Source organism: Companilactobacillus halodurans (assembly GCF_009600995.1).
Taxonomy (GTDB): domain Bacteria; phylum Bacillota; class Bacilli; order Lactobacillales; family Lactobacillaceae; genus Companilactobacillus; species Companilactobacillus halodurans.
Genome location: NZ_VDFO01000011.1, coordinates 1 through 57,671, shown reverse-complemented (window position 1 = coordinate 57,671; position 57,671 = coordinate 1). Strand labels below are relative to the sequence as shown.

Sequence of the window (57,671 nt, the reverse complement as noted above, 5' to 3'; positions counted from 1 at the left end):
ACAGATATAGGTGGTTTAATCCATGACTTTAGAAGTAAAAGAACTGACCGGAGGGTACGGTCAAGTATCAGTTTTAAAGAAAGAAACCTTTACAGTAGAAAGTGGCCAGGTTGTTGGCTTGATTGGCTTGAATGGTGCTGGTAAATCAACGACCATTAAGCATATTATCGGTCTTTTGACGCCTCGTGGCGGTCAGATTTTGATTGACGGAATCAGCTTGCACGATAATGTCGAAAAATATCGTAAGAAAATCGCTTATGTTCCAGAGATGCCGATTCTTTACCCTGAATTGACTTTAAGAGAACATATTGATTTAACGATTATGGCTTACGATTTGGATCATGATAAAACTTGGGAAAACGCGAACGAATTGTTAAAGACATTTCGCTTGGATAACAAGTTGGATTGGTTCCCACAGAATTTCTCTAAAGGAATGAAGCAAAAAGTAATGATTGTTTGTGCGTTCATGACCGATGCCAGTTTGTTTATTATTGACGAACCATTCACCGGACTCGATCCACTAGCAGTCAATGATCTTTTGAATATCGTTGAAGCAAAGAAACAAGCAGGTTGTTCAGTTTTGATGTCAACTCACGTATTAGCTACTGTTCAAGACCATGCGGATAAATTTGTTTTGATCAATCACGGCCAAGTTAGAGCCGACGGAACTTTGGATCAATTGAAGTCGAAATTCGATATGAAGCAAGATTCTAATCTTGATGATATTTATATCAAGATGTCGAATGAGGATCTCTAATGTCAAAACTTTGGAATGAAAGATTAAGAAGACATCAACTTAATCAATTTAAATATCTCAGATTGATCTTTAATGACAATTTTGTTTTAGCTTTTATCGTTTTGATAGGAGCCTTAGGATTTTGGTATTCAAATCTTTTAGGAACGATTCATCATCAACTCTTACTGGGCAAGCCAATCGTTATTTTATTATTATTTTTGGCAGTTCAAGTTGGTGGGATTGCGACACTTTTAGAAGAACCTGATAGCACTTTTTTGTTAGTCAAAGAAAAGGAATTTTATCAGTATTTCAAATCAGCCAAAAAATACAGTGTCTTTTTACCAGTGGTTGAGTTAATGCTGGTCAATTTCTTGTTATCAGCCTTTGCTTCAAGAGGGGCCGGACTGCATATATTAGATATTGTAGTTATTGCAGTTGGCTTGATAATCTTTAAAGTTGGATTCTTGAATGTTAATTTAATGGAGATTTATGGTCGAGCTAAATTTGGCAGCTTGGGTTTACGTTTAGCTTCAAACTTATTGTTAGTAATTTCTTTAATCGTTTCAACTTATTTATTTAGCTGGATAATGATTATTGTTGCGCTAGTTTATTATTTCTTCTTGAACGCTCAAGTAAAAACTTTAGAGACAAGCGGTCAGTTACAGTGGAAATTAGCTATTGAAACTGAAAATCAACGAATGTTTCGGATTAAACGTTTTTACAATCTCTTTACCGATGTACCCGGAGTAAATAGCAAGATTAAACGCCGTAAGTGGTTAGATTCCTTATATAGTCCTATCAAATTCCAAAATAAGAGTACTTATCTATATTTATTTGCTCGAGGATTTGTTCGGAATAATGAATATTTAGGTTTATTTTTGCGTTTAACGGTTATTCAAGCTATTATGTTAGTTCTGATTGATAATTTCTATATTTCACTGATTGTGGAAATGTTGTTCATCTATTTAGTTGGTTTCCAATTGAAACCTTACTTTAAGGAAGTCATGCAAAATTTGATGCAACGTCTTTATCCAATCAGCGGCAAAGTTAAAATTGCTAATTTTACGAAACTTTGTACAGTCATCCTGTCGATTCAATGGGTGATCAGTGCCTTAGCAATTTTATACAAATTTGGTTTTAGTCTAAATAGTTTGATTATTATCGTGGCAGGATTTGCTGTTTTAATTTTCGTCAACTATTTCTATATGCCAAAACAATTGAAAAAATATTTAGATTAATGGAGAGTATTTATATTTATGCGACTTAGAAACAAGCCTTGGGCTAAGGACATGATCAATGAGAATCTTGATTTGATTGCCGTTCAGCCAGAAAATATGCAGGGGAAATGGCAGGATCGTTTTGCAAAAAATCAACCGCTATTTATTGAAGTTGGTTCAGGTAAGGGAAAATTCATTACTGAACTAGCACAAGAAAATCCTCAAAATAACTATATTGCAATGGACGTCCAAGAGGGTGCGATTGCTTTAGTATTAAAAAAGCAAGTTGAGTTAAGATTACCCAACTTGCAATTATTATTAGCTAACGGAGCTGATTTGTCAGAATTATTCGCCGAAAATGAAGTCAGTGGCGTTTACCTGAATTTCTCTGACCCTTGGCCAAAGACCAGACACGAAAAGCGTCGCCTGACTTATAAGACATTTTTGAAACAGTATCAATATATTTTAAAAGACGATGGCTATTTACAATTTAAGACCGACAATCAAGGTCTTTTTGAATATTCCTTAGTTAGTTTAAATAACTATGGGATGAAATTTGATGACATTTCTTTAGATCTTCATAATGATGAGACTTTAAATGCCACTAATATTGAAACTGAGTATGAAGAAAAATTCTCAAAAAAAGGCTTCAGGATAAATTACCTGAAAGCCCATTTTGAAAACTAATTATTGATTTGTGATTACTGTACTTTTTTAATGTTTAATAATTCACCAGTCAAAGCATCAGCAATGAAGTGATATTGGGCGACATCGAATTCGTCCATGGTAGTAACTCCACCAACGATTCCCCAAGTTGAACGACCATTTACGTCAACTCTTTGATAAAATGGTTCGACCCAAGAACCGATGACCTTACTATCTTCGCCTAAAACGGACTTGACTTTGTCAATTATTTTTTCGCTATCTAGATGGTGTTTTACTAAGACCGTAGCAGCTGCACCTGCAGCAAGTACAGTACCAGTAACGATTAATGAACCGATACCTTTTTTACTCATAAAAATCACTCCTTGATTTCGATTTAATATTATATTAACACCATTATATATCATTCTCGTAGTCAAGAGCACTTAATTGACCGTTTAACAAATAAAAAGTATCTTAAATGATAGAGGTGAAATGTTTATGAAGAATATTGAAGATTATAATGTAAAAGATTGGCACGAAGCTACAAAACAAGGGAAATTTATCCTATTTTTCCATGCCGACTGGTGCCCAGATTGTAAATTTATTGAACCTAAGTTGCCAGAACTAGAAAAAGAATACTCTGACTTTGAATGGATTAGTTTTAATCGTGATAATAACATGGAAGTTGCTCAAGAATTAGGAATTATGGGTATTCCTAGCTTTGTTATCATTGAAAATGGCCAAGAAATTGGTAGACTAGTAAATAAAGATCGAAAAACTAAAGAAGAAGTTGAGACCTTTATTAACAGTGTAGTTAACAAATAATTAATCAAGTGAGGGAAAAAACTTGCTATTAAGCTTTTATAATCCAGATGTTTTAGGGGATGTCTTGATTGTTGAAACGTCAGAAGATGTAACGACTCAAGATACGACCCAAAAAGATAATGTAGTACGTATTTTTAATGAAGAAACTAATGAAGCCATTGGTTTCAATTTTTTTGACCTAGGAGAAAAGCTAGGGATTCAAAATGACTCCGGTCAAGTATTTCTTGACGACAAGCAAGTAGACATATTAAATAATGCACTTGCTCAAGCAGGTTTTTCTGATAAATTAGAATCTGACAAGAGTCCAAAGTTCGTGATTGGACATGTTGACGAAATCAAGGATCATCCTGATTCTGATCATTTGCACATCACACAAACTGACGTTGGTTTAGATAAGCCAGTTCAAATTGTTTGTGGTGCTCCTAATATTGATCAGGGACAATTGGTTGTAGTAGCATTGCCTGGTGCGGTGATGCCGACTGGATCTGAGATTTGGCCTGGTGCTTTAAGAGGCGTAGATAGCTATGGAATGATTTGTTCTGCAAGAGAATTAGGCATTCCCAATGCACCTCAAAAGCGTGGTATCTTGGTTCTTGATAAGGGTACAGCTGGACAGGCATTTGATTTTAAAGAAGCAGAGAAAATGTTCGCTTAGGAGTTAATATGGAAAAGACAGTCTATCATTTTGTTGGAATTAAAGGAACAGGAATGAGTGCTCTTGCACTTATTTTGAAAGATTTAGGATATGAAGTTCAAGGATCAGATATCGATAAATATACTTTTACACAACGTGGACTTGAACAAGCCGGAATTAAAATTTTTTCGTTTGATGAAAAAAATATCCATGAAGGTTTGACAGTTGTTAAAGGAAATGCCTTTGATGATGATCAAGTAGAAATTAAAAAAGCTAATGATATGCATTTACCAGTGATTACATATCCAGAATTAGTTGGTAAGTTAGTTTCTGAATATACTTCTATTGGTATTGCTGGATCACACGGTAAGACTAGTACAACCGGCCTTTTGGCACATACATTGAGTGGAATTGCTAAGACATCATACTTAATTGGTGATGGTACTGGTAAAGGGGATAAGGATGCCAAATTCTTCGTCTTTGAAGCTGATGAATATCGTCGTCACTTCTTAGCTTATTCTCCCGATTACCTAATCATTACTAATATTGATTTTGATCACCCTGATTATTTCTTCGGTGGCATCAATGATGTAGTCGATGCTTTTGAGTCAGAAGCTAGAAAGACTAAAAAGGGTATCTTCATCTGGGGTGAAGATAAACATGCTAAATCAATTAAAGCTGACGCTCCAATCTATACTTACGGTTTGAACGAATCAGATTATATTCGTGCAACTAACATCAAACGAACTGTCAAAGGTTCTTCATTTGATGTTTCAATCAATGGTGAAAATATTGGTAACTTCCAAGTTCCATTGTTTGGTGAACACAATGTTTTGAATTCATTAGCTGTAATTGGAGTAGGTCACATGGAACACCTTGATCACGCTTTGATTAACCGTGAATTACAAACATTCAGTGGTGTTAAGAGACGTTTCAGTGAGAAGAAAGTTGCTGACCAAGTTATCATTGACGACTATGCTCACCATCCACAAGAAATTAAAGCTACTATCGATGCTGCAAGACAAAAATATCCTGATAAAAAGATTGTTGCTGTTTTCCAACCACATACTTATACCAGAACTTTAGCCTTGATGGATGACTTTGCTAAATCATTGGATTTAGCTGATGAAGTTTATCTAACTAATATCTTCGGCTCTATTCGTGAAGCTCATGGAGACATTACAAGTAAAGATTTAGGCGATAAGATTCATAAAGGTGGAAAAGTTCTAACGCTTGATGACTTGTCACCACTTTTGGATTACCACAACACAGTCATGATTTTCATGGGTGCTGGGGATGTTCAAAAATATGAAACTGCTTATGAACAATTATTAAGCAATTTAAATCCTAATCAACAATAAAATTTAAACAAACAAAAAGTCGCTGAATTTTCAGCGGCTTTTTTGTTTTAAAGTAATTTCAAGAAGACTGAAGCAATGATGACTGAAGCAACAGATACGGTAGCAAAGCCACCAACAAGCATCTTAGGAAGAATGCTTTCAATTAAGTAGGCCTCTTCATCTTCATCATTTGCGACTGTGTGGCAAACTTCGGTTGTCAGAATAAAGTCGGCTGGGAAACCAAACAAAGCAGTCAAGGAGCAAGCAAAGGCCATTTCACGGCTCAATCCTAATGGTTTAGCAAGAAGTGATGAAGCGATGAACATACCTAGAATGCCAAGCAGTATCAAAACTACGATTTGAATAATAATTTTCCCAATGATTTGAGGGGTTGTCAGACTCAATTGTGAAAAGATATAAGCAAGCAATCCATACATCAACCAATTGAAGACTTTAGCTTTGTCTAGTGCGTTATCTTCAATAAAGCCAAGTTGGTGAGCGATAACACCAAAGATCAAACAGATAACATTAGCATTGATTGCACCGTGCAATAAGGCTCCGACCCAGTTACCTAAAAGAGCAATCAAAGCAACTCGAGTGATGATAAAGACGGGCGTTTGAAATTCATTCGGTAATTTGAAGATTGTCCTTTGATTCTTTTCAGATTGATGATGTTTTTTCACCATCATGGCTACTTCTGAATTAGGATCGTCTTTTTCTTTTTGATACTTTGTCGTTAATCGTTTGCCTTCTTTACGGAGCAAAACTGAAGTCAAAGGATAACCGATCATTGAGTGCATAATGAACATTGAAACTGGCAAGGCTACTAAAGAAGTAATACCGGCTGCTTTTAGTCCATTTGTCATTAGTAAAGCTGCAACGATACCACCAGTTAGTGGAGGAACGGCTGCAACAACGGTCTTCCAATCAAAGAAGAAGGAACCGACAACTAAAGTAAAGAGTAAAGTTCCAGCAACGCCTAGTAAGGCGATACAGACGGCACGCCACTGATTCAATAGTTCTTTTAAATCCATCAAGGTCCCCATTTGAACCAAGAGTAGCGACATGGCAATGCCTACGAATTGAGAATTGTATGAAGCTTGGGGAACGATGTTCTTAGGTAAAACTGTCCAAAAACCGATGGCGAAAAGAACTGCAGTGATAAAAATCGATGGAACAAAAGCTCTAGTTGCAGTTGAAACCCATTCGCCAATCAGGAGAAAAGCCATCACGATAGTAAAAGAAAGTAAATATACCATAATTACTACCTCCTAAAATATTAAATTCTTAATGCAGAATTTATGCTGATTTAATTTTTAAAGCAATTAATAAACTGTTAAATAGACGAAAAGTATAAATATGAATAAAATAATTATTACTTTTTGACAATAAATTAAATACAACCTAAACTCAAACCAAATTAAATTTTGGAGGCTGTTTATTATGAAAACTCTCTATAAAAATTTTGGTCTATTCGATGGTGAGAAAGCAGAGACTCAACCTGATGCTTGGTTCATCATCGATGATGAGACTGGTGAAATTGAAAAATTAGGTTTTAAAAATGCTCCAGATACTGAAAAGGTGGTCGATTTAGCAGGAAAATTCGTCATGCCTGGCTTGATCAATACTCACGTTCACTTGATGATGAATGCCATTACTAATAAATTGGAATATTTGTCAGAAGCTGAAGTTACTTTTACTGCTCTAAATAATTTAAAAGAAGCTCTTAAAGCCGGAGTGACTTATGTTAGAGACTGTGGTTGCGCCTTTGATGTTGATATCAAATTACATAAGCTACAAGAAGAAGGCCAATTAGGTGGAACTGAAATCGTACCATCAGGTCGTCCAATGTGTATTACCGGTGGACATGCTGATTTTACTGAAGGCATAGATGGCGAGACGACTTGGGGCAATCTAGTTGATTCACCTGATGAAATGCGTCATGCTGTTCGTCGCGAGTTTAAATTAGGCGCTAAAAATATCAAGGTTATGGCAACTGGTGGCGTGATGTCCTCAACTGACCAAATTGATGATGTCGAGTTTTCCATGGAAGAACTTAAAACGGCCGTTGAAGAAGCTCACACAAAACACATGACAATTGCTGCTCATGCTGAAGGAACTGTTGGTATTCACAATGCAATTCTTGCTGGCGTCGATTCGATTGAACATGGTTGTTTGATCAGTGACGATGATATTGAATTGATTCAAGAAAAAGGTATCTACCTAACACCTACCGTTATTGCTACTTATTCAATTCCTGCTTACGGTGAAGGGAAATTACCTGATTATATGGTCGATAAAGCTAAAGGCTTTAAGGATAAGTTCTATGCTCGTATGAAAGTAGCAATTAAAGGTGGCGTCACATTAGCTTTTGGTACTGATGCGGGAACTCCATTCAATACTTTTAGCGATATTCCTAAGGAATTGGAATTATTGACAGATGTCGGAGCAAGCAATGAAGAAGCTCTCTTCGCAGCAACTAGAAACAGTTCTCACTTGTTAAGAATCGATGATAAATATGGTTCAATTAAAGAAGGCAAAATTGCTGATTTCTTAGTTTTAGATGAAGATCCATTAAAAGATATCAAGGCCGTTCAACAAAAAGATAAACAAGTTTACAAAAAAGGTAAATTGGTCGAATAAATATTTATATCATTGTGAACTCAAAAAGACACAGTAATCGTTTTTCGATTGCTGTGTCTTTTGTCGCTATTAAAAAATTTCAATTGAAATCAAAGTAATTTCAAGAAGACAGACGCAATAATAACTGATGCGACAGATACTGTTGCAAAGCCTCCAACTAACATTTTTGGCAGGATATTGGCAGTTAAATATTCTTCCTCGCCCTTGTTATTTGCAACACTGTGGCAAACTTCAGTGGTTAAAACAAAATCAGCCGGGAAACCAAATAAAGCTGTCAGTGAACAGGCAAAAGCCATATTTTTACTCATACCAAAAGGTTTTGCTAAAGCAAATGAAGCTAAAAACATTCCAAAGATACCTAAGAAAATCAAGACAATGATTTGGATAATGATATTTCCAATTACTTGTGGGGTCGTGAGACTTAATTGCGAGAAGATATATGCAAGTAGACCATACATCAACCAATTGAAGACGCCTGCTTTGTTTAGGACACTGTCTTCCAAGAAGCCTAGTTGATGGGCGATAACACCGAAGATCAAACAAATGACATTAGCATTGATGACGCCATTCATCAAACCTGCTACCCAATTACTCAATAGAGCAACTAAAGCCACACGAACGATGATAAAGACCGGTGTCTGATATTGGTCGGGTAAATTCAAAACCGGTTTTTTATTATTTTCGTCAACTTTTTCTTGGTGAATCATTTTAAAGACATTTGAGTCGGGGTCGTCTTTTCCATGATTATATTCAGTTACTAAACGATTGCCTTCTTTTCTCAATAAGAGTGAAGTTAAAGGATAGCCAATCATTGAATGCATAATATACATTGAAACAGGTAGTGCGACTAATGTAGTAATACCAGCTGCCTTTAAACCATTAGTCATCAATAGTGCAGCAACTAAACCTCCAGTTAATGGTGGAATAGCGGCAACGACTGTGTGCCAATTGTAAATAAAAGTACCTACGATCAAAGTGAAAATCAATGTGCCGCAAACCCCTAAAAGGGCAATACACACTGCTTTCCACTGAGCTAATAATTCTTTGAAATTCATTAAGGTACCAAGGTGAACCAATAGTAGAGAAATGCCGATTCCAATAAAAGAACTATTAAACGATGCTTGAGCAACAATATTTTTGGGCAAGACGGTCCAAAAGCCAATCACGAAGCAAATAGCTGTAATAAAAATTGAAGGGATGAAGGCTTTTGTTGCAGCCGATACCCAATCTCCAATTAACATAAAAACCATAACAATAGTAAATGCAATAAGATAATTCATAAGCTTGCCCTCCTAAATAACAAGATTAAAAAATTATTAGAATTTAACTTATTCTTTTTTTATTTTTATGTCAAATTTAATTTTTATAATATCAGGAAATCAGGCTTATCAACGCCTAAACTGTGGTAAAGCTTAAATTAAAATATTTATTATTTAAATTGGAAATAATTAATAAAGCGTTGACAATAATTAAAATGAATCTTAGAATTTGGTCAATAAATTTAGGAGGCATTACTATGACACAGACTTTATATAAAAATTTCAATTTATTTGATGGCAACAAAGCTAGTATTCAAAAGGATGCTTGGTTTATCGTTGATGATGAGTCAGGCAAAATTGTTAAATTAGGTTTTAAGGATACACCTAATTCACAAGAAGTTGTTGATCTCAAAGGGAAGTACGTGATGCCAGGATTGATTAATGCTCACACTCACATCATGATGAATCCCCAAACGAATAAATTGGAGTATTTGTCTGAAGCTGAAGTTACTTTTACTGTCTTAAAAAACCTAAAAGAATTGTTAAAAGCAGGTATTACATATATCAGAGATTGCGGCTGTGCCTTTGATGTCGATATTAAATTGGCTAGATTGCAGGCCGAGGGTCAACTAGGTGGTACCGAAATCTTGCCTTCAGGTCGTCCTATGAGCATGACTGGTGGTCACGGTGATTTTACCGAAGGACTAGATGGCGAAACGACTTGGGGTAATTTAGTAGATTCTACTGATGAGATGAGAAAAGCAGTCCGTCACGAATTTAAATTGGGTGCTAAGAACATCAAGGTTATGGCAACTGGTGGCGTTATGTCAGCGACTGACCAAATTGATGATACAGAACTTTCAGTTGATGAAATTAAAACTGCTGTTGAAGAAGCCCATTCAAAACACATGACAGTTGCCGCTCACGCTGAAGGAGCAAACGGAATTCACAATGCGATTGTTGCTGGAGTCGATTCGGTTGAACACGGTTCTTATGTAACTGATGAAGACATCGATCTAATGCTTAAACAAGGCACTTATCTAACACCTACATTGATTGCTGCTTATACGATTCCTGAATACGGCGAAGGTAAATTGCCACAATATATGTTGGATAAGGCCAATTCATTTATTAAAGATTTCTATGAACGTGTTGGCGTGGCAGCTAAAGCTGGCGTTAAATTGACTTTTGGGACTGATGCTGGAACGCCATTCAATGGCTTTAAAGATGCTACTAAAGAGTTTGAATTGATGACCTCAGTTGGTGCAACCAATGAACAAGCTTTGTTTGCAAGTTCTAAGAACAGTGCCAAATTACTTGGAATCGACAAAGATTATGGAACTTTGGAAGAAGGCAAGGTTGCTGATTTCTTGGTTCTAGATAATGATCCGGTTGCTGATGTCAAAGCTATTCAACAAGAAGATAAAGCAGTTTATAAGAAAGGTATTAAGGTATTTTAGAGGTTATTAATTATGACGAAAACATTTATTAATTTAAACTTGTTCGATGGCGTTAAAAATGAAATTGTGAAAAACAGTTATTTGACGGTTGACGACAAGGGAAAAATTTTGGCAAAGGGCATTGGGACTCCTGATGATTCTTATCAAAAAGTTGATTTGAAAAATAAGTTTGTTATGCCTGGTTTAATTAATGCACATACGCACATTATGATGAATCCAGTTACAAATAAATTGGAATATCTTTCTGAAGCTGAGGTTACATTTACAGCTTTGAAAAATTTGCAGACGTTGTTGCATGCAGGGGTCACTTACATCAGAGATTGCGGTTGTCCGTTTGATGTCGATATTAAATTACGTCGTCTTCAAGAAGATGGACAATTAGGAGGAACTGAAATTTTGCCCTCAGGTCGACCAATGACGATGACTGGTGGTCATGGAGATTTTAAAGAAGATTTAGACGGTCATGTAACTTGGGGTCATTTGGTTGATTCACCATATGAGATGAGAAAATCAGTTCGTCAGGAATTTAAACTTGGAGCTAAGAATATTAAAGTTATGGCAACTGGTGGCGGGATGTCTTCAACCGATCAAGTTGACGATACCGAGTTAACTGAAAGTGAAATTCGTGTAGCTGTTGAAGAAGCCCACACCAAACACATGACGGTAGCGTCACATGCTCAAGGCAACAATGGGATTCAAATTTCCCTAGATGCTGGAGTTGATTCAATCGAGCATGGTATTTATGTTGATGAAAAGCAAGCAGAGTTTATGAAAGAACACAATGTTTATTTGGTGCCAACCTTGAATGCTTGTGCAGGAATCGATAAGTATGGTGTCGGTAAGATACCAGATTATATGATTAAAAAGAATGATATCGTTAAGAAAGATTTCTTCAAAAATATCGGTATGGCTTTGAAAAAAGGTGTGAAAGTCGTTGTTGGAACTGATGCTGGTACACCATTCAATAGTTTTGAAACTGGTACGACCGATGAATTGGAATTGATTGCAGGACTTGGTGTAAGTCCTTATCAAGCCTTGCTTGGAACGACTAAATATGCGGCTGAATTATTGGGAATTACTGATAATTATGGAAGTCTTGATGTGGATAAGTTTGCTGACTTTTTAGTTTTGGATGAAAATCCACTGGAGGATATCAAAGCTGTTCAACAAAAAGATAAACAAGTCTATAAAAAAGGACAATTAGTCAAATAAAAATTTTCTGTAAATTCTAGAAATAATTTTCAATATTTTGTATAATGAATACAGATATTACAGGTTGGGCTATGACAGAGCATATTGTCATAGCTCATTTTTTTTGGAATTTTCCGTTAAAAATGGGTAATATTAAATATATATCTAGAAAAAAGAGGCAAAAACGTGGAAGATAGAGTATCAACACGTGTAAAATTATCGATTTTAGCGGTTGGATTATTGTCATTTACCGGAATTTTGATTGAAACTTCAATGAATGTAACCTTTCCAACTTTGACTAAGGAATTGAATGTCAGTTTAGGGACCGTGCAGTGGTTGACGACTGGATATTTGTTGCTAACAACCATTGTCATGAGCACAACGGCTTACGTGTTAAAAAAGTTTCATCCGTTGAAAATTTTTATTTTTGCGGCTTCACTATGTTTAGTGGGAACGCTGGTTTGTTTGTTCTCGCCAACCTTTCCAATTTTAATGGCAGGGAGACTTTTGCAGGCGATTGCGACTGGATTGTCAACTCCATTAATGTTTAATTTAATTTTTGAAGAGATTCCACCAGCTAAATTAGGACTTTATACAGGATTAGCTGGAGTGGTGATTTCTTTAGCTCCAGCTTTAGGACCAACTTATGGAGGTATAATCAATCGACTTTGGACTTGGCGTGAGATTTTTGTTGGCGTGATTCCTTTGATTGTAATCTTATTTATTCTTGGATGGTTTACTGTTCGAGGCAAAGTCAGGGGTACAGAGGGAATTTCCTTTGATTATTTAAGTGTTGTCTTTTTGGCAGCAATCTTTTCAATGGTTCTCTTTACCTTTGACCAGGCAGGTAAACATGGCTGGACTTCAAGCCAATTCATCTTGTGGATTATTGCTTCGGTTGTTGTATTCTTGCTTTTTGCTTGGTACAACAAGAAGAGTTCTCGTCAATTGATTGACTTTTCAATTTTGAAATTACCAGTGCTTCGTTTAAGATTATTTGGTTATTTTAGTTTGCAATTCATCAATATTGGTTTGTCATTTGTTATTCCAATTGTTGCGCAAACAGCATTGAAGATGAATTCAGCTCAAGCAGGTTTGACTTTGTTGCCGGGGTCATTATTAGGTGCTTTATTAGGGCCAGTTGCTGGTACCTGGTATGATAAAAAGGGTGCTTTGCCACCTCTTTTGACTAGTGGAATTTTGATTACAGTTGGTTCAGCATTATTTTGGATCAATAGTGATAACTTATCCTTTGTCACTATCACTTTGATTTATATTGTGGTTAGATTAGGCTTTAACTTTGGTTTCGCTAATTCATTATCTGATGGTAGCGTTCAAGTTACTGGTAGAAAAAAATCTGATCAAAACTCGTTATTTAGTATGATGCAGCAATACGCTGGTTCATTAGGTACGAACGTTTTATCAGTCGTTATTTCAGCGGTGGCTTTGACTAGTGGTACAAATGATGAGGTCATAAATACCCTCATGGGTGCTAAACTCGACTTTATTTTGTTGACCGTTTTGTCAGCTTTAGTCTTGTTATCGGTGATTTATATTTATTACAAATATGAAAAAAAGAATAATTAATTTTTAAGTCCTGACTTTTAGAGAATCAGGACTTTTTTTAGTGTCGACAAAACTGTTACAAAGAGTCTTGATTTGTTAAAATAGTAGTAGTTAATTTCGGTTTTATTGGAGAATATATGTCAGAAAATAAAAAATTACTTTTAATAGATGGAAACAGTGTCTCGTTTCGAGCATTCTTTGCAATGCACAACGTTTTAGACAAATTCGTCACTGGTGAGGGAATCCATACTAATGCCTTGTATGCCTTCAATAATATGTTAGAAATCATCTTAAAAGATGAAAAGCCAACACATGCTTTAGTAGCCTTTGATGCAGGGAAAACGACCTTTAGAACAGAGATGTTCAAAGAATATAAGGGTACACGTGCTAAAACTCCACCTGAATTGATGGAACAATTGCCTTTGATTCAAGATTTATTGAATTATCGAGGAATAAAAACTTATGAATTGCCAAATTATGAGGCAGATGACATCATCGGAACTATGTCTCATAAAGCCGCAAATGAAGGCATGGATGTCACGATAATCACAGGTGATCGGGATTTGACCCAATTATCAACTGATAAAATTACCGTTAAAGTCAATGTTAAGGGTGTCACTGAAACGGAGAGCTACACTCCAGAACACGTCAAAGAAAAATTAGGAAACACACCCAAACAAATTATCGATATGAAAGGCTTGATGGGAGATAACTCCGATCATTATCCTGGGGTCGAAAAAGTCGGTGAAAAGACCGCTATCAAATTAATCAATCAATATGGCAGCGTTGAAGATGTTTATGACCATGTTGATGAGATGAAAAAAAGCAAATTAAAAGAGCATCTAATTAACGATAAGGACAAAGCTTTTTTAAGTAAGAAACTCGCCACGATCGATTTAGATGCTCCAATTGAAATTGGTTTAAGCGATGTTGAATATCATGGCGATAATCAAGAACAATTGATGCAGTTTTATCAAAAGATGAATTTCAAATCATTTTTAGATCGAATGGATGCACCAACAAAAGATTCGACAGCTGAATTAGCTGACCTTGATGTTAAGGAATTAAATAAAGCAAGTGTCGAAAAATTAGTTCAAGAAAATCAAACTTTAACGTTGATTGTTGAAGGTTTTGGCGATAACTACCATACTTCGCCAATTATTGGTCTAATGATATCTGATGGGAAAAATTACTATGGAACGACTGACTTTTCTATTTTGGAAAATGAAGCTTTGAAGGCTTGGTTAGCTGATAGTTCTAAGGAAAAGTATTTGTTTGATAATAAGGCAACGATTGCGATGTTGCATCGCTATGGCTGTGAAATTGATGGCGTGACGTTTGATATGCTGTTAGTCGCTTACTTGTTGGATTCTAATGATAATAAGCAAGACATCGGACTCGTTGCCAGAAATTACAATATCAATTTACCAACCGAAGATGAATTTTATGGCAAAGGCGTCAAAAAAGCTGTGCCAGAAGATGATGATTTATTATTGAAATTTTTAGCTCAAAAAGCTCAAGTTATCGATAAACTCAAAGATAAAATGATGGCTGAATTAAAGGACAATGATCAAGATAGTTTATACGATGAAATTGAATTGCCATTGTCTAAAGTCCTAGCTGAAATGGAAATCAAGGGAATTACTGTTCAAGCATCGAAATTAAAAGAGATGGAGAATACCTTTGGTGCCAAATTAGCTGAGATTGAAAAAGATATTTATAAAGATGCTGGGAAAGAATTTAATATCAATTCACCTAAGCAACTGGGCGTCGTCTTGTTTGAAGACTTAAAACTGCCAGTTATTAAAAAGACTAAAACTGGTTATTCAACGTCAGTCGATGTCTTAGAGAAATTGAAAGATAAATCGCCGCTGGTTCAAAAAGTCTTAGATTATCGTCAAATTTCTAAGATTCAGTCAACTTATGTTGTTGGCCTCCAAAAATTCATTCAACCCGACAACAAGATTCATACGATTTACTTGCAAACTTTGACGCAAACGGGTCGTTTGTCATCAATTGAACCTAACTTGCAAAATATTCCGATTAGAGTTGACGAAGGTAAAAAGATTCGTAAAGCCTTTGTTCCTCAACATGATGATTGGGAGATTTTCTCAGCTGATTATTCTCAAGTTGAATTGCGTGTGCTAGCTCATATTTCGGGAGACGAGCATATGCAAGAAGCCTTTAAAGAAGATTACGATATTCATGCTCACACTGCTATGCGTATCTTTGGCTTGAATAGTACTGACGAGGTAACTCCGAATATGCGTCGCCAAGCTAAAGCGACTAACTTTGGTATCGTCTATGGAATTAGCGATTATGGGCTATCTCAAAATATTGGTATTAGTCGAAAACAAGCTGGAGCTTTTATTGATTCTTATTTTGAACAATATCCTGGCGTTAAGCAGTACATGGATGATATCGTTAAGTATGCTCGTGAAAATGGCTATGTTGAAACAATTATGCATCGTCGCCGTTATTTGCCAGATATTCATTCAAAGAATTTTAATGTTAGAAACTTTGCTAAAAGAACCGCTATGAACACTCCTATTCAGGGAAGTGCGGCTGATATTATTAAGGTTGCTATGATTAATATGCAAAAGATGCTTGAAAAAGAGAAATTACAAGCTAATTTATTATTACAAGTACATGATGAAATGATTTTTGAAGCTCCAAAATCAGAAATTGAGACGTTAGAAAAATTAGTACCAAGCGTGATGGATTCGGCAGTTAAGTTGGATGTTCCTTTGAAGGTCGAAACAGCTCATGGAAAAACTTGGTATGAAGCAAAATAGGTGATAAGATGCCAGAAATGCCAGAAGTTGAAACAGTTAAACGTGGTTTAAATGCCCAAGTAAAAGGGCGCAAAATTATGCATGTTGAAATACGTTATCAAAATTTAATTACTGGGGATGTTGAGCAATTTATTGAATTTGTGACCGGCAGCACCATTACTGATGTGGGTCGCCGAGCAAAATTCTTGTTGATTCATTTGGATAATGGTTATACAATTATCAGTCACTTAAGAATGGAAGGCCGTTATCGTGTTTCGGCTGATCCTGCAGCAATTGATAAGCACTCTCATGCAATTTTTACATTAGATAATGGTCAAAAAATGATTTATAATGATGTTCGAAAATTTGGTAGGATGCAACTGTGGCCAACCGATGATTTACAAAATAATAAGTCGATTCAAAAACTTGGGCCAGAGCCACTATCAAGTGAATTCACTTTTAAAAATCTCAAGCCTAGAATTATGCGTCATCGAAAAGATATTAAAACTGTTTTATTGGATCAATCTGTAATGAGTGGTCTAGGTAATATTTATGTCGATGAGGTACTTTGGAAAGTAAAAATACATCCTGAAACTCCCGCAAACCATTTAACGGATGAAAATATTCAAGCCATTATTGAAGCTTCCAACGAAGAAATGAAAATGGGAATTGAGTCTGGTGGTTCAACTGTTCGATCTTACGTCGATGCCACAGGTCATACAGGACATATGCAAGACCGCTTGAAAGTCTATGGCAAAGAGGGAACTCCTTGTCCAAGATGCGGTACAGAAATTAAAAAAATTAAGGTTGGCGGACGTGGAACGCACTTTTGTCCATATTGCCAAGTAGTCCAATGAGTAAGATATATGGTTTTACCGGCGGTATTGCAACAGGTAAGTCAACAATTTTAGATTTGTTTTTAAAAAAGGGTTATCAAGTTTATGATGCTGACAAAATTGCTCGTGAAGTAGTAGTCCCAGGTTCAATTGGTCTACGTCAAATTGTTGATGTTTTTGGAGAAGATATTCTAAAAAAAGATGGAACTTTAAACCGAAAAAAATTAGGTTCGATTGTTTTTGGCGATTATCAAAAATTGAAAAGCCTCAATAAGATTACTCGTCCTTTGATTAAGAAAAGAATTTTAAAAATTATATCTGAAACTAAGAATTCAAAAAGTGCAACCATCAGTATTTTCGAGATACCCCTTTTGTTTGAAGGCGGGTATCAAGCTTATTTTGATGGTGTAATCAGTATTAATATCAAACCACAAGTCCAATTGAAACGACTTATGGAACGTAATGGTTTGAGCAAAAAAGTTGCTTTAGAGCGAATCAATTCTCAAATGTCGATGGATGAAAGAAACCAAAGAGCGGATTTTATTATCGATAATTCCAGTGATTTAGATCATCTGCAAGTAGATTTTGATAAGTTGATATCACAACTTTAATTAAGAAAAGAGGTTAGAATCTTGATTTGTCCACATTGTCATCATGATTCATCAAAGGTTATTGACAGTCGTCCCAGTGATGAAGGACGTGCTATTAGACGTCGACGCGAGTGTGAAAATTGCGGTACAAGATTTACGACGTTTGAAAGATTAGAAAAATCACCACTTTTAGTTATTAAGAAAAATGGCAATCGCGAAGAATTCAGTCGTGAAAAGCTTTTACGTGGTTTAGTTAGAGCTGCTGAAAAGAGACCAGTTACGATGGACCAAATGAACGATATCGTTGATAAAGTTGAAAATGCGATTAGAGCAACTGGTGAGAGCGAAGTCAGATCACAAGTTATCGGTGAACATGTGATGAAGATTCTAGCTAAAGTTGACGATGTAACTTATATTCGCTTTGCCAGCGTCTATCGTGAATTTAAGGATATGAATGGTTTTATGAAAGAAGTTCAAGAAATGATGTCTAACGGTAAAAAGTTGGATAAGAAGTAAGGGGGCGTGCCGGTGTCTACAGGTAATTTTGCATCAGATAAGTTTACGCCACTAGTAGGCTATTGGTGTCTACCCAATGGTCATCTAAACGATGATGATCGACATATTTTAACAGATTTATATTTACCAATTTTAGGGATTGAGGCATTCAGTCTCTATTTGTTGTTATGGGAGAAAGTTCCCAATAAAGAATTGGTAACGCAAAGAAAGCCCCACGCCGATTTGTTGGGGCTTTTAGGCATTGATTTAAGACGGTTTTATGAGGCTCGAATCAAAGCTGAAGCTTTAGGTTTAATCAGGACATTTGAAAAGAAAGATGATTTGGGACCGTACTATGTTTATCAACTGATAGAACCATTATCACCTGATGAATTCTTTAAGGATGACTTAATGAGCATTTTTCTTTACGAACAAGTAGGTGAGAAAAAGTATCATTTATTGGCTGATAAATATTCTCACTCTGATCTTGTTTTGAAGAATTCCCAAGAAATCACAAAAGACTTTCTAGAAGTTTTTCAGTTGAGCAATAATGATTTGATCAACACGCCTTCAGAAGTTAAGAATACTCAAAATAGTTTCCAAACACAGCCTTCAAAGAAAAATCCATCTTTAAATGAGAAAAAGATGGAGCCACTCGACTGGGAATTAATTACGGACCGTTTGCAGCAATCTTATCGAATCAGTTCCGATAATGTCTTAGAAAATCAAGAATTGATTTTGAATTTGCATGCCTTTTATGGACTAGATGAAATGACTTTGATCAATTTGATTGGGAAAACATGCAATATCGTGACTAATAAGATTGACCCAACAAGACTCAAAAAATCAGCTCAAGACCGTTTTGAAAAGAATGTCAATATTTCTGTAAAGAAGCAGGCTTTGGAAGAAGTTTCGAGTCCTAAAGAAGATGAAAATGCGTCAACCAAGAATTGGAATCGTGCTGAGCAACAAATTTTACAACAAGCTAAAACCATGACCCCAGCAGACTTTTTAGCTGCTCAAAAACAAAAGAGCGGTGGTTTTACTGGTACAGTCGAATCAAGGGCATTACGAAATATGGCAATGAAAAGTTATTTGCCAGTTTCCGTATTGAATATCATGGTCTATTATATTCTGCAAAATTCACCAACATTAACGCTGCCTTTGATGGAGACAATGGCTAATGATTGGCAGCAAAATAAGGTTCAGACGGCTGAACAGGCTTTGCAAAGAATCAATGATTTTCAAACCAAGCCTCGTAATCCCAAACGACATTTCAATAACAATAAAAATCGTAAAGTTGAACAAGCTACTGATTGGAGTAAAGTTAAAGCAAAGGTTCCTCAGAATCAAAATACTCAAAAGAATCAGACTAATCTTCAAGATAGACTAAAACGATTAAGAAATAAGGATAATTAAGCATGGAAAAATTAGGAAGCAGATTGGCAGAATATTTAAATTCAAAGAATTTGACGGAGGATTATCGCCGTCTTCTTAATGCAGCTTTAAAAGACGAAGATGTTCAAAAGTTTTTGAAAAAAAATAGCGATGAGATTAATCCCAATGCTATTTCTACCAGTGCTGCTAGCATTTATGAATTTTATAATAATAAGCACCATAAAAGTGAATTGACTCAGGGCTATTATCCTAAATTGATTGTCAGCAACCACAATATTGAAGTTGCCTATTATCCAAATGAAAAATTGCAAAACCGCGAGAAAAAAGATCAATATGAGTCTGGATTTGTTTTGATGGATATGGCTTCTGATATTCGGAATGCTAAATTGGACGATTACAGCGGTCAAGGTCGAGAGGATGCTTTGAGTCAAGCTCTAGATTTCATTGATCATTATTTAAATCAAAAAAAATTTATTCCTGGTTTATATTTGGCTGGTGATTTTGGCGTTGGCAAGACGTATCTTTTGGGAGCAATCGCAAATGAATTATTTAAACATGATGTTCATACGACCCTGATGCATTTTCCTACTTTTGCCATTGAAATGAAAAATTCAATTGGAACTAATAGCGTTTTAGAAAAGGTCAATAAGATTAAAGATGCTGAAATTTTAATGCTTGATGATATTGGTGCTGATTCAATGTCTAGTTGGATTAGGGATGAAGTCTTGGGAGTTATTTTGCAATATCGAATGCAAGAGAATTTACCAACTTTCTTTTCGTCGAATTTTTCCATGAATGAATTGGAAAAGCACTTGTCGATAAACCAACGAGGTGAAGAAGAGCCAGTTAAAGCTAAACGAATTATGGAGCGAGTTAAGTATCTATCTCGTGAAGTGATCGTGACTGGTCCAAACAGAAGATTTCAAAAATAGCTTGCAATAATAAAAAATTAATGTTTAAATGAAGCCAATGAAAGATAACACTTCGGTTCTACTCAGGGAGGGTACGATTACTGGAAGCTTACCCATTACTGGAGTTACCATTTTCGTTTAAAATTGTATAATTGTCAGTTACTTTATAACTAAATGAGAGAAAACTGTTATTTGTTGTACAGTTTTAAACTGGGTGGAACCGCGCGAAATACGTCCCTGAAGTATATGCATATTTTTGAATATGTTTATACTTCAGGGACGTATTTTTTTGTTATCAAAATTTTAGGAGGATAGGTCTATGTCAAAAATCAAATTAACATTCCCAGATGATTCAGTTAAGGAGTTTGATCAAGGCACAACTACTTTGGACGTTGCTAAGTCAATTAGCACATCATTGGGCAAAAAAGCTGTTGCTGGTAAACTTAACGATACATTAGTCGATCTAAAACGTCCCATCAAGCAAGACGGTAAGATTGAAATTATCTCAGCTGAAGATAAAGAAGATGCACAAGAGGTACTTAGAAATACTGCTGCTTTGGTATTCAGTGCTGCAGCTAAGAACTTTAAATCAGATCTTCACTTCGGTGAAAAACAATCAAACAGTGATGGTTTCTACGTTGACACTGATAGCAAGTCAGGACAAATCAGCGTTGATGAATTAAAAGAAATTACTGCTTTGATGAATAAAATCATCAAAAACAATGATGAAATTAAAAGATCAATGATGGACAAGAAAGACCTTGTAGAAATGTTCAAAGATGATCCATACAAGTCATCATTGATTGGTGCTATTGAATCAGTCCAAATTCCTGTTTATGAGTTGGATGGATTTGTTGATTTCGGTTACGATGCAGTTCTAGTAAATCTTAGTGCTTTGAAACACTTTGAATTGCTTTCAGTTGCTGGTGCTTACTGGCAAGGTAAGTCAAGTAACCCAATGCTTCAAAGAATTTATGGTACAGCCTTCTATGAAGAAGATGGCCTAAAAGCTGACTTGAAGCGTCGTCAAGAAATCAAAGAACGTGACCACAGAACTATTGGTCGTGATCTTGACTTGTTCTTCGTTGATCCAGAAGTTGGTGCCGGTCTTCCATATTGGATGCCAAATGGTGCAACAATCCGTCGTGTTATTGAAAGATACATTGTTGATAAGGAAGTTGCTTGGGGTTACCAACACGTTTATACACCAATCCTTATGAACTTAAATGCTTATAAGACTTCAGGTCACTGGGCACACTATCGTGAAGACATGTTCCCACCAATGGATATGGGTGATGGCGAAATGCTAGAACTTCGTCCAATGAACTGTCCTTCACATATTCAAATTTACAAGCACCACAACCGTTCATACAGAGATTTGCCTCTTCGTATTGCTGAATTAGGTATGATGCACAGATATGAAAAATCAGGTGCGTTGAGTGGTTTGCAACGTGTTCGTGAAATGACATTAAATGATGGTCACACATTCGTTGCTCTTGATCAAATTCAAGAAGAATTCAAACGTACACTACAATTGATGGTTGAAGTTTATAAAGACTTCGATATCAAAGATTACTCATTCCGTCTAAGTTACAGAGACCCTGCTAACACAGAGAAGTACTTCGATGATGATGAAATGTGGGATAGATCACAATCAATGCTTAAGGGTGCTATGGATGACCTTGGTCTTAAGTACTACGAAGCTGAAGGTGAAGCTGCATTCTATGGTCCAAAACTTGATGTTCAAACAAAGACAGCTCTAGGTAATGACGAAACATTGTCAACCATCCAACTAGACTTCATGCAACCAGAGAAGTTCAAGTTGACATATGTTGGTTCAGATGGTGAAGATCACCGTCCAGTTATGATTCACCGTGGTATCGTTTCAACTATGGAAAGATTTATTGCATACCTAATTGAAATGTACAAGGGTGCATTCCCAACATGGTTAGCTCCAACACAAGTAAGAATTATTCCAGTTAATGATAAACTTCACTCAGATTATGCAAATGATGTTCTTTCAGAATTACGTGCTAAGAATATCCGTGCTGAAATCGATGATCGTGATGAGAAGATGGGTTACAAGATCCGTGACGCTCAAACAATGAAGATTCCTTACACAGTTGTTGTTGGTGATGATGAAGTTAAAGATGCTACCGTTTCTGTAAGAAAGTACGGTCAAGATGATTCTTCATCAGAAAATGCTAAGATGTTCATTAATAGTGTTGTGGCTGATATTAGTAATTTCAGTCGTGAAGATTAATAAAGTCAAATAAAAGTTAAATTTTTTAAGCCTAACCACGTAAAAAACGTGATTAGGCTTTTTTTAATTGAATTAAAATTTGTTAAAGAATGAGCAATCTAAGCTGTTTGACATGTTTATACATAAAAACTAGTTTCAAAAATTTCAGTCAATTTTTGAGAATTAAATTAATTAAAAAAAGGACCAGAGGTACTTTTTAAATTTAAATAGTATCTAAAAGGCGATATAGCAACATTGTTCACGATTTATGAACAGTTGTTTATTTATATTGATATAAATATAACAATTATATATTAATCAAAAAGTGATAATTGTGAAATCAAAGTTTTTTTGGATTTCTGGAAGCCAATCTTACCAGTGGATACCTCCAAAATCCCAGTTTGTGAAGTAAAAAAAGGCGTTGCCAGCTCTTTTTGTAAGCGTTATCATGCATTTGTAAGGAAATAGTTATAGACTTCACAAAGGGAGCGTGTGAGTATGCAAATTGGTATTATTAAGGAACAAAAAGAAGGAGAAGGCCGTGTAGCGGCTACTCCAGAAAATGTTCGTAAAATGGTCGATGCCGGAAATGAAGTTCTTGTTGAAAAGAACGCCGGAGTTGGTGCTGGATTTTCTAACGATGAGTATGTTGAAGCTGGTGGTAAACTAGTTAGCCATGCTGATGGTTGGAAAGCTGATTTAATCGTTAAAGTTAAGGAACCAGATCCAGAAGAATATCAATACTTTACAAAAGGCAAGATTGTTTGGGGATTCCAACACTTGGCATCATCTAAACCAACAGTTGAAGCTATGATGAAAGCTGGAACAACAGCTATTGGCGGCGAAACGATTGTTAAAGATGGCAAGTTGGAATTATTAGCACCTATGAGTGCTATTGCCGGTAGAAGATCTGTGATTATGGGAGCTTATTATCTTGAAGCTCAACACCAAGGACAAGGAATTCTATTACCAGGAATTCCAGGAATCGAAGCTGGTAACGTAGTTATCTTTGGTGGTGGTAATGCTGCTACAAATGCTGCTGAATTAGCTTTAGGTATGGGATGCTCAGTTGTAATCATTGAATTAAAGGATGAACGTATCAAAGAACTTCAAAAGAAGTTTGCTGACCAAAACTTCCGTGCTGTTAAATCAAATGAAGAAAACTTGGCTAAAGAAATCAAAGATGCTGACGTCTTTATTTCAACAATTTTAATCCCAGGCTCAAAACCACCTAAGTTGGTTAAAGAATACATGATTAAATCAATGAAACCAGGCAGCGTTGTTGTTGATGTCGCAATTGATCAAGGTGGAACTGTTGAAACAATTGACCACCCAACAACAATTGATGACCCAATCTTCGTTAAAGATGGAATCATTCACTATGCTGTTCCAAATCAACCTGGTGCTGTACCACGTACAGCTACAATGGCTTTGGCAAAAGGCAATATCGATTACTTATTGGAAATTGCTGATAAGGGAATTGATCAAGCAATCATGGATGATGATGCATTAGCTTCTGGTGTAAATATTTATGAGGGTAAAGTTACAAACAAAGGCTTAGCTGATTCATTAGATGTTCCATTTACAGATTTGAAAGAACTATCCGTTAATTAAAATAAAAAATTGGTGAGGTAGAAAAATGATTAAAGGCGTAAATGTTAATACTATGGTAGATATTCACGATATCCAAGAGGCTCAGGCTATTGTTGGTAAATATGCCCGTAAGACTCCTTTAGTACAATCAATGTTTTTGAGTAGAAATATTGTTGGTGGCGATGTTTTCTTAAAGCTAGAAAACATGCAATTGACTGGATCATTCAAATTCAGAGGCGCTAACAATAAAATTAATCATTTAAGTCAAGAAGAGCGTGACCGTGGCGTTATTACAGCATCTGCTGGTAACCACGCTCAAGGTGTTGCTTTAACAGGTCACCTTCTTGGAATCGACACAACAGTTGTTATGCCAGATGAAGCACCACAAATGAAACGTGATGCAACACGTGGCTACGGTGCTGAAGTTGATATTCACGGAGCAACTTTTGATGATGCCCACGAATGGATGCGTGAACGTGCTGAACGTGAAGGAAAGACAATCGTTGATCCATTTAATGATAAATATGTTATTGCTGGACAAGGAACAATTGGATTGGAAATCCTAGATGATATTTGGGATGTAGATACAGTTATCGTTCCTGTCGGCGGTGGCGGCTTGATTTCAGGTATCGCAGTTGCTTTGAAATCATTTAATCCATCAATTCACATTGTTGGTGTTCAATCAGAAAACGTTCACGGCATGTATTCATCAGTTAAAGCTGGTAAGATTACAAAACATCACGATGACTTTACACTCGCTGATGGAACGGATGTTGCTACACCTGGTGACATTACATTCCCAATTGTTAGTCAATTAGTTGATGAAATTGTTCTTGTTAATGAAGATGAAATTGCTGGAGCAATGAAAGACTTGCTACAAAGAACAAAGGTTGTTGCTGAAGGTGCCGGTGCACTTCCAGTTGCAGCTCTTGAATCACATAAGATTGATGACAGATGGCTCAAGAATAAGAAAGTTGTTGCTATGGTATCTGGTGGTAACGTTGATTTGGGCCGAGTATCAGAAATCATCGACCACTTCTTCAAACCAGTTGAAGCTGATGGGGGAATCGGCTAGACAGAACTTTTGAAGACAACAAGAGATGCTGCATCCTGAGGTGCAACATCTCTTCTTTTTTAAAAAACGAAAATGGATGTTTCTCTTTGTATTGGAGGTTAATATTATGGGCGATCAAGATACTGGTTTAAAGAAAACAATTGGCTTCTTTCCCGCCTTTGCAACCGTAACTGGAACTGTTATCGGTACTGGAGTTTTCTTCAAAGCTTCAGCCGTTACCAATTACACTGGTTCCGTCAGTTTGACGATGCTGGTTTGGTTGATAGGTGGAATTATTACCATTTGTGCTGGTCTTACGGGAGCCGAATTAGCTGCAGCATATCCTGAAACAGGTGGTTTAACAAGATACATTGAACATAGTTATGGAGGATTCTGGGGCTTTATGGCTGGCTGGGCCCAAGCAATCATTTATTTCCCAGCTAATGTTGCCGCTATCTCAATTGCATTTGGGACTCAATTTGCACATTTGTTCACACTCTCGAATGCTTGGATAGTTCCGGTAGCAGTTTTAAGTGCACTTTCAGTTACATCCCTGAATTGGATCAGTGCTAAAGTTGGTGGACGCGTCACTTCAATTTCATTAGTTGCTAAACTGATTCCATTAGCATTGATAGTACTCTTTGGATTCTTGCACAAAGGACCGGTTGATTTCTCGCTGTTCCCTGTTGTTGCAGGTCCACATCGTAACTTTATTGCAGCCATTGGTAACGGACTCTTAGCTACTATGTTTGCTTATGATGGCTGGATTCACGTTGGTAATATCTCAGGTGAAATGAAAAATCCGCGTAAAGATTTGCCAAGAGCAATTTCTCTTGGGATTGCCGTTATCATGATAGTTTATTTATTAGTTAATGCCGTCTTCATGTTTGTTTTGCCTCTCGGCCAAATTTCCGGTAATTTGAATGCTGCTTCAGATGCATCAACTGCCATCTTTGGCGACATGGGAAGTAAATTAGTTACAATTGGTATTTTAATTTCTGTTTATGGTGGTTTGAATGGCTATACAATGACAAGTATGCGTGTTCCTTATGTTATGGGTAAAGAACACAAATTGCCATTTGGCGATACTTTTGCAAAATTAAATAAAGCAGGAATACCTTGGGCAGCCGGGGCTATTCAATTGGCCATTGCTTGTTTAATGATGCTATCAGGCCAATTTGATGCAATTACCAATATGCTGATTTTTGTAATCTGGATTTTTTATGTAATGGCGTTTGTCGCTGTTATTAAACTCCGTCACACAAAACCAGATTTGTATCGTCCTTACAAAGTTCCGCTATATCCAATCATTCCAATTGTTGCAATTATTGGTGGAACCTTTATTCTAGTCTGTACTTTATTTACTGAATTCTTAACAACTATGATTGGTATCGTTGTTACGGCTGTCGGTATTCCATTTTACTTCTACCTCAAAAAGAAATGGAACTTCGATGAAGTTGAAAATGATTCAAGCGATAAGAATGATGTTAAAAAGAATAAAAGTGACTTAAAAGAGGTTACTGAATAAAAATAAAAATTCTCGAATTTTTGGTAAAGCAAGTAAACTTACTAAATAATCCGAGGATTTTTTTATCTTGAAATGTTTGAATTAATTGATATGACAGTGCTAATCTAAATTCATCAGTTATTAATTGGAGGAATAGAATGAAAGCATTAACGATAAATTCAAATCAAAATAAAATTGAAGATATTAAAATATCAGAAATGGAAAAGCCCCAAATCCTAGACGATGAGATTTTAATCAAAGTGCATGCAGTTGGATTAAATCCTGTCGATTATAAAATGGCTGAGGGTCATAATCCTAATTGGAGCTATCCCCATGTCTTAGGATTAGATGCAGCCGGTGAAATAGTTCAGGTTGGTAAAACTAACCCTAAAGATTTTAAAGTTGGACAAAGAGTTTTCTTCCACGATGATTTAACAAAAAATGGCGTGTATGCTGAATACGCCAAAGCTAAGTATAATATAGTAGGAAAAATTCCAGATAATGTCACTTATCAAAGTGCAGCGGCAATCTTATGCAGTGGGTTAACAGCATATGCAGCTATTTTTAGAAAGATGAATTTGACTGGGAAAAAGACTATTTTAATTCATGCTGGAGCTGGCGGAGTTGGTAGTATTGCTATTCAATTAGCTAAACACCTTGGTTTGACAGTAATTACAACTGTTTCTGAAAAGAAAAAAGATTTTGTTAAAAAAATTGGTACCGATTATATTATCGATTATAAGAATCAGGATACTGATGAAATGATTAAGCAGATTACATCGGGTATTGGGGTAGATGTAATCATTAATGATGTTGGTGGAATTGAGTCTCAAAGGGATTTAAACCGCTTAGCTTATAATGGTGCTGTAGTTGATATTTTAAATGTCCCTGACATTATTCATTACAATTTGAGTGCAAAGGGACAAAGCGTTTTGAGTTTGAATTTAGGTGGTGCTCATCAAGGAAAAACACCGAGTCAATTGGATGATTTAGGCGTTATGGCTGATTCTTTAGTTAAATTAGTCAGTCAAGGTGTAGTTGATCCCTTGATAACAAAAGAAATCAGCTTTGCAGAAATTCCTGATGGCTTAGAATTATTAAAAAAACATCAAACCGTCGGTAAAATCGTTGCGACTGTTTGATGTTTTAAGTTAAATAAATTTAGTTATTAAATATATGGAAAAGTACTTTCTGATGAAATATTAGTTGTCTCTGAATTTTCACCGTGGGCAAGTATTTGACCATCTATTTTGATATTATGAACGATTGCACCACTGTCAGCGACAAGGGATGTGATCTGTTTACCAAAAGTTTCAATGTTTCCGTGAATGTTTAATTTTTTGACTTCACCGCCATTTTTGATACTAAGAGCATTAGCAGGAAGTTTAACGTTGATTCCTTTAACGAGTGAATTACCAGTATCTCCATTGGTTTTGATATCTCCATCGATAAAAATCGAACCAACTTTTTTGGAAATTTGAATGCCGATGGAGCCATCGCCAAATGTATTAATGGAAGAAAAGTGTCCTTCTTCCAAAGTTCCATCATATTGATTGTAGGCTCGAGCCCCAAGTCCATAAGTTTCGATTGGAGCTTTAGCAGTGAAAGTTTTGAAAGTGCCAAAATTAACGAAGCCGATTCCAGAAGGTCCGTAAGAAGTGACGGTATCGTTTACGACCCAGTTGTCGACTTCTCCCCAAGCGTCAAGTACCATGTCATTGACGCCGTAAGTAGTAGTTTTTCCGCTTTGAATTACAGAACTTGCATAGGCACCATTGACAATAAAAATAGCACCAGTGATCAAGTCGGCAACGCCAAAGGGAATTTTACCAGTTGAATGAACCTCATTTGTTTGCAGCTCTTTGACTTTGACTTTTCCACCATTGTCGCCAAAACCAGCGATGAAAACGCCTGAACCAAAGACAGGGTTATTTTCTTGTCCAATAGAAATATCTGTAGCTTCAATTGTCAATAAACTAGAACTATCTGAATTAAAATTGTAAATTGTCAAAGCACCTTGCAAAACATTAACCCCATATTTTTGTGGTTGTTCTAAATAATGTCTGGCATCGGCTTGAAGAATGTTGATTTTATTTAAAATTAAATCTGCGGTTTTAGTGGGGGACTTTGCAATGAATGAAAATTGACCGGAGAGCGTTAAATTTTTAAATTCAAAATGGCCTAAATCTTCTGAAAAGCTCGCAGAGAAGATAGCTCTTTTTTCACTAGGTGCTAAAATTGATAAGTCAGAAATTTGGTTGTCTTGTGTCACGCCAATTCCATCGCTATCTTGAAAAATTAATGCAGGCAAGGATTTATTTTCTTGAGGAATTCCAACTAATTTAGTATTTGGAGATATAATCAGTGGATAATTAACGGTGATATTTCGTTTGATTTCTATTTTGGGCTCATTTGTTGAAATTGCTTCAACTAATTCAATGAAATTATTTACTTTACTCATGATTTCTCACATCCTAATTTATAATAACTGTATTTAAATACTCTTTTCATAATTATTCCAGCTATCATAATTCCTTTTGAGAAATGAAAATGTTAAAATTAAATAAGAGACCAACAGAATATTAATATACCAAGCTTTATAGATATAAAATGTATTGAACGGTAGTCGAATCGTCTAGTGAGAGTTGTAGGCTTGATTTTACTTTGAATAAAAGTATTGACACTTACATGATCTATTGATATAGTTAATAACTGTTGAGATTAAGCAGAAGCGCCCGCTTCTCACCTATGCATTCGCCTCTAGGTTAATACGATTGCGTAAATATATAGTGGGCATGCTTGTGCAGCCCGCTTTTTTTGTGGGTTAAATTACTTCGGAGGTGACTACTCATAGCAAGAGAATTGTTAATAAATGATCAAATACGTGCAAAGGAAGTACGTTTGATTTCTGAAAATGGCGATCAAGTTGGTGTAAAACCAAGGGCAGAGGCACAACGTTTAGCTGAAGCCGCAAATATGGATCTAGTCCTTATGTCCCCAGGTGCTAAACCACCTGTTGCCAGAATTATGGATTATGGTAAATATAAGTTTGATCTTCAAAAGAAGGATCGCGAAGCACGTAAAAAACAAAAAACCGTTAGTCTTAAAGAAGTACGTCTAAGCCCAACTATTGAAGAGAATGATTTCAATACCAAGCTTAACAATGCTCGTAAGTTTTTAGCTAAGGGTGATAAGGTCAAAGTTTCTCTTCGCTTTAGGGGTAGAGCAATTACTCATAAAGAGATAGGTAAGGAAGTCTTAGACCGTGTCGCTGAGCAGACTAAGGATGTTGCTACAGTAACAACCAGACCTAAGATGGATGGACGTAGTATGTTCTTGATGCTTGATCCAATTAACGCTAAAGATAACAAAAAGAAGAAATAGTGGAGGGATTTTCATGCCTAAACAAAAGACACACCGCGCATCAGCAAAGAGATTTAAGAAAACTGCTAATGGTGGTTGGAAGAGAATGCACGCTTATACAAGTCACCGTTTCCACGGTAAGACTAAGAAGCAACGTCGTCAATTGGCTAAGCCAGGTATGGTTAATGCAAGTGATATGAAACGTATCAAGCAAATGTTAGCCACATACTAATTTGCCACACTAATTATTAAGTCTTTATAATAAAAAGGAGGAGTCATTATGCCACGTGTAAAAGGTGGAACAGTAACTCGCAAACGTCGTAAGAAAGTTTTAAAATTAGCTAAGGGATATCGTGGATCAAAACATATCACTTTTAAAGCAGCTCATACTCAAATAATGGTATCATACCGTTATGCATTCCGTGATCGTCGTCAAGTAAAACGCGATTTCCGTAAATTATGGATTGCAAGAATCAACGCTGCTGCTAGAATGAATGAAATCAGCTACAGCAAATTGATGCATGGCTTGAAGTTAGCTAATGTTGACATTAACCGTAAAATGTTGGCTCAAGTAGCTATCGAAGATCCAAAGGCATTCACAAGTTTAGTAGATACAGCTAAAAAAGCTTTAGCTTAAATTTAAAACGTAATTTGGATAACCCCAAATTACGTTTTTTTACTAAATAGCAAAGTAAACGAGGATTAAAAATGTTTAAACCATATATTATGCTAGATAAGATCACTGATATCGATGTCGATTCTCTGAAGAAATTGCACATCACGACCATTATGACAGATTTGGATAATACCCTTTTGCCTTGGAATAGTGATAAATATGACTTATCGTTACGTAAGTGGCTCAATCAAATGGCCAAGAATAATATTGAAGTTATGGTTGTTACCAACAACAGTTATGAACGGACAGAAAAAGCCGTCGAACAATTGCCAGTTAGTATCGTTGCCAGAGCTGTTAAGCCTTTGCCTTTTACAATTATGAGACATTTAAGAGAGAATGGTATTAACAAAGAAAACGTCTTGTTTGTCGGGGACCAAGTGATGACAGATGTTTTAGCAGGTAATGGGGCCGGTTTAAAGACTGTTTTAGTCAAGCCATTAGTTAACACTGATGCGAAAAAAACACGTGTTAATAGATTTTTTGAACGTCCAATTTTAAAAGCAATGCAAATGCGTGATAAGAATTTATATTGGAAGGACTCATTAAATGACAGAAAGTAATGAGAAATTATACTGCATCGGCTGCGGTGCTCAACTTCAAACAGAAGATAAAGACAAGCCCGGTTTCGTGCAGGCATCTACTCTAAAAAAGTACACAGAAGATGATTCAAAGGAACTCTTATGCAAAAGATGCTTCCGACTTCGTAATTATAATGAAATCACTGACGTTGATGTGTCAGACGATGACTTCTTGAAATTGCTCGACTCAATTTCTGCAGAAGACGCCTTGGTAGTTAACGTAGTTGATATCTTTGATTATGAGGGTAGCGTCATTCCTGGATTGCAACGTTTCGTCGGCGATAAGAAAATCTTAGTCGTTGGTAATAAGGTCGACTTGTTGCCAAGCTCAGTTAATCAAAATCGCTTATTGAACTGGTTGCAACAAAAGAGTAAAGAAAATGGAATCAAGTCAGTTGATCAAATTATGGTTTCTGCAGTTAAAGGAACTAATATTGATGAATTGATGGAAATGATTGAGAAGTATCGTGATGGCAAAGATGTTTACGTCGTTGGAACTACTAATACTGGTAAATCTACTTTGATTAACCGTATCATCAGTTCTAATTCAGATATCAAAGATTTGATTACGACTTCTAGATTTCCTGGAACAACGTTGGACCGAATCGATATTCCTTTGGACGATGGACATAGTTTAATTGATACGCCAGGAATTATTCACCGTTATCAACTAGCCCATTTCCTAAATGCTAAAGATTTGAAGACAGTTACACCTAAGAAACCATTACGTCCAGCAACGTTCCAATTACGTGATGGCCAAACGATTTTTGTGGCTGGTTTAGCAAGATTTGATTTTCTAGACTACAAGACTAATGTGACATTTTATGTCAATCAAGGTTTGCCATTACATCGAACAAAGACCATTAATGCAGATGAATTTTATCAAAAACACTTAGGCGATATTTTAACTCCACCAACGGACGTTAAAGACTTCCCTAAATTCAAGAGTCAAATCTTTTCGGCACATGAAAAATCAGATATAGTTATCTATGGATTAGGTTGGCTAACCATTCCTGCAGGTACAAAAGTTAAAGCATATGTTCCTGATGGAGTGCATGTTTCGATTCGGAATGCGATAATTTAAGGAGAAACAATGATTATAAAAGGAAAAAAGAACCGTTATTTAAGAAGTCAAGCAGCTACAATGAAGCCTGTACTTCAAGTCGGTCGTGAGGGTATTAGTGATAATTTAATCAAACAATTTGAAATTTTGATTGAAAAAAATGAATTGATTAAAGTGTCACTCTTACAAAATACCATGGTTGAACCACAAGATTTAATTGAAGCTTTACAAAATGTTGACGATAGTATCGTTCACATTCAAACAATCGGTTCAAAGATGATTTTCTATCGAAAAGCTTCAAAAATCAAAAATCGTAAATACTCGGTTTAGTTAGAGAATATTTAAATTTAAGTGATGAAAATATGAATACTCAAAAACAATTATTAACTAAAGCTAAATTAGAATTTCACAGTAATTTACCAAAAAGACATATTGGAATCCTTGGTGGGACATTTAATCCCATTCATTTGGGACACCTATTAATAGCCGAACAGGTTTATGAACAGCTTTGTCTTGATAAAGTTTTGTTCTTGCCTGATAAGGTTCCGCCTCATCGAGGAGTAAAAAAATCTTTGCCTGATATTAATAGTGATGATCGAGTCAACATGATCAAATTAGCGATTAGAGATAATATGCATTTTGATTTAGATATGACCGATATAAAACGTGGTGGGATTAGTTATACTTATGAAACTATTAAGTTATTAAAAGACTTAAATCCCAACACAGAATATTACTTTATTGTCGGTGGAGATATGGTTGAGAACCTTCCTAAATGGTCCCATATTGATGAACTAGTTCAAATGGTTCACTTTGTAGGCGTTTGTCGAAAAGGTTTTGAAAAAAAATCGAAATATCCGATACTTTGGGTCAACACACCAGAACTAGAGATCAGTTCAAGTATGATTCGAGAACGGGTCAAAAAAGGACAATCGATCAAATATTTAGTTCCTGATGATGTGGCCTGGTATATCAAGGATAGGGGGCTTTATAGTGAATGATTTTAAGTATGATGACATAAAAAGCAATTTGAATCGTGACCAAATTTTAGATAGAATGCATGATACGCTTAGCGATTTTCGTTATACGCATTGTTTGCGAGTCGAAAAAGTTAGTCGTGGTTTAGCTGCTGAATTTGGTGGCGACGTAGAGCGTGCTGGCTTAGCAGGTTTACTGCATGATTATGCTAAAGAACGAAGCGATGAAGAATTCATTGATGTTATCAAGAGAAAAAATTTAGACCCAGAATTGTTGAATTATAATAATGCAATTTGGCACGGAATCGTTGGTGCTGAAATTATTAAAGATGAATTGGGTATTTATGATGAAGACGTGTTGAATGCAATCCGCAGACATACTGTTGGAGCAACAACTATGACGCAGGTTGATAAATGTGTATTCGTGGGTGATTTCATTGAACCAGAAAGAGATTTCCCTGGAATCAAAACAGCTCGTGCTTACGCTGAAAAATCATTAGATTCAGCCGTGGCTTATGAATTGAAGCATTCAATACAACACTTAGTAGAAAAAAATCGAGAAATATATCCAGCAACTTTTATTAGTTACAATTATTGGATAACAAAAGGAGACTTATAATTTGGATTCAAAGAAAATAATGGAAATCGCTGTTAAAGCAGCCGATGAAAAGCATGCTAATGACATCAAAGTTTTGAACATCAGTGAAGTAAGTATCATGGCTGATTACTTTGTAATCATGGATGCTGGTTCCCAACGTCAAGTTGATGCTATCGTTCAATCAGTTTTGGATAAAGCTTCAGAAAATGATATTGATGTGGGACATGTTGAAGGAAATCGGAACTCAGAATGGGTTTTGATTGATCTTCATGATGTAGTTATTCACGTCTTCACTTCAGAACAACGTGATTTCTATAATCTTGAAAAACTTTGGTCAGATGCTTCAGAAGTAGATATTTCTGATTTGGTAACTGAATAATGATTTATAACTCATTTGCACGAGTATATAGTGAGTTGATGGATGATTCACTGTATGCTAAATGGGCTGAATATGTTGAAAAAGAAGCCGGAACAATTGATAAGACGCTGTTAGACGTTGCTTGTGGAACCGGTGATTTAACAATCTTGTTAGCTGATAAATTTCACGTTACAGGAACTGACCTTTCCGATGAGATGTTAAAAATTGCTGAAGAAAAAGCTCAAAAGGCTAAGAAAACTATTCCCTTTATTCAAAGCAATATGATGGATTTATATGATTTTGAAAAATTCGACGTCATTACTTGTTTTGACGACTCAATTTGTTACTTAAAGGATGAAGATGAGTTGGCAGTTGCCTTTAATCAAGCATTTGAACACTTGAATGCAGGCGGAAAGTATTTATTCGATGCACATTCCTTGTATCAAATGGATGAAGTTTTTCCTGGTTATATGTTCAATCATCGAACTGAAGACTCAGCTTTTATGTGGAATAGTTTTGAGGGTGAATATCCTCATAGTATCGAACATGAATTGACCTTCTTCAATTGGAATGACAAGATTAAGGGATATTCGGTCAATACTGAGCTTCATAAGGAAAGAACTTATCCAATAGAAACGTTTAAAATGATTTTAAATGATATTGGCTTTAAGAATATCCAAGTGAGTGCTGAGTTTGGCAAATCAGAAGTGAAAAATGATTCAACAAGATGGTTCTTTTCAGCTGAAAAGTAGAGGATCTTATGACAAAAATTTATGGGTTCGTTGCGGAATTTAATCCATTTCACAATGGACATAAGTTATTTATCGATGCAATCAAACAAAAATATCACCCTGATGTATTAATTGCCGTTATGTCGGGCAATTTTGTTCAACGGGGTGATTTTGCCATTTTGGACAAGTGGAAAAGAGCAAGACTGGCAATTGAAAATGGAGTCGATTTAGTAGTCGAATTGCCACTGGCGAGTGCTGTACAACCAGCAGGCTTATTTGCTGAGGGGTCGATAAGAGTTTTGAATTCCTTGGACATCGATACGTTAGTTTTTGGAACTGAAGAAAAATTAGATTTTGATGAAATTGCTCAACAAATCTCATCCATTAAAGCTGACTTTAAACCAAATTATCAAAATAGTTCAGCTCAAAATTTGACTGATTTTTATCGTTCAAAGGGACTTGAGATTTCCAAACTACCGAATCAACTTTTAGGCTTGAATTATGTTTTACAGATCAAACAAAACCATTTTTTGATTGATACGAAAACAATTCTTAGAAACCAGTCTGATTTTAGTGCAACTAAAGTTAGAAATTGCTATATTAATGGTGAGCCAATTGCTGGATTAGTACCTAAATTGACTCAAACATTAATGAGTGAACAAAAAATTGCTACATGGGAAGATTTTTTTCCCTATTTGAAATATCAAATTCTAAATTCTTCAATCGATGAATTGCAGCAAATTTATCAGATGGTTGAAGGGTTGGAGTACAAATTAAAGAAAGAAATTGTTGATAGTGATAATTTTCAACAATTCATCGACCGAGTTAAATCAAAACGTTATACTTTGGCTCGTTTGAGACGTTTAATGATGTATACGTTATTAAATGTGAAAGAATCTGAAATTAATAATGTGAATAAAAATCCTTATTTGAGAATATTAGGATTTAATTCATCAGGTCAAAAGTATCTTAATGAATTAAAGAAAAACGACCTGAATTTAATTACTCGTGTCGGGAAAAAAGAACAAGCTGCTTTAGACTTAGAAATCAGAGCTGATAGAATTTATCAAATGATAACTAAGGAAAAGCAAGATTTTGGAAGAATACCTTACATGAAAGGGGTAAATTAATGCTAAATTGGGATGTTCAAGACGTTCGCCGTTACAAAGACAAACCTTTTGAATTTGAGGAAGAACTCGATTTAACTAAAGAGCTGACAACTCGTTCCGACGATGTTTTAGATTCAGCTCCAGTCGAAGTGAAGGGCCAATTATTCAATGATCATGGTCTAGTAATTTCAGATGTCAAAGTTAAAACAACTTTAAAAGTACCTTCAACAAGAAGTTTATTGCCAGTAGAATTACCGGTCGATATTAGAATTAATGAAGCTTATAACATTGATGATCTTGCAGAAGAAGACTTGGAGGATTACGCTGTTGTGATTTCTGTCAACGATGACAATCCAACTATTAATATTTATGAATCAGTGATTGATAATATTTTATTGAGTATTCCTTCAAAGGTCTTAACTAAGAAAGAAGAACAAGAAAATATCATGCCTTCTGGTAAAGACTGGGAAGTGATTTCTGAAGAAGATTTCAATTCGCAAAAAGAAGAAGAGCATGTGAATCCAGAATTTGCGAAATTAAAAGGTTTATTTAAAGATGATGGTGATAAGAAGTAGAGATATTTTAACTACTTCTTTTTTTCTACCCTTATTTGTTCTAATGAAATATTTCTTATAAGGTTAGATGTAAAACTAACATTAAAATAATCGTAAAATGAAGCGGTTTTATTCACTCCTTTTTTGATTTTTTGTTAGAATTAATATGTGAACAAAAATCGGAGGTAATTATTAATGGCAAAACCACAAATTGGTGTTATTGGTATGGCTGTCATGGGTAAGAATCTTGCCCTAAATATTGAGAGTAGTGGATATGAAGTTGCTATCTATAACCGTACAGGTTCAAAGACTAAAGCGGTTGTTGAGGAGCATCCAGAAAAGAAATTAGTACCTAGTTATACAATTGAGGATTTTGTAGATTCACTTGAAAAACCTCGTCGTATTATGATGATGGTTAAAGCAGGTGCTGGTACTGATGCTGTTATCGGACAACTCTTGCCTTTATTAGACAAGGGCGATGTTTTGATCGATGGTGGTAATACAAACTTCCAAGATACTATTGAACGTAACAAACGTTTGGATAAATCTGGAATCAACTTTATCGGTATGGGCGTTTCCGGTGGTGAGCTCGGTGCTCTTCACGGACCATCATTAATGCCCGGTGGCCAAAAAGAAGCTTATGATCTAGTTGCTCCTATTTTGGAACAAATCTCAGCCAAAGCTGACGAAGATGGTGCACCATGCGTTACATACATCGGACCTAATGGTGCCGGCCACTATGTAAAGATGGTACACAATGGTATCGAATATGGCGATATGGAACTTATTTCTGAAAGTTACAACTTGTTGAAGCACTTGTTTAACAATGATGTTAATAAGATTGCTGAAGTCTTCCAAGACTGGAACAAGGGTGAACTATCAAGTTATTTGATCGATATTACTTCACAAATCTTGACTAGAAAAGACGATGAAGGAACTGACGATTATATTGTCAATAAGATTTTGGACAAAGCTGGTAACAAGGGTACTGGTAAATGGAGTTCACAAAGTGCTCTTGAACTAGGCGTTCCACAATCATTGATTACAGAATCAGTTTACTCACGTTATGTTTCTGCTTATAAAGATGAACGTGTTAAGGCAAGCAAGGTTTTACCTAAGCCTGAAAAGACACCAGAAATCAAGAATGTCGATGAATTAGTTGAAAAGATCCGTAAAGCTTTGTACTTCAGTAAACTAATCAGTTATGCTCAAGGATTTGCTCAAATGAAGGCCGCTTCTGATCACTACGATTGGGATTTAAACTACGGTAAGATTGCTCAAATCTGGCGTGCTGGTTGTATCATTCGTGCTCAATTCTTACAAAAGATCACTGATGCATACGACGAAGAACCAAAATTGGACAACTTATTGATGAACGATTACTTCAAGGGTATCGTTAAAGAATATCAATCAGATGTTCGTGACGTTGTCAGCTTTGCTGTTCAAGCCGGAATTCCTGTTTCTGGATTCATGGCTGCTATCTCATACTACGATCAATATCGTTCAGAAGAACTCCCTGCAAACTTGATTCAAGCTCAAAGAGATTACTTCGGTGCTCACACATATGAGAGAAATGACAAACCTGGTACATTCCACTATACTTGGTATGAAGAACAATAATGTAGTAAAAATTTGGGACGGGGGACCGTCTCTTTTTTTGTTTAAAAAAAATAAAAATAAAAGCTTGTCTTCTTTTAATTTTTGCTATATGTTAAAATCATTAATGCATTGCCAAAAGAGAGACACATTTGAATTGATGATTAGTCTATAATTAAAGATAATTTAATATTTATGTATAGGAGATACGTATGGCTAAAATACTTGTTATTGAAGACGAAGAGAATATGGCAAAATTCGTTCAACTCGAACTTCAACATGAAAATTATGAAGTGACTGTCGAACGTGATGGTAGAACCGGCCTCGATGCAGCGTTGTCAGAAGATTGGGATTTAATCTTGCTTGATCTGATGTTACCTGAATTGAACGGTATCGAAGTTTGTCGTCGCATTCGTCAAGAAAAAAATACACCAATTATTATGATGACAGCACGTGATTCAATTATTGATCGTGTATCAGGATTAGATCACGGGGCTGACGATTATATTGTTAAACCATTTGCAATTGAAGAATTGCTTGCAAGAATCCGGGCATTATTAAGACGTATCGATTTAGATATCGATGTGACAAGAAATAACGATCAAGTTTTAAAATATAAGAACTTGGTTATTGATAAGACTACTCAAACTTTGAAGCGTAATGGGGAAGTAATTGACTTGACTCGACGCGAATATGATTTATTGAGTGCCTTAATGGAAAATGTTGGAACCGTTTTGAGTCGTGACGACTTATTGGAACGTGTTTGGGGAACAGGTTCATCAACTGAAACAAATGTCGTTGATGTTTATATCAAATATTTGAGAAATAAAATTGACCGCCCAGGAGCACCTAGCTATATCTCAACTGTTCGTGGCAAAGGGTACGTGATGCGTCGATGAGAATTTCAATCCGTTTCAAATGGACTGCTTTAATTTCAATTGTTATCTTAATGGCTTATGTTTTTGTCAGCATTATAGCGATGCGGACAGTTGATAATGTAGCTTCAGTGAATGAAATTCATGCATTTACCACCAAATTGATCATTGGTGGAGTCGTAGTTTTTATTTTAGGCGTGCTGTTGAGTTTTTATGCGGTAACGATGGTCTTAAATGATTTGAAAAAAATCAATGTGACAATCGATGCTTTGAATAAGAAACCTGATTCTGACTCTAGAATAAAAATACGTAAAAGAAATGATGAAGTTTATGATTTAACAGTTAATATCAATAAAATGTTAGATCGAATGCAAGCTTACACGAATCAACAAAAAGAATTTGTGGAAGATGTTTCACACGAATTGCGGACCCCAGTTGCTGTACTCGAAGGACATTTAAGTATGTTGCAACGTTGGGGTAAAGACGATCCCGAAGTTTTGAATGATTCAATCAATTCATCGCTTCAGGAATTAAAACGAATGCAATCCTTGATTCAAGAGATGCTAGATCTTACACGTGTTGAACAGATCGACAGTGCATATTTGGAACAGACAACTGAGGTCAAACCATTGTTTACGCAAGTTTACAATGATTTCAAAATGTTGCATCCAGATTTTGTGATCAATTTCGACGACGATATCCGTGAGGGTAGTAAAGTTAAGATTTATCGCAATCACTTGGAGCAAGTCTTAGTTATCCTATTGGATAATGCATTTAAATATTCAGCTGATCGAAAAGAAATCAATTTGGCTGCTTCGACTAATTCAGCATTGTTGGAAGTGGTCGTCCAAGATTATGGGCTTGGAATCGCTAAAAATGACCTTAAACGGATTTTTAATAGATTCTATAGAGTTGACAAGGCCCGCTCAAGAAAACGTGGAGGAAACGGTCTAGGACTTTCTATTGCCAAGCGATTGATTGAAATCTATCATGGTAGCTTGGAAGTTGAAAGTGTTGTCGGTTCTGGAACGGTTTTTAAGATTGAATTGCCTATATTACAACCAGAAGAAACAACAAAAAAAGATAAAGAATCAAAAAAGTAATTCTCAATTAAATTTGAGGATTTTTTTTAAACTCAAAAAGGCTATCAATTCATTATTGAATTGATAGCCTTTTATCATGAAACTATTTATTTTTGTTGCGATTTTGTTTGCCTTGATTTAATTCACGAATACTCTTGTGTAGTTCTTTTTCAGCTTGTGCACTTTGATTTGCAGTACCATTATCATTTGTTTTTGCACTTGAAGCTCCCGAGTTTAAAATGTCATCAAGCATTTCTTGCGTGACAACTATTTTAACTGGATTCTTTGCTAATTCAGCATCAGTTTGTTTTCTGATTCTTGGGGTAACGATGTAATTTGTAATCAATTGTTGAATCACGATTACGATACCACCGACCAAGAAGTAAAGTGCAAGAGCAGCAGTTGAAATCATTGAAATGAAGAATGTCATCATAGGACTCATGAGTAGCATTGTTTGCATTTGTTTTCTTTGTTCCTGTGGAACGATTTGTAAGGACATCCAACCTTGAATCAAGTAGAAGACGGTCGCAATAATGGCAACAATCATACTTGGTTTACCAAGAGGGATTGATAAGAAGGTAGCAGTACCGATTTGCTTTGAATATTGTACGGCTTGATAAATACCAATCAAGATTGGCATTTGAAGAAGCAATGGCAAACATCCCATACCACCGGTTAAACTTAAATTATTCTTCTTATAAACTTCCATCATTAAGCTACTGATTTTCTGTTGAGCATCAGGATTCTTAGCTTTCTTTTGTGCGTTTTGAATTAATTTCAATTGAGGTTGCACAGCACGCATTTTTTCTTGTTGCGTCGTTGATTTATATTGTTGGTTCAATGATAAAGGAACCAAAATCAAGCGAACGACAAAGGAAATAATCATGATTCCCCAAGCATATGCGTTTGTACCACCAATTATTTGTGCTGTCTTTAGAATCAAATTTTGGAACGGAATTCCTAGCCATTTGTAAATAAATCCATATGGCCCACTAGTAGGAGCGTGCAAGTTTGCGGAACTTTGAGCACATCCAGTCAAAACTAGTGTCAGTACTAAAACTAGCGACAGTACTGATATATATTTGACATATTTTTTCTTCACTTAAATAAACCACCCTTTTAATCGTATACAGAGTAATATACTTTAACTCTTTTGACGTTTCAACCAATCACAGTGAATTTCTTGTAATGTTGTAAGTCGTCAGAAAAATTATAGTCCAATTTAGTTACTTTTCCAAAGGGTGAAGGGGAAGATTTTATCCGATTAAGGAAAATATATAAGATTTTTTGGTCTCCTTCGGCCTCGATTGAAACTGAACCGTCCATTTCATTTTTCACTGTGCCAGTAACTCCCAGTTCGTTAGCTACTTGAAAAGTTGAATAGCGAAATCCAACTCCTTGAACTAAGCCATCGGCATTAATGGAAAGATGTTTCACAACTGATCACCTCAAATTCTCGAATGTGTTAATATTTATATTATAGAACAAGAGGGATGGATGATATGAAATATATTGAATCGAAAAAAAATGATGAAATCAAACAACTGAAGAAATTATCAGCTACAAAAAATATTCGTAAGACTGGAACTTATATGATTGAAGGCTTTCATTTAGTTCGTGAAGCTGACCAATATGAGCAAGAATTTGTGAAGCTCTTAGTTACGGAAAAATACGAAGATGATCGATTAGTTAAAAAATACCACGATATTGCCGTAACGATTTCTGAAGATGTTGCTAATGATTTATCAGAAACAAAGACGCCACAAGGAATCTTTGCTGTCATTAAAGTAAATGAAGAAAATGATTTAACTGACTTTTCTGGAAAGTGGGTCATGCTAGACGACGTCCAAGATCCCGGAAATGTCGGAACAATCGTCCGTACAGCTGATGCAGCAGGATATGATGGAGTAATCACAAGTTTAGACTCAGCTGATTTCTATCAACCAAAAGTTCAACGTTCGATGCAAGGAAGCCAATTCCATCTACCCATCTACCGAATGGATATTAATCGTGCTATCAACTTAGCCAAAAAGTCACAATTAAAAATTTATGGTTCACAAGTAAATGCTAAAGCAAAACCATACAATGAATTAACCAAGATTGATAATTATGCATTAGTTATGGGCAATGAAGCTCACGGAGTTACAAAAGAAGTATTAGGCGAAACCGATGAAAATATTTATATACCAATTCTTGGAAAAGCCGAATCACTCAACGTAGCAGTAGCTGCCGGAGTTTTAATGTACGGATTACAAACACTTTAGAACTTGCTAAACTTGTAAGTTTTTGTATAATCAACTATATAAATAAAATATTTAAACTTTGACGAAAAATAGTAACTGCAGATTTCATGACAGGAAGAGCCATTGACTGAAAAAGGCTTGATGAAAGAAACAGCGAATTCACTTTCTGAGTTTTTAAGTTAGTTACTATATAACTACTTGAGTGCATGTTTTTAAACATGAACTAGGGTGGTACCGCGAGTCCTCGTCCCTTTTTTAGGGATGGGGACTTTTTTTTGAGAGAGCGCAGCAGGGGCGGTCAGCCCACGAGGATTAAGACCAATATCTCAGGTGATTGCGAAGCAATCGCCAGAGATATTAGACTTAACCGGAATGGGTTGCCCCTGCGGAGCTCGTTTCAACCATATATCAGTGGAGCAATGGTTATTAAACAAGAGGACATAAAACTATTTTAAAGTTACCTCTTCCACATAACACAATCCCCAATAGTTATTAAAAAAATATCTAACATAAAAATTTCAATCAATAGAATTCAAGACCACCAAGGAGAAACAAAATGTCATTAAATGAAACACTAAAGAACCTAAGAGAAAATGGTATCGACGAAGCCAAAAAAGCTCAAAAGCTTCAAGAATTAAACGACCTAAGAGTTAATCTTTTAGGTAAAAAGGGACCTATCACTAAAGCCTTAAGAGGTATGAAAGATGTTCCTGCAGAAGAACGTCCTGAAATAGGTACCTTAGCTAATAATGTAAAAAAAGATATTCAATTGGCCATTGAAGAAAAAATGGAAGAATTGAATAAAAAAATCGTTGCTAAAAAGCTGGCTGAAGAAACAATTGATGTAACTTTGCCTTCCACTAGTCAAAATCAAGGTACAAAGCATATTTTGAATCAAACGATTGAAGACATTGAACAATTCTTTATCGGTCTAGGTTACGAAGTTGCTGGTGGCTATGAAGTTGAAGAGGACCACTACAATTTTGAAAGATTGAACATCCCTAAGAATCACCCAGCTCGTGATATGCAAGATACTTTCTATTTATCAGATGAACTTTTAATGAGAACTCAGACTTCTGCACAAGAAGGTCGTGACATGGAAGCTCATGACTTTTCAAAGGGTCCTTTAAAGATGATTTCACCAGGTGTCGTTTACCGTCGTGATGATGATGATGCTACTCACTCTCACCAATTCCATCAAATTGAAGGTTTAGTCGTTGATAAAAATATCAGTATGGCTGACTTGAAAGGTACCTTAGATGCACTTTGTCGTCACGTCTTTGGACCAGACCGTGAAATAAAATTCCGTCCAAGTTATTTCCCATTTACTGAACCATCAGTTGAAGTTGATGTTTCTTGTTTTAACTGTGGTGGAGAAGGCTGTCGTATTTGTAAGTACACCGGCTGGATCGAAGTTTTAGGTGCCGGACTTACGCACCCTAATGTTTTAAAGATGTCAGGAATTGACCCTAATGAATACAGTGGTATGGCTTTTGGTCTTGGACCAGAACGTTTTGCCATGCTTAAATATGGAATCAACGATATCCGTGATTTCTACTTAAATGATGTAAGATTCCTAGAACAATTCAAAGGAGTAAATTAAGATAATGAAGATTTCAACAAGTTGGTTAAAAGAATACATTCCAGTTACACATACAGTCGAAGAAATGGCTAATAAAATTTCTTTAACTGGGATTGAATCAAGTCCAGTTAAATTAGGAGAAGAGTTGACTGATTTAGTTGTCGGCCATATCACAAGCGTGATAGCTCATCCTAATTCAGACCACTTAAAAGTTTGCCAAGTAGATGTTGGTGAATCAGAAGAAATTCAAATCGTCTGTGGTGCTCCTAATGTGGCAAAAGGTCAATACGTTATCGTTGCAAGACATGGCGCACACTTGCCTAATGGCGTTAGGATCAAGCGTGGCAAAATCCGTGGCCAAGAGTCAAATGGCATGATTTGTGGTTTAGACGAAGTCGGCGTCCCTAGTCAATACATGCCTGAAGAATTTGCTAACGGCATTTATGTTTTCGACGACCCTCAAAAACCAGGCGAAGATGTTTATGATCTCCTTGGTTTAAAAGATGAAATGATCGATATCGATATCACGCCTAATCGTGCTGATACTTTGGGTATGCGTGGTGCTGCTTGGGAAATCGGTGCAACTTATAATGAAAAACCAACATTTAAGAAACCAGAATTGAATCAAACAAAAGTTCAAGACGATGCAGATGTCACTGTAAAAGTCGCTGAAAAAGACTTAGTACCTGATTATTTATTACGTGAGTTAAAAGGTGTAACTGTTTCTCACAGTCCGCTTTGGATGCAAAGAAGGTTGTGGAATCAAAACATCCAACCAGTTAATAATGTCGTCGATGCAGCTAACTACGTTATGATTGAATACGGTCAACCTATTCAAGCTTATGATTTAGATAAACTTCAAGATAAAGACTTAACAGTTAGGTTCGCTAAAGATGGCGATAAATTAGTATTGGATGATCAAGATAAGGTTCTTGATAAAAATGACTTGATTGTTGCTTCTAATAAGGAAATTTTAGGATTAGCTGGAGTAATTAATGGCAAAACTGCTGCGGTTGACGAAAATACGAAAAATGTTTTACTAGAGGCAGGGGTTTTTGATGGTGCCACTGTTCGTAAAACTGCTCAAAGACACGACCTACGTGGCGATGACTCTAACCGTTTTGAAAAGGGCGTTGATAATGGCATCGTTGACGAAGCACTTTTACGTGCCACTCAATTAGTTGATCAAAATAGTGACGCAACAACTATTTCAAAGGATATTGTTGGTAATTACACTAAGGCAGAACCAACTGTTATCAAAGGTAGCATTAATCATATTAATCATTTGATGGGCTTAGACCTTTCTAGTGATGAGATTCTTGATATTTTTGACCGCTTAGGTTTTGAAACAGAATTATCTGGCGATGATGTGACTGTTACGATTCCAACTCGTCGTTGGGACATGACTATCGAAGCCGACTTGGTTGAAGAAGTTAATCGAATTTATGGGTACGAGAACTTACCTAATACTTTACCTGCAGGAATGGAGACACGTGGCGGCTACAGCAAGAAGCGAGAATTAAGCAATAAGCTTCGCGATATTTTACTTGGTGCCGGCATGGATGAAGTTATTAATTTCTCGCTTTTAAGTAAAAAAGAAGTTGAAGATTTCAACACGATTCACACAGAATATACTAAGTTATTGCATCCGATGACTGAAGATCACGAATACTTACGCAACAGCTTGATTCCAGGTTTAGTTAGAAACGTGGCTTATAATCAAGCTCGTAAAAATGACAATCTCAAGATTTTTGAGCAAGCTAGAATATTTGACCGTCCAACTGGTCAAGCTCGTCCAAATGAAGTATCTTATATTTCAGGTGCTGTCAGTGGAGATGTCGTAGTCGATTCATGGAATACTCAAGCTCAAAAAGTCGATTTCTATTATGTTAAGGGAATCGTGGATGAACTATTGTCATTTACCAATAGCGATGCCACATTTAGTTATGAAGCTACTGATGAATACAAAAACCTTCACCCAGGTCAAACAGCTAAAATTTTAGCTAACGATCAAGTAATTGGTCTTATTGGTAAGTTGCATCCTGATTATCAAAAATCCCAAAATGTTTCGGATACGTTTGTTTTTGAATTGAATATCGATCTATTGTATGAATTGAATTCTAAGAACGTAAAAGCTCAAAGTGCGCCTAAATATCCTGCTGTAACTCGTGATTTAGCTATTTTAGTTGGAAAAGATATTAATAATAGTCAAATTATTGCTGACATTTTCGCTAATGGCGGCAAATACTTGCAAGATGTTAATATCTTTGATGTCTATCAAGGTAAAAATATTCAACCAAATCACAAATCACTTGGTTATCACTTAGAATTCTTAAATCCTAACGATACTTTAACTGATGAAGAGGTTGAAAAGGCATTCTCACTTGTTAAAGAAAGTTTGGTACAAAAATTTAACGTAGAAATTAGATAATTATGCTGAAACTAATGGTATAATTCTAATAAATTAACTCGGGAGGCTGTGTCTTGAGCCAGAAGGATGATAAAAAAGAAGCATTGAAACGTGAATCGGGTGAAAAAGTAAAAACCCGAGCTCAAGAACGTTCAGTAGCTAATCATATAGCTTATTGGATAGTAGGGGTGATTGCTGTTTTAGCAGTAGTCGTTGCTATTATCGGCTTCAATTATGTAAACAGTTCATTGCAACCTTACAATGAAAAGAGTAAGGAAACGATAGTCGTTAAAATACCAATGGGGTCTTCGACTAAAGAGATTGCTAAAACACTTGAAAAAGATAAGATTATTAAGAGTGCAACAGTTTTCAATTTTTATACGAAAGCTCAAAACTACAATAATTTTCAGGCTGGTTATTTCAAATTCAAACAGTCGATGGATATGAGTCAAGTCGTTAAACAGCTTCAAAAAGGTGGTACGGCAGAAGTCCCAGCTGGTGCATCTACTGATTCAGTGTTAGTTCGTGAAGGTGTTACAATTGACGAGATTGGTGACCAAATTCAAAAGAGTACTCATTTTAAGAAGAAAGATTTCTTGAAATTAATGAAAAACAAGAAATATTTGAAGCAACTTCAAAAGAAGTACCCTGAATTATTGGATTCAACCATGGCTAAAAAGAATGTTAGATATCATTTGGAGGGTTATTTATTCCCTGCGACTTATGGAATCTACAAAGGTTTGACTTTGAAACAATTAGTTAACCAAATGGTTGAAAAAGAGAATCAAGAACTAGAACCTTATTACGATAAGATTAAGGAGAAAGGTCTGACGGTTCAACAAACTTTGACTTTGGCATCATTAGTTGAACGTGAAGGTGTTAAGAACTCTGATCGTAGAAAGATTGCTGGCGTGTTCTTCAATCGTATTGATATTGATATGCCAATTCAATCTGATATTTCTGTCATGTATGCTTTGAATAAGCATAAGACGAAGTTATCAAGAAAAGATGTTAGAGTAAAATCTCCATATAATCTCTATAAACATGCAGGTTATGGTCCTGGACCATTTAATACTCCAAGTCTTCAAGCAATTGAAGCTACTTTGAATCCTGCAGATAGAGATGAAAATTATCTCTACTTTGTTGCAAGTTTGAAGACAGGTAAGGTATATTATTCACATACATTAGAGGAACATGAGAATAAGAACTCTTCATTAGGTCAATAATGTATAATTAAATAGAAAAATAAATGTCATCTAATCACAGTAGATTAGATGACATTTTGAAATTAGATTAAATAATTAAAAGGAAGTTTTTAAAAATGGCAGACAGAAGTTATCCAATGACAGCTCAAGGTAAGAAAGACCTAGAAAAAGAATTAGAAAACTTGAAGAAAGTTAAACGTCCGGAAGTTATCAATCGTATTAAAATTGCTAGAAGTTTTGGTGATCTTTCAGAAAACTCTGAATACACATCTGCTAAGGATGAACAAAGTGTGATTGAATCAAGAATTTCTTCAATCATTGAACAAATTCAATATGCAAAAGTAATCGATGCTGATGAAGTTGCTGAAGATGAAATTTCAATCGGTAAAAAAGTTACTGTTCAAGAAGATGGCGAAGAACCAGATATTTATACAATCGTTGGTTCATCAGAATCTGATCCTGACTCTGGCAAGATTTCAAATGATTCCCCAATTGCTAAGGCATTATTAGGCAAGCACGTAGGCGATACAGTAACTGTTGAAACACCTGTTGGCAGTTACGATGTGAAAGTCAAAGCCGTGGAAGTTGCTTAATGAAGACGTTTTCTGCTATGTTTATCTTAGTAAAATATTGAGGTGAACATGATGAAAATAGAGTTAACTGACAAAGCAACGCAATGGTTTGAAAAAGAATTAGATTTAGTACCTGGTGATGGAATACATTTCTACGGTAAGGTCTATGGCAAAACAATGGTTCATGAGGGATTTTCAATAGCAATGCGTAAAGAAAAACCTGTCGATCCTGTAGCAGATACAGTCATTGATGGTGTATCATATTACATAACTGACAGTGATACTTGGTTTTTTGCAAGATATGATTTGTTAGTTGATTATGATCCTGATCTTGATGGACCAAAGTATATTTTTAAATCGAATGAATAATCGTTCGTTTTTTTGAAGGATAAATATGAGAAGAATACTGGATATAATAAAGAAAAGAACAGGTAGTCAAGCGAAGTCTACTATTCCATTTCGACTAAACCTGCTTTTTTTTATTGTCTTTGTTCTATTCGCAATGCTAGTTGGACAGCTTGCTTATTTACAGATCGTTTATGGTGGTAAATTTCAAGCAGAAGTTGATCGAACAGATAAGACAGTAATGACAGGCAGTGTCCCTCGTGGGATGATTTATGATTCAAAAGGTAGACTTTTGGTTGGGAATTCAACTGAAAATGCTATTTCTTATACGAAAAGTGGAAGCGTCAGTTCATCTGATATTTATACGATCGTTAATAGATTAACTAAATATATGTCAGTTGAAGTTGATGATTTAAGTTCACGTGACAAAGCTGATTATATTTTGTCAGCTCCTGGGAAATCAGATAAAGTCACTAAACAGATGCCTAAATCGCAACGGGTAAATTCCGATGGGGATGCTTTATCCTCTAGTAAACTTTATAATAATGAAGTTAAGTATATTGAGAAACAAGGTATTCATCTAAATAAGAAAGATTTGCAACGTGCGACATTGTTTAAAAAAATGAGTGCTGCTTATTCATTATCAACAGTTTTCCTAAAAGATAAGGATCTTACTTCTAGAGAAATTGCTCAAGTTAGTGAGCACTTGACTGAACTTCCAGGAGTAAGTATTGGAACTAACTGGAATCGTGAATATCCACAAGGTAAATCAATTGCAAGTATTATCGGTGGGGTATCTACTGAACAACAAGGTATTCCAGATAGTGAATTGAATACGATGCTTGCTGCTGGTTATTCACGAAATGATCGTGTCGGTACTAGTTATCTAGAAAAGAGTTATGAATCGATTCTTGCTGGAACTAAGAGTCAACGTGAAGTCCAAGTTGGTTCAAATAATCAAATTAAAAAGAGTAAATTAGTTTATGGTGGTCAAAAGGGTGGAAACCTTAATTTGACGATTGATTCAAAATTCCAAAAGAAAGTCCAAGCGGATCTTAAGGAACAATATGATGCTGCTAAATCAGCAGGTATTACTCAATACTCAGATGGTGCATATGTTGTGGCAATGAATCCTAAGACTGGAGCTATTTTAGCAATGGCTGGAATTCACAATAATCCTAAGACAGGTAAGACTTCTGAAGATGCTTTAGGTGTCATTAACAGAACCTTTGTTATGGGTTCTGCTGTTAAAGGTGCTACTGTTTTAGGTGCTTTGATGGATGGAGTTATTACGCCATCAAATAATACAATTGCTGATGAACCGGTTTATCTACCAGGTACAGCGGTTAAAAAATCTGTTTATCCAATTGGTACTTTTAGTAGTTTAACTGCTGAGCAAGCTCTACAATTTTCTTCCAATGAGTATATGATGGCTCTAGCAATGAAGGAAGGACATGCCAAATATGTTCCAAAGGAATCATTAACGTTAGATTCAGATATTTTCTCGAAGATGAGAGGTTATTTCAATCAATTTGGGTTAGGTGTCAAAACTGGTATTGATATTTCTGGTGAAACAACAGGGATCGAAGGTTCAACTAGAAATAGCAGTGGTCAATTGAAGACTGGTTCTGCACTTGATTTGTCCTATGGTAACTATGATGCCTATACCTTAATTGAAATGGCACAATACATTTCAACAATTGCTAATGGTGGTTATCGTCTAAAGCCTTATATTGTTCAATCAATTCAAAAGACTAAGGACAACGGTAAGAAAGGTGCTTTGACATCAGTTACTAAACCATCTGTCTTGAATAAGGTTGGGTTCACCCAAGATGAGTTGAATGTCGTTAGAAAAGGTATGTATGCCGCAGTTCATGGTAGTGGTTATTGGACAACAGCTACTAAATTAGCTGATATAAGTCCTTCAGTTGCTGCTAAAACTGGTACAGCTCAATCATTCTACTACGACCCTGATAATCCAAGTTCAGATCCACCAGAAACAATTACAACTAGTCTAGTTAGTTTCGGTCCTTATAAGAATCCTAATATTGCTATGGCAATTGTATTTCCTAATTTAACTAGTGAAACAGGTAGTTATCCAAACTTGCTGGCAAAACAAATTTATACTGACTACTTTAAGATGACAGGTCAGAAATAATCTGAATTTGACCTTTTAAAATTACTGAAAAAATGATATATTTAATTAGTTGAATTTAGTTAAGTTTTATGAAAGGATGTTCCAAAGATGAGAGTAAACATAACAATGGAATGTACTTCATGTCATGAACGTACATATCTAACAAGTAAAAGCAAACGTAACAATCCAGATCGTCTTGAACTAAAGAAATATTGTCCACGCGAACGTACTGTTACTTTGTATCGTGAAACAAAATAAACAACAGGTTAAACCCCTGTTGTTTTTTTTTCTAAGGAGTGATGATTAGTTGGATAAAGTAAGCTTTAGAAAAAAACAGATTGATTTAGTTAGCGACTTTATGAAGTCTGACAAAGCTCAAAAAGAAATCAATAATCTTTATTTTCAATTGTTTAATAATCTTGATTTTCAAAATTCGTCAAGTATCGGAATCACTTTGAGTATGAACGATGAGATTCCGACTTTTCCAATCATTAATCAATGTTGGGAAATGGGAAAAGAAGTATATATTCCAAAGACTTTTTCTGATTATTCAATGACGTTTGTTAAATATACCCAAGATACAGAACTTGAGGATAATTATTATGGAACAAGTGAACCAAAGAATTATCAAACTGATGTCATGAATCCACCAGACTTATTGATAACTCCTGGACTTGCTTATTCTAGTGATAAGAATCGTTTGGGAAAGGGATTCGGATGTTTTGATAGATATTTGGCGAAATATCCAACTAAAACGCTTGCTTTAGCGTTATCAATTCAATGTTATCAAGATACGCCTTGGCCAGTGTATGTTTTGGATAAAAAAATTGATGACATAATAATTTCTTCGGTGGACCAAAATGCAGATATTCAGTAGACAAAATAAAGCCTATGTAACGTGGACCCTCTTGGCCATAACAATTGTTGTATTTTTGATAGAGACCTTCATTGGAGGCTCACAAAAATACAGCACTTTGATTTTAATGGGGGCAAAAACTAATTGGTTAGTACAAGCTGGTCAGTGGTGGCGATTATTTACTCCAATATTTTTACACATTGGCTTCTTCCATATTTTAATGAATGGGTTTACACTGTTATATGTTGGTCAAGTTTTAGAACCTATTATCGGTCATTGGCGATTTTTAGCGATTTATTTAGTAAGCGGCGTTACTGGAAATTTGGCAAGTTTTGCTTTTGGAGCAAACAACGCTATTTCAGCGGGGGCCAGTACTTCCTTATTTGGGATGTTTGCAGTCTTTTTAGCACTTGCTGCGATCTATCGTGAGAATCGTTTTATTATCGAATTAGGAAAAAGTTTTTTGGCATTGATAGTTATCAATTTATTGATGGATCTAACTATGAGCGGGATTGACATTTGGGGTCATGTTGGTGGCGCTCTTGGCGGGTTGTTGTTGGGATACGGTTTATCCGTTCCAAAAAGCAGACGGCCTAAAATGATTTATCGAATAATTTCAATAATAGCTGTTTTTGCCATCGCTTATTTTATGTATGCAAAGGGTATGATAGTTTATGGATAATATGAGCTTTAGAACCCTCTATGATGTACAACAATTATTGAAAAAATTTGGGACTTTCGTTCACCTTGGTAAGAGACTTTGGGACATCGAACTCATGTTTATCGAAGTAAAAAAGTTGTATGAAAATGAAATGATCGACAAACAGACCTTTATACGTGCTCAATTGGTCTTAAAAAGGGAGCACAGAAAAGAAGAAGAAAAGGACAGATCAAAGTGACAGACAAAAAGTTAATCGGTGTTGACCTTGGTGGTACAACAATTAAATTTGCTATTCTTACTGATAAAGGTGAGATTCAACAAAAGTGGAGTATTGAAACAAATATTCTTTCTGACGGACAATTAATTATTCCAGATATTATTGATTCTATTAATCACCACATTGAGATGTACGGTATGACTTCAGACCAATTTGACGGAATTGGATTGGGTTCACCTGGTACAATCGATCACGCTAAAGGCACAATCAAAGGTGCTTATAACCTTAACTGGACTAATGAAGTTTATCCAGTTTGTGATATCGAAAAGGGCACAGGTCTTCCTGTAACAATTGAAAATGATGCTAACGTAGCTGCTTTGGGTGAAAAATGGCAAGGTGCTGGTAACAACGCTGATGATGTTGTCTTTGTAACTCTTGGTACTGGTGTTGGTGGTGGTATCATCGCTAACGGTAAATTGATTCAAGGTGCTAATGGTGCAGCTGGTGAAATTGGTCACGTTACTGTCGATCCTAATGGCTTCATGTGTACTTGTGGCAAGAGAGGCTGTCTTGAAACAATTGCTTCTGCTACTGGTATTGTACGTGTTGCTAGAGATCGTGCTTCTGAATATGCTGGAGATTCAAAACTAAAGGCTATGCTTGATGATGGTCAAGATATTTCTGCTAAAGATGTTTTTGATTTGGCTAAAGAAGATGACGATTTAGCTTTGATCGTAGTTAACTATGTTTGTGAATCATTAGGATTTGTTTTAGGTAATATTGCAAATACTTTGAATCCCAAGTATATTGTTATTGGTGGTGGAGTTTCTGCTGCTGGTGATTTCTTGTTGAACAAAGTTGACAAGGCTATGCGTAAAAACGAGTTTGCTACTATCAAAGATTCAACTAAATTGAGATTAGCAAGTCTTGGAAATGGTGCAGGAGTTATTGGTGCAGCTTCATTGATTAAAGTTGATTAGGGGTTTTTGTTAATGCAAGTTTTGAATACAGTTTTGTACATTATTGTCATTGGTTTTATAATCTATTGGGTTGGTTCATGGCTCTACTTTTGGTACAAAGGTAGACAAATGAAGGGCTCATTGGATCAAGAAACTTTTGAAACGACGATGCGAAAAGCTCAAATTGTTGACTTGAGAGAGAAAAATGCATTTGACTCAAAACATATTTTAGGTGCTAGAAATTTGCCTTATACTCAATTGAAATATAATGAAGGTGAGTTAAGACCTGATCTTCCAGTGTATCTTTATGGAGATAGCAAAAATATTTGTGTTCGTGCAGCTCTAAAGTTACAAAAAAAATGGGGCTTTGAGGACGTTAAGTGGTTAGAGGATCGCTTTTCCGATTGGGAAGGAAAGACTAAAAAAACTACTAAAATATAAAAAAATGCTGTGCAGAAAAAATTCTGGCACAGCATTTTTTTAGTATAATTGTTATAATGATTAGCCTTGATGTGCTTGTAAACTCTTACGGTTAGCACGTTTACGGTTAGCTTCGATACGGTCATTTTCCTCAGTTTCAGGTTCGATTACCTTCTTTTTGAAGGCATGTAATGCTCCATATACTGCTGTAGCTGTTGTTAATGAGCCAACAAGGAAGCCTTTAACAAAACGTAGATGTTTTTGATTTTTTGCCATATTACTATTCCTCCTGTCTTTAATTCCCATTATGGCGTATTTCCTTTAAAATATCTATCAAAGACTGTTCAAAATGAGGTGTTTTTTTGATAAAAGTAGTTGCGATTGTAGGACCAACCGCCGTTGGTAAGAGTGCATTAGGTCTAAAAATAGCACAAAAATTAAATGGGGAAATAATTTCTGGCGATTCAATGCAAATTTATCGTAATTTGGATATTGGAACAGCCAAAGATTCTCCTGAAGAATTGAGATTAGTTCCACATCATTTGGTCGATATTTGTAATCCAGATCAAAGATATACAGTTAAAGATTTTCAAAAAAAAGCGCGTGATATCATAACCAAACTGGACGCGGAAAATAAATTGCCGCTGGTCGTTGGAGGAACTGGTTTTTATTTGAGTTCTTTGATAAATAATTTGAATCTTGGCGGGAAGAATTCCGGTTCTTCCGTTAGGCCAAAATTATTGGCAATTGAGCAAAACGGCGGGATTGAAGAATTGCAATCAGTGCTCAAAAAACTAGATCCAGTAGCCTTTGATAAGATTGATATTGATAATCCACGCAGAGTGATGCGTGCAATTGAGGTTATCAAGACGACTGGGGCTTCGATTACTTCCCAAAATGATGGCTCTAAATGGGCTGATTTTTATTTAGTTGGATTAAACGATGATCGTCCTAAATTATATGACCGAATCAATCGTCGAGTTGATAAAATGGTTGATATGGGCCTTTTGGATGAAGCAAAGTATGTTTATGACCATCGTGATGAATTTTTGCAAGCTAAAAATGGCATTGGTTATAAAGAATTATTTCCATATTTTGCTGGGCAAAGCGATTTGAATACTTGCTTATTTGAATTAAAAAAGAATTCGCGTCATTTTGCTAAACGTCAACTGACCTATTTCCGCAATCAGATGGATGTCGATTGGTATAATATTAGTGAAGATACCAATTATCAAACAACGATTGAAAATAAAATTGTTAAATTCATGGGGGAAAATAGTAATGAGTAGATGGAATGCTGACTTTCCGGATAAGTTGAAGTCACTGATAAAAGATGTGGATTTGATGATTGCTCCAAAATTAATGGAAATTGATGAACAAGTTTTGGATAATCAGAATAAGGTTTTAAAAGCCTTTCGAAAAGAGAGTATTGATGAAAGCAGTTTGTTGGGTACGACTGGCTATGGGGATGATGACCGAGGACGTGATCAATTAGAAGCTGTGTATGCCGATGTCTTTAAAACCCAAAAGGCTCTAGTTCGTCCACAGTTCGTTTCTGGAACCCATACCCTTGCAACTGTCTTGTTTGGATTGTTACGGCCAGGAGACAACCTTTTATACGTCACTGGAGAGCCTTATGATACGATGCAAGAAGTAATTGGGACTGCCGGTAATAAAAAGGGTTCTTTAATTGATTACAAAATTGGTTTCGATTCGGTCAAAATGAAGGGCGATAAGGTTGATTTTGATTTAATGAAGCAAAAAATCAAAGAACAGCATCCTAAAGTTATCGCTATTCAAAGATCTCGAGGCTATTCAACGCGCAAAAGTTTAACCGTTTCTGAAATAGCAGAGATTATTAAGCAAATTAAAACAGTCACGGACGCTATAATTTTTGTTGATAATTGCTATGGAGAATTTTCAGAAACAATTGAGCCCACAGAAGTTGGAGCAGACATCATGGCCGGTTCTTTGATTAAGAATGCTGGCGGTGGCTTAGCGAAAACTGGAGGCTACATCGTTGGTAAAAAAGATTTAGTCGAACTAACAAGCTATCGTTTGACGGCACCGGGAATAGGCGCTTTTGAAGGAGCCACGATTGACCGTCTTAGTGAAATGTTTCAAGGATTTTTCTTGGCTCCGCGAGTGACAGGCAATGCTATTAAGGGCGCAATCTTTGAAGCGGCTATTTTTGAAAAACTTGGTTTGAACGTTTCGCCTAAATGGGATGCCGACCGGACAGATTTGATTCAGACGATTGAATTCAACGACCCGGACAAGATGATAAATTTTGCCAAAATGGTTCAGAAATTTTCGCCAATCGACTCCAATGTTTCACCAGAACCTAGTGCAATGTCAGGCTACGAAGATCAAGTCATTATGGCTGCCGGAACTTTTGTCTCTGGAGCAAGTATTGAATTCTCATGTGATGGACCAATGCGTCCCCCATATATAATTTATATTCAGGGCGGTTTGACCTATGAACATGTAAAAATTGCAATTGCTAATGCTTGTAAAGAACTGTTTTTTTCATAAACTATATAAAACATTAATTCAGAAAAAGAATTGATGTTTTTTTTGCTTTGAGTCAGTTTTTGAAAGCTATGATATAAATTTTATGAAACTAGAATCTATATAGTATTGTTTCACAGAACATTCTGAATAAAGAGGCCTATTATTTAAGTAAAAAGCGAACAATAACTGGGTATTTTCATAAATTGTCTATAATTAAGGATTCTTTTAAAAGAATTTGCAGTAAGACTACATTTATTATGAAAATTATTTTTAGCAAAATAATAAACGCCTATTTAAAAGTTTAATCAAGGATTATCTTAGGGGTGGCTAAATTAACAATTAAGTTAGACTATGGAACCGTTTAGTTTAATCTTTTGAGTAACAAAATAAATTACTCCGAACTATTACAAGTTTTAAAAATAAAATAGTTTGTTTCTATTGATTTTTATTTAAAAGCGTGTAGAATAAGAAATCATAAAAGTAGGAGGTAAACAATATGAGATATAAAGTTACTTTAGATAATAAACGTCAATTGTTTACCGTATTCGATAAGAAAAACACTCGGGTTTCTGCATGCGGTAAGTCAATTGAAGAAGCTATGAACAAAATATTGAAGTTGAGCGCATAAAACTGGTTTAAGGTGAATCGTTTATTACTAATTTTGTGAGTATCAATACAATTAGGTTACAACTTCTTTAAAATACAAAACTTCTAGTAAATAAATGATATATTAAATGAGCAACGAGAGTTGCATTTTATCCTCAACAAAATAGAGAAGCTCCTTTCAATTTTTTGAAAGGAGCTTTTTTTGTGGTTTCATTTGAAAAGAACTAGACTACTTTTGAAATGTTATAAAAAGGGGTAGTGTCGATGCAAGAAAGAAAGCTTCATCGAAAGAATGAAACCAAGCAGTGGCGAGTGATTCAACAACAAGAACTAAAAAAATTGGCTGTTCGTCAAATTAAGTTGATGGCAGTTTACATAAGCAGTTAGATCATAATTGGTCTAGCTGTTTTTTATTTGGCTGACGAGCTTGCTCGGAGCCAAAAAATTTGAAGATTGATACGCTTAATA

60 protein-coding genes are annotated in these 57,671 nt (G+C 35.7%); 53 read left to right on the top strand and 7 right to left on the bottom strand.

Annotation, left to right across the window (positions count from 1 at the left end; genetic code table 11):
- Positions 1 to 22 precede the first annotated feature (22 nt).
- The 3 genes from FHL05_RS04230 to trmB are packed head-to-tail and all read left to right on the top strand — an operon-like array spanning position 23 to position 2,640.
- Entirely contained in the window at positions 23 to 757 is a 735-nt protein-coding gene (locus FHL05_RS04230) for an ABC transporter ATP-binding protein (protein WP_153386716.1), read from the top strand.
- Complete coding sequence (locus tag FHL05_RS04225) at positions 757 to 1,974, top strand: ABC transporter permease (RefSeq protein ID WP_153386714.1); 1,218 nt, start codon at positions 757 to 759, stop codon at positions 1,972 to 1,974. The genes FHL05_RS04230 and FHL05_RS04225 overlap by 1 nt, the downstream gene beginning before the upstream one ends.
- Before the next feature lie 18 nt (positions 1,975 to 1,992).
- Entirely contained in the window at positions 1,993 to 2,640 is a 648-nt protein-coding gene (gene trmB / locus FHL05_RS04220) for a tRNA (guanosine(46)-N7)-methyltransferase TrmB (RefSeq protein WP_153386712.1), read from the top strand.
- Between the two features lie 14 nt (positions 2,641 to 2,654).
- On the opposite strand, the gene FHL05_RS04215 is transcribed toward trmB, so the two are convergent.
- Positions 2,655 to 2,969 carry a hypothetical protein gene (locus FHL05_RS04215; protein WP_153386710.1) on the bottom strand — a complete coding sequence of 105 codons (315 nt, stop codon included), beginning with the start codon at positions 2,967 to 2,969 and terminating at the stop codon, positions 2,655 to 2,657.
- 127 nt (positions 2,970 to 3,096) lie between these two features.
- Between FHL05_RS04215 and FHL05_RS04210 the strand changes: the two genes are divergently transcribed.
- The 3 genes from FHL05_RS04210 to murC are packed head-to-tail and all read left to right on the top strand — an operon-like array spanning position 3,097 to position 5,418.
- Positions 3,097 to 3,423 (top strand): thioredoxin family protein, encoded by a 327-nt coding sequence (locus FHL05_RS04210; protein ID WP_153386708.1) that lies wholly within the window; start codon positions 3,097 to 3,099, stop codon positions 3,421 to 3,423.
- 22 nt (positions 3,424 to 3,445) lie between these two features.
- Complete coding sequence (ytpR, locus tag FHL05_RS04205) at positions 3,446 to 4,078, top strand: YtpR family tRNA-binding protein (protein ID WP_153386706.1); 633 nt, start codon at positions 3,446 to 3,448, stop codon at positions 4,076 to 4,078.
- An 8-nt stretch (positions 4,079 to 4,086) separates the two neighbouring features.
- Positions 4,087 to 5,418, top strand: a complete 1,332-nt coding sequence (gene murC / locus FHL05_RS04200; RefSeq protein ID WP_153386704.1) for a UDP-N-acetylmuramate--L-alanine ligase — start codon at positions 4,087 to 4,089, stop codon at positions 5,416 to 5,418.
- A 47-nt stretch (positions 5,419 to 5,465) separates the two neighbouring features.
- On the opposite strand, the gene FHL05_RS04195 is transcribed toward murC, so the two are convergent.
- Entirely contained in the window at positions 5,466 to 6,656 is a 1,191-nt protein-coding gene (locus FHL05_RS04195; RefSeq protein WP_153386702.1) for a hypothetical protein, read from the bottom strand.
- 184 nt (positions 6,657 to 6,840) lie between these two features.
- On the opposite strand from FHL05_RS04195, the gene FHL05_RS04190 reads away from it, so the two are divergent.
- Entirely contained in the window at positions 6,841 to 8,040 is a 1,200-nt protein-coding gene (locus FHL05_RS04190) for a metal-dependent hydrolase family protein (protein ID WP_153522113.1), read from the top strand.
- Between the two features lie 89 nt (positions 8,041 to 8,129).
- Here the strand turns inward: FHL05_RS04190 and FHL05_RS04185 are convergent, their stop codons facing one another.
- Positions 8,130 to 9,320 (bottom strand): hypothetical protein, encoded by a 1,191-nt coding sequence (locus FHL05_RS04185; protein ID WP_153385863.1) that lies wholly within the window; start codon positions 9,318 to 9,320, stop codon positions 8,130 to 8,132.
- 236 nt (positions 9,321 to 9,556) lie between these two features.
- On the opposite strand from FHL05_RS04185, the gene FHL05_RS04180 reads away from it, so the two are divergent.
- The 14 genes from FHL05_RS04180 to FHL05_RS04115 all read left to right on the top strand — a co-directional run bounded on the left by FHL05_RS04180 (position 9,557) and on the right by FHL05_RS04115 (position 28,058).
- On the top strand, positions 9,557 to 10,759 hold the full coding sequence (locus FHL05_RS04180; protein WP_153385864.1) for a metal-dependent hydrolase family protein: 1,203 nt from the start codon (positions 9,557 to 9,559) through the stop codon (positions 10,757 to 10,759).
- Between the two features lie 12 nt (positions 10,760 to 10,771).
- Positions 10,772 to 11,971 (top strand): metal-dependent hydrolase family protein, encoded by a 1,200-nt coding sequence (locus FHL05_RS04175; protein WP_153522111.1) that lies wholly within the window; start codon positions 10,772 to 10,774, stop codon positions 11,969 to 11,971.
- Positions 11,972 to 12,136: 165 nt separating this feature from the next.
- Positions 12,137 to 13,537: an MFS transporter gene (locus FHL05_RS04170; protein WP_162000202.1), complete on the top strand. Its 1,401-nt coding sequence runs from the start codon at positions 12,137 to 12,139 to the stop codon at positions 13,535 to 13,537.
- Positions 13,538 to 13,653: 116 nt separating this feature from the next.
- A complete protein-coding gene (polA, locus tag FHL05_RS04165) occupies positions 13,654 to 16,311 on the top strand; it encodes a DNA polymerase I (RefSeq protein ID WP_153522109.1) in 2,658 nt (885 codons plus the stop codon).
- An 8-nt stretch (positions 16,312 to 16,319) separates the two neighbouring features.
- On the top strand, positions 16,320 to 17,147 hold the full coding sequence (gene mutM, locus FHL05_RS04160; protein WP_153385867.1) for a DNA-formamidopyrimidine glycosylase: 828 nt from the start codon (positions 16,320 to 16,322) through the stop codon (positions 17,145 to 17,147).
- Positions 17,144 to 17,737 (top strand): dephospho-CoA kinase, encoded by a 594-nt coding sequence (gene coaE, locus FHL05_RS04155; RefSeq protein ID WP_153385868.1) that lies wholly within the window; start codon positions 17,144 to 17,146, stop codon positions 17,735 to 17,737. The genes mutM and coaE overlap by 4 nt, the downstream gene beginning before the upstream one ends.
- 21 nt (positions 17,738 to 17,758) lie before the next feature.
- Entirely contained in the window at positions 17,759 to 18,232 is a 474-nt protein-coding gene (gene nrdR / locus FHL05_RS04150; protein ID WP_153522107.1) for a transcriptional regulator NrdR, read from the top strand.
- Between the two features lie 12 nt (positions 18,233 to 18,244).
- Positions 18,245 to 19,630 (top strand): DnaD domain protein, encoded by a 1,386-nt coding sequence (locus tag FHL05_RS12755; RefSeq protein ID WP_153385870.1) that lies wholly within the window; start codon positions 18,245 to 18,247, stop codon positions 19,628 to 19,630.
- A gap of 2 nt (positions 19,631 to 19,632) precedes the next feature.
- A complete protein-coding gene (gene dnaI, locus FHL05_RS04140; RefSeq protein WP_153385871.1) occupies positions 19,633 to 20,541 on the top strand; it encodes a primosomal protein DnaI in 909 nt (302 codons plus the stop codon).
- Positions 20,542 to 20,839: 298 nt separating this feature from the next.
- On the top strand, positions 20,840 to 22,783 hold the full coding sequence (thrS, locus tag FHL05_RS04135) for a threonine--tRNA ligase (protein WP_153385872.1): 1,944 nt from the start codon (positions 20,840 to 20,842) through the stop codon (positions 22,781 to 22,783).
- Between the two features lie 477 nt (positions 22,784 to 23,260).
- Positions 23,261 to 24,376, top strand: coding sequence for an alanine dehydrogenase (gene ald, locus FHL05_RS04130; protein ID WP_153385873.1), 1,116 nt, complete (start codon positions 23,261 to 23,263; stop codon positions 24,374 to 24,376).
- Between the two features lie 25 nt (positions 24,377 to 24,401).
- Complete coding sequence (tdcB, locus tag FHL05_RS04125; RefSeq protein ID WP_153385874.1) at positions 24,402 to 25,430, top strand: bifunctional threonine ammonia-lyase/L-serine ammonia-lyase TdcB; 1,029 nt, start codon at positions 24,402 to 24,404, stop codon at positions 25,428 to 25,430.
- A 106-nt stretch (positions 25,431 to 25,536) separates the two neighbouring features.
- Positions 25,537 to 26,937, top strand: a complete 1,401-nt coding sequence (locus tag FHL05_RS04120) for an APC family permease (RefSeq protein ID WP_153385875.1) — start codon at positions 25,537 to 25,539, stop codon at positions 26,935 to 26,937.
- 137 nt (positions 26,938 to 27,074) lie between these two features.
- Complete coding sequence (locus tag FHL05_RS04115) at positions 27,075 to 28,058, top strand: zinc-binding dehydrogenase (RefSeq protein ID WP_153385876.1); 984 nt, start codon at positions 27,075 to 27,077, stop codon at positions 28,056 to 28,058.
- Between the two features lie 26 nt (positions 28,059 to 28,084).
- Here the strand turns inward: FHL05_RS04115 and FHL05_RS04110 are convergent, their stop codons facing one another.
- Positions 28,085 to 29,377, bottom strand: a complete 1,293-nt coding sequence (locus FHL05_RS04110) for a hypothetical protein (protein ID WP_153385877.1) — start codon at positions 29,375 to 29,377, stop codon at positions 28,085 to 28,087.
- A 389-nt stretch (positions 29,378 to 29,766) separates the two neighbouring features.
- On the opposite strand from FHL05_RS04110, the gene infC reads away from it, so the two are divergent.
- From infC to FHL05_RS04035, 15 genes are all read left to right on the top strand, one after another.
- The gene (infC, locus tag FHL05_RS04105) at positions 29,767 to 30,300 is read left to right on the top strand and encodes a translation initiation factor IF-3 (protein ID WP_162000204.1); all 534 of its coding nucleotides are present in this window, start codon (positions 29,767 to 29,769) and stop codon (positions 30,298 to 30,300) included.
- Between the two features lie 13 nt (positions 30,301 to 30,313).
- On the top strand, positions 30,314 to 30,511 hold the full coding sequence (gene rpmI, locus FHL05_RS04100) for a 50S ribosomal protein L35 (protein ID WP_057867869.1): 198 nt from the start codon (positions 30,314 to 30,316) through the stop codon (positions 30,509 to 30,511).
- Positions 30,512 to 30,559: 48 nt separating this feature from the next.
- On the top strand, positions 30,560 to 30,916 hold the full coding sequence (gene rplT / locus FHL05_RS04095; protein ID WP_025084494.1) for a 50S ribosomal protein L20: 357 nt from the start codon (positions 30,560 to 30,562) through the stop codon (positions 30,914 to 30,916).
- Between the two features lie 71 nt (positions 30,917 to 30,987).
- Entirely contained in the window at positions 30,988 to 31,515 is a 528-nt protein-coding gene (locus tag FHL05_RS04090) for a YqeG family HAD IIIA-type phosphatase (protein ID WP_153385879.1), read from the top strand.
- Positions 31,502 to 32,617: a ribosome biogenesis GTPase YqeH gene (gene yqeH / locus FHL05_RS04085; RefSeq protein ID WP_153522105.1), complete on the top strand. Its 1,116-nt coding sequence runs from the start codon at positions 31,502 to 31,504 to the stop codon at positions 32,615 to 32,617. The genes FHL05_RS04090 and yqeH overlap by 14 nt, the downstream gene beginning before the upstream one ends.
- A 9-nt stretch (positions 32,618 to 32,626) precedes the next feature.
- Positions 32,627 to 32,926: a YhbY family RNA-binding protein gene (locus tag FHL05_RS04080; protein ID WP_153522103.1), complete on the top strand. Its 300-nt coding sequence runs from the start codon at positions 32,627 to 32,629 to the stop codon at positions 32,924 to 32,926.
- A gap of 32 nt (positions 32,927 to 32,958) precedes the next feature.
- The gene (locus tag FHL05_RS04075; RefSeq protein WP_153385882.1) at positions 32,959 to 33,597 is read left to right on the top strand and encodes a nicotinate-nucleotide adenylyltransferase; all 639 of its coding nucleotides are present in this window, start codon (positions 32,959 to 32,961) and stop codon (positions 33,595 to 33,597) included.
- Positions 33,590 to 34,192 carry a bis(5'-nucleosyl)-tetraphosphatase (symmetrical) YqeK gene (gene yqeK / locus FHL05_RS04070; RefSeq protein WP_337692547.1) on the top strand — a complete coding sequence of 201 codons (603 nt, stop codon included), beginning with the start codon at positions 33,590 to 33,592 and terminating at the stop codon, positions 34,190 to 34,192. The genes FHL05_RS04075 and yqeK overlap by 8 nt, the downstream gene beginning before the upstream one ends.
- A 1-nt stretch (position 34,193) precedes the next feature.
- Positions 34,194 to 34,550 carry a ribosome silencing factor gene (gene rsfS, locus FHL05_RS04065; RefSeq protein WP_153385883.1) on the top strand — a complete coding sequence of 119 codons (357 nt, stop codon included), beginning with the start codon at positions 34,194 to 34,196 and terminating at the stop codon, positions 34,548 to 34,550.
- Complete coding sequence (locus tag FHL05_RS04060; protein ID WP_153385884.1) at positions 34,550 to 35,281, top strand: class I SAM-dependent DNA methyltransferase; 732 nt, start codon at positions 34,550 to 34,552, stop codon at positions 35,279 to 35,281. The genes rsfS and FHL05_RS04060 overlap by 1 nt, the downstream gene beginning before the upstream one ends.
- An 8-nt stretch (positions 35,282 to 35,289) precedes the next feature.
- On the top strand, positions 35,290 to 36,390 hold the full coding sequence (locus tag FHL05_RS04055) for a nucleotidyltransferase (RefSeq protein WP_153385885.1): 1,101 nt from the start codon (positions 35,290 to 35,292) through the stop codon (positions 36,388 to 36,390).
- Positions 36,390 to 36,944, top strand: a complete 555-nt coding sequence (locus FHL05_RS04050) for a YceD family protein (protein ID WP_153385886.1) — start codon at positions 36,390 to 36,392, stop codon at positions 36,942 to 36,944. The genes FHL05_RS04055 and FHL05_RS04050 overlap by 1 nt, the downstream gene beginning before the upstream one ends.
- 174 nt (positions 36,945 to 37,118) lie before the next feature.
- Complete coding sequence (gene gndA / locus FHL05_RS04045) at positions 37,119 to 38,543, top strand: NADP-dependent phosphogluconate dehydrogenase (protein ID WP_153385887.1); 1,425 nt, start codon at positions 37,119 to 37,121, stop codon at positions 38,541 to 38,543.
- A gap of 188 nt (positions 38,544 to 38,731) precedes the next feature.
- Positions 38,732 to 39,418, top strand: coding sequence for a response regulator transcription factor (locus tag FHL05_RS04040; protein WP_153385888.1), 687 nt, complete (start codon positions 38,732 to 38,734; stop codon positions 39,416 to 39,418).
- Positions 39,415 to 40,497, top strand: coding sequence for a sensor histidine kinase (locus FHL05_RS04035; protein WP_153385889.1), 1,083 nt, complete (start codon positions 39,415 to 39,417; stop codon positions 40,495 to 40,497). The genes FHL05_RS04040 and FHL05_RS04035 overlap by 4 nt, the downstream gene beginning before the upstream one ends.
- A gap of 82 nt (positions 40,498 to 40,579) precedes the next feature.
- On the opposite strand, the gene yidC is transcribed toward FHL05_RS04035, so the two are convergent.
- Both yidC and FHL05_RS04025 read right to left on the bottom strand, forming a co-directional pair.
- Positions 40,580 to 41,578: a membrane protein insertase YidC gene (gene yidC / locus FHL05_RS04030; RefSeq protein WP_162000201.1), complete on the bottom strand. Its 999-nt coding sequence runs from the start codon at positions 41,576 to 41,578 to the stop codon at positions 40,580 to 40,582.
- Between the two features lie 59 nt (positions 41,579 to 41,637).
- Positions 41,638 to 41,913, bottom strand: a complete 276-nt coding sequence (locus tag FHL05_RS04025) for an acylphosphatase (RefSeq protein ID WP_162000200.1) — start codon at positions 41,911 to 41,913, stop codon at positions 41,638 to 41,640.
- Between the two features lie 65 nt (positions 41,914 to 41,978).
- Here FHL05_RS04025 and FHL05_RS04020 point away from each other — a divergent pair, with 65 nt between their 5' ends.
- From FHL05_RS04020 to FHL05_RS03960, 13 genes are all read left to right on the top strand, one after another.
- Complete coding sequence (locus FHL05_RS04020) at positions 41,979 to 42,740, top strand: TrmH family RNA methyltransferase (protein ID WP_153385890.1); 762 nt, start codon at positions 41,979 to 41,981, stop codon at positions 42,738 to 42,740.
- Between the two features lie 535 nt (positions 42,741 to 43,275).
- Entirely contained in the window at positions 43,276 to 44,322 is a 1,047-nt protein-coding gene (gene pheS, locus FHL05_RS04015; protein ID WP_153385891.1) for a phenylalanine--tRNA ligase subunit alpha, read from the top strand.
- Between the two features lie 4 nt (positions 44,323 to 44,326).
- Positions 44,327 to 46,732 (top strand): phenylalanine--tRNA ligase subunit beta, encoded by a 2,406-nt coding sequence (pheT, locus tag FHL05_RS04010; protein WP_153385892.1) that lies wholly within the window; start codon positions 44,327 to 44,329, stop codon positions 46,730 to 46,732.
- A 53-nt stretch (positions 46,733 to 46,785) separates the two neighbouring features.
- A complete protein-coding gene (gene mltG / locus FHL05_RS04005; protein ID WP_153522100.1) occupies positions 46,786 to 47,937 on the top strand; it encodes an endolytic transglycosylase MltG in 1,152 nt (383 codons plus the stop codon).
- A 95-nt stretch (positions 47,938 to 48,032) separates the two neighbouring features.
- Positions 48,033 to 48,509 (top strand): transcription elongation factor GreA, encoded by a 477-nt coding sequence (gene greA / locus FHL05_RS04000; RefSeq protein WP_153385894.1) that lies wholly within the window; start codon positions 48,033 to 48,035, stop codon positions 48,507 to 48,509.
- A gap of 51 nt (positions 48,510 to 48,560) precedes the next feature.
- Positions 48,561 to 48,857, top strand: a complete 297-nt coding sequence (locus FHL05_RS03995) for a HesB/YadR/YfhF family protein (protein ID WP_153385908.1) — start codon at positions 48,561 to 48,563, stop codon at positions 48,855 to 48,857.
- Between the two features lie 37 nt (positions 48,858 to 48,894).
- Entirely contained in the window at positions 48,895 to 50,991 is a 2,097-nt protein-coding gene (locus FHL05_RS03990) for a peptidoglycan D,D-transpeptidase FtsI family protein (RefSeq protein WP_420838734.1), read from the top strand.
- 87 nt (positions 50,992 to 51,078) lie between these two features.
- On the top strand, positions 51,079 to 51,228 hold the full coding sequence (gene rpmG, locus FHL05_RS03985) for a 50S ribosomal protein L33 (protein ID WP_153385896.1): 150 nt from the start codon (positions 51,079 to 51,081) through the stop codon (positions 51,226 to 51,228).
- Between the two features lie 49 nt (positions 51,229 to 51,277).
- A complete protein-coding gene (locus FHL05_RS03980; RefSeq protein ID WP_153522096.1) occupies positions 51,278 to 51,847 on the top strand; it encodes a 5-formyltetrahydrofolate cyclo-ligase in 570 nt (189 codons plus the stop codon).
- Complete coding sequence (locus FHL05_RS03975; protein ID WP_153385898.1) at positions 51,831 to 52,508, top strand: rhomboid family intramembrane serine protease; 678 nt, start codon at positions 51,831 to 51,833, stop codon at positions 52,506 to 52,508. The genes FHL05_RS03980 and FHL05_RS03975 overlap by 17 nt, the downstream gene beginning before the upstream one ends.
- Positions 52,501 to 52,725, top strand: a complete 225-nt coding sequence (locus FHL05_RS03970; protein WP_153385899.1) for a YqgQ family protein — start codon at positions 52,501 to 52,503, stop codon at positions 52,723 to 52,725. Before FHL05_RS03975 ends, FHL05_RS03970 begins: the two co-directional genes overlap by 8 nt.
- Complete coding sequence (locus tag FHL05_RS03965) at positions 52,722 to 53,684, top strand: ROK family glucokinase (RefSeq protein ID WP_162000199.1); 963 nt, start codon at positions 52,722 to 52,724, stop codon at positions 53,682 to 53,684. The genes FHL05_RS03970 and FHL05_RS03965 overlap by 4 nt, the downstream gene beginning before the upstream one ends.
- 21 nt (positions 53,685 to 53,705) lie before the next feature.
- A complete protein-coding gene (locus tag FHL05_RS03960; protein ID WP_162853726.1) occupies positions 53,706 to 54,104 on the top strand; it encodes a rhodanese-like domain-containing protein in 399 nt (132 codons plus the stop codon).
- Between the two features lie 60 nt (positions 54,105 to 54,164).
- Here FHL05_RS03960 and FHL05_RS03955 read toward each other — a convergent pair whose 3' ends face one another.
- Positions 54,165 to 54,359: a DUF3042 family protein gene (locus FHL05_RS03955; protein ID WP_153385901.1), complete on the bottom strand. Its 195-nt coding sequence runs from the start codon at positions 54,357 to 54,359 to the stop codon at positions 54,165 to 54,167.
- 86 nt (positions 54,360 to 54,445) lie between these two features.
- Between FHL05_RS03955 and miaA the strand changes: the two genes are divergently transcribed.
- From miaA to FHL05_RS12685, 4 genes are all read left to right on the top strand, one after another.
- Positions 54,446 to 55,372 (top strand): tRNA (adenosine(37)-N6)-dimethylallyltransferase MiaA, encoded by a 927-nt coding sequence (gene miaA, locus FHL05_RS03950; protein ID WP_153385902.1) that lies wholly within the window; start codon positions 54,446 to 54,448, stop codon positions 55,370 to 55,372.
- Positions 55,365 to 56,618 carry a methionine gamma-lyase family protein gene (locus tag FHL05_RS03945; RefSeq protein ID WP_153385903.1) on the top strand — a complete coding sequence of 418 codons (1,254 nt, stop codon included), beginning with the start codon at positions 55,365 to 55,367 and terminating at the stop codon, positions 56,616 to 56,618. Before miaA ends, FHL05_RS03945 begins: the two co-directional genes overlap by 8 nt.
- Before the next feature lie 475 nt (positions 56,619 to 57,093).
- The gene (locus tag FHL05_RS12690) at positions 57,094 to 57,225 is read left to right on the top strand and encodes a hypothetical protein (protein WP_272950457.1); all 132 of its coding nucleotides are present in this window, start codon (positions 57,094 to 57,096) and stop codon (positions 57,223 to 57,225) included.
- A gap of 242 nt (positions 57,226 to 57,467) precedes the next feature.
- Positions 57,468 to 57,590 (top strand): hypothetical protein, encoded by a 123-nt coding sequence (locus tag FHL05_RS12685; protein ID WP_274596048.1) that lies wholly within the window; start codon positions 57,468 to 57,470, stop codon positions 57,588 to 57,590.
- Positions 57,591 to 57,671 lie beyond the last annotated feature (81 nt).

What these genes read in the sequence shown, in the direction of transcription:
- FHL05_RS04090 (WP_153385879.1), top strand. Translation starts at nt 30,988, where the DNA reads ATGTTTAAACCATATATTATGCTAGATAAGATCACTGATATCGATGTC.
- FHL05_RS04210 (WP_153386708.1), top strand. Translation starts at nt 3,097, where the DNA reads ATGAAGAATATTGAAGATTATAATGTAAAAGATTGGCACGAAGCTACA.
- FHL05_RS04175 (WP_153522111.1), top strand. Translation starts at nt 10,772, where the DNA reads ATGACGAAAACATTTATTAATTTAAACTTGTTCGATGGCGTTAAAAAT.
- thrS (WP_153385872.1), top strand. Translation starts at nt 20,840, where the DNA reads ATGTCAAAAATCAAATTAACATTCCCAGATGATTCAGTTAAGGAGTTT.
- FHL05_RS03975 (WP_153385898.1), top strand. Translation starts at nt 51,831, where the DNA reads ATGCAGATATTCAGTAGACAAAATAAAGCCTATGTAACGTGGACCCTC.
- FHL05_RS04180 (WP_153385864.1), top strand. Translation starts at nt 9,557, where the DNA reads ATGACACAGACTTTATATAAAAATTTCAATTTATTTGATGGCAACAAA.
- FHL05_RS04115 (WP_153385876.1), top strand. Translation starts at nt 27,075, where the DNA reads ATGAAAGCATTAACGATAAATTCAAATCAAAATAAAATTGAAGATATT.
- FHL05_RS04055 (WP_153385885.1), top strand. Translation starts at nt 35,290, where the DNA reads ATGACAAAAATTTATGGGTTCGTTGCGGAATTTAATCCATTTCACAAT.
- FHL05_RS04230 (WP_153386716.1), top strand. Translation starts at nt 23, where the DNA reads ATGACTTTAGAAGTAAAAGAACTGACCGGAGGGTACGGTCAAGTATCA.
- dnaI (WP_153385871.1), top strand. Translation starts at nt 19,633, where the DNA reads ATGGAAAAATTAGGAAGCAGATTGGCAGAATATTTAAATTCAAAGAAT.
- FHL05_RS04215 (WP_153386710.1), bottom strand. Translation starts at nt 2,969, where the DNA reads ATGAGTAAAAAAGGTATCGGTTCATTAATCGTTACTGGTACTGTACTT.
- FHL05_RS12690 (WP_272950457.1), top strand. Translation starts at nt 57,094, where the DNA reads ATGAGATATAAAGTTACTTTAGATAATAAACGTCAATTGTTTACCGTA.
- rpmG (WP_153385896.1), top strand. Translation starts at nt 51,079, where the DNA reads ATGAGAGTAAACATAACAATGGAATGTACTTCATGTCATGAACGTACA.
- FHL05_RS03995 (WP_153385908.1), top strand. Translation starts at nt 48,561, where the DNA reads ATGAAAATAGAGTTAACTGACAAAGCAACGCAATGGTTTGAAAAAGAA.
- mutM (WP_153385867.1), top strand. Translation starts at nt 16,320, where the DNA reads ATGCCAGAAATGCCAGAAGTTGAAACAGTTAAACGTGGTTTAAATGCC.
- FHL05_RS04040 (WP_153385888.1), top strand. Translation starts at nt 38,732, where the DNA reads ATGGCTAAAATACTTGTTATTGAAGACGAAGAGAATATGGCAAAATTC.
- FHL05_RS03955 (WP_153385901.1), bottom strand. Translation starts at nt 54,359, where the DNA reads ATGGCAAAAAATCAAAAACATCTACGTTTTGTTAAAGGCTTCCTTGTT.
- trmB (WP_153386712.1), top strand. Translation starts at nt 1,993, where the DNA reads ATGCGACTTAGAAACAAGCCTTGGGCTAAGGACATGATCAATGAGAAT.
- FHL05_RS12685 (WP_274596048.1), top strand. Translation starts at nt 57,468, where the DNA reads ATGCAAGAAAGAAAGCTTCATCGAAAGAATGAAACCAAGCAGTGGCGA.
- murC (WP_153386704.1), top strand. Translation starts at nt 4,087, where the DNA reads ATGGAAAAGACAGTCTATCATTTTGTTGGAATTAAAGGAACAGGAATG.
- FHL05_RS04195 (WP_153386702.1), bottom strand. Translation starts at nt 6,656, where the DNA reads ATGGTATATTTACTTTCTTTTACTATCGTGATGGCTTTTCTCCTGATT.
- pheT (WP_153385892.1), top strand. Translation starts at nt 44,327, where the DNA reads ATGAAGATTTCAACAAGTTGGTTAAAAGAATACATTCCAGTTACACAT.
- greA (WP_153385894.1), top strand. Translation starts at nt 48,033, where the DNA reads ATGGCAGACAGAAGTTATCCAATGACAGCTCAAGGTAAGAAAGACCTA.
- gndA (WP_153385887.1), top strand. Translation starts at nt 37,119, where the DNA reads ATGGCAAAACCACAAATTGGTGTTATTGGTATGGCTGTCATGGGTAAG.
- FHL05_RS04080 (WP_153522103.1), top strand. Translation starts at nt 32,627, where the DNA reads ATGATTATAAAAGGAAAAAAGAACCGTTATTTAAGAAGTCAAGCAGCT.
- FHL05_RS03945 (WP_153385903.1), top strand. Translation starts at nt 55,365, where the DNA reads ATGAGTAGATGGAATGCTGACTTTCCGGATAAGTTGAAGTCACTGATA.
- FHL05_RS04185 (WP_153385863.1), bottom strand. Translation starts at nt 9,320, where the DNA reads ATGAATTATCTTATTGCATTTACTATTGTTATGGTTTTTATGTTAATT.
- FHL05_RS04225 (WP_153386714.1), top strand. Translation starts at nt 757, where the DNA reads ATGTCAAAACTTTGGAATGAAAGATTAAGAAGACATCAACTTAATCAA.
- polA (WP_153522109.1), top strand. Translation starts at nt 13,654, where the DNA reads ATGTCAGAAAATAAAAAATTACTTTTAATAGATGGAAACAGTGTCTCG.
- FHL05_RS04020 (WP_153385890.1), top strand. Translation starts at nt 41,979, where the DNA reads ATGAAATATATTGAATCGAAAAAAAATGATGAAATCAAACAACTGAAG.
- ald (WP_153385873.1), top strand. Translation starts at nt 23,261, where the DNA reads ATGCAAATTGGTATTATTAAGGAACAAAAAGAAGGAGAAGGCCGTGTA.
- yqeH (WP_153522105.1), top strand. Translation starts at nt 31,502, where the DNA reads ATGACAGAAAGTAATGAGAAATTATACTGCATCGGCTGCGGTGCTCAA.
- tdcB (WP_153385874.1), top strand. Translation starts at nt 24,402, where the DNA reads ATGATTAAAGGCGTAAATGTTAATACTATGGTAGATATTCACGATATC.
- FHL05_RS04050 (WP_153385886.1), top strand. Translation starts at nt 36,390, where the DNA reads ATGCTAAATTGGGATGTTCAAGACGTTCGCCGTTACAAAGACAAACCT.
- FHL05_RS03970 (WP_153385899.1), top strand. Translation starts at nt 52,501, where the DNA reads ATGGATAATATGAGCTTTAGAACCCTCTATGATGTACAACAATTATTG.
- FHL05_RS04190 (WP_153522113.1), top strand. Translation starts at nt 6,841, where the DNA reads ATGAAAACTCTCTATAAAAATTTTGGTCTATTCGATGGTGAGAAAGCA.
- FHL05_RS04110 (WP_153385877.1), bottom strand. Translation starts at nt 29,377, where the DNA reads ATGAGTAAAGTAAATAATTTCATTGAATTAGTTGAAGCAATTTCAACA.
- rpmI (WP_057867869.1), top strand. Translation starts at nt 30,314, where the DNA reads ATGCCTAAACAAAAGACACACCGCGCATCAGCAAAGAGATTTAAGAAA.
- rplT (WP_025084494.1), top strand. Translation starts at nt 30,560, where the DNA reads ATGCCACGTGTAAAAGGTGGAACAGTAACTCGCAAACGTCGTAAGAAA.
- FHL05_RS04075 (WP_153385882.1), top strand. Translation starts at nt 32,959, where the DNA reads ATGAATACTCAAAAACAATTATTAACTAAAGCTAAATTAGAATTTCAC.
- pheS (WP_153385891.1), top strand. Translation starts at nt 43,276, where the DNA reads ATGTCATTAAATGAAACACTAAAGAACCTAAGAGAAAATGGTATCGAC.
- FHL05_RS04035 (WP_153385889.1), top strand. Translation starts at nt 39,415, where the DNA reads ATGAGAATTTCAATCCGTTTCAAATGGACTGCTTTAATTTCAATTGTT.
- coaE (WP_153385868.1), top strand. Translation starts at nt 17,144, where the DNA reads ATGAGTAAGATATATGGTTTTACCGGCGGTATTGCAACAGGTAAGTCA.
- FHL05_RS04120 (WP_153385875.1), top strand. Translation starts at nt 25,537, where the DNA reads ATGGGCGATCAAGATACTGGTTTAAAGAAAACAATTGGCTTCTTTCCC.
- FHL05_RS04060 (WP_153385884.1), top strand. Translation starts at nt 34,550, where the DNA reads ATGATTTATAACTCATTTGCACGAGTATATAGTGAGTTGATGGATGAT.